Consider the following 57,399-nt stretch of genomic DNA (forward strand, 5'->3'; position numbering starts at 1 on the left):
GGTGCTCGACCTGCGAGCGCGGGAAGCGGTTGCCCTGCTTGACCAATGAATAGGCCGAGGCATCGCCCTGGAAGCTCGGCTCGGCTGCGGCCGTGGCACGGCCACCAGCGAGATGAGGACCAGGACCCCCACCGCGGTCAGCGTCGCCAACAGCGCCCACCCGGGCGTGCTCGAGTTCGTCATGGTGCGCCTACCCTATCCATCCTGTCCGCGCACGATTTTCCGGACACGCTCCCAACGTTCCTTCACTCCGGCTTCGGCTCCGTGGGTGGTCGGCTGGTAGTACTCCGCATCCGCCACAGCGTCGGGTGCGTACTGCTGCGTCGCGATGCCGAACGGCTCGTCGTGGGCGTACTTGTACGCCTCCCCGTGCCCGATCTTCTTCGCACCCTCGTAGTGGGCGTCGCGCAGGTGGGGCGGGACGTTGCCGATCTTCCCGGCCGCGACGTCGGCGCGGGCGGCGAAGATGGCGTTGGTGACCGCGTTGGACTTCGGCGCGACGGCGAGCGCGATCGTCGCGTGCGCCAAGGTGAGCTGGGCCTCGGGCATCCCGATCAGCTGCACCGTCTGGGCCGCGGCGACCGCGGTCTGCAGCGCCGTCGAGTCGGCCAGGCCGATGTCCTCGGAGGCGAGGATCATCAGCCGGCGGGCGATGAACCGGGGGTCCTCCCCCGCCTCGATCATCCGCGCCAGGTAGTGCAGCGCCGCGTCGGCGTCCGACCCCCGCACCGACTTGATGAAGGCGCTGACCACGTCGTAGTGCTGGTCGCCCTGCCGGTCGTAGCGCACCGCCGCCTGGTCGACCGCCCGCTCGGCGGCCTCGAGGGTGATCTTCCCACCGGACGCAGCCCCCGCAGCGGCCTCCAGATACGTCAGCGACCGGCGCGCGTCGCCGCCGGCGAGACGTACGAGATGGTCGAGAGCCTCCTCCGTCAGCGTCACCGAGGCACCGAGGCCACGCTCGTCCTCGACCGCCTTCAGCAGTACGCCACGGATGTCGTCGTCGGTGAGCGACTCGAGCCGCAGCAGCAGCGATCGCGACAGCAGCGGCGAGATCACCGAGAAGAAGGGGTTCTCCGTGGTGGCGGCGACCAGCGTGACCCAGCGGTTCTCCACGCCCGGCAGCAGCGCGTCCTGCTGTGCCTTGCTGAACCGGTGGACCTCGTCGACGAAGAGCACCGTCTCCTTGCCGGTCGCGACCAGCTCGGCGCGGGCCGAGTCGATCGCCGCGCGGACCTCCTTGACCCCGGCCGAGACCGCGGAGACCTCGACGAAGCGACGGTCGGTGGAGCGGCTCACGATCGAGGCGATGGTCGTCTTCCCTGTCCCCGGCGGCCCCCACAGCAGCAGCGAGAGCGACTGTCCGCCCTCCACCACCTGGTGCAGCGGCGACCCGGACGCCTTGAGCGAGCTCTGGCCCACGAGCTCCTCGAGCGTACGCGGCCGCATCCGGACCGCCAGCGGCGCGGCCGCATGGTCGCTGTGGCTCAGCGACCCGCCACGCGAGGCGCCGGCAGCAGCCCCCATCTCAAACAACCCGTCCACACGCCAACCCTAGTAGTCGGCACCGACAGACTCTGCCGACAGGGTGGGGGGTCAGGTGAGGCGTACGCGCGGGTCGAGCACGCTGTAGAAGAGGTCGACCAGGAGGTTGGTGACCACGATGATGAAGGCGGAGATCAGCGTGGTCGCCTCGATGACCGGCAGGTCGCTCTGGCTGACCGCGTTGAGCGCCCGCAACCCGAGGCCGGGGATGCCGAAGATGAGCTCGGTGAAGATGGTGCCGGTCAGCAGCGCTCCGAAGTCGATGCCGAAGATCGTCACGATCGGCACGACGGCCGCACGCAGCGCATGCCTGTTGACGATCCTGCGCTCCGCAAGGCCTTTGGCGCGTGCGGTCCGGACGTAGTCCTGGTTGAACGCCTCGATCATCGACCCGCGGGTGAACCGGGCGTACTTGGAGGAATTCACCAGGCCGAGCGCGAGCCAGGGCAGCATCAGGCCCCATGCCCACTTCAGCGGTGAGTCGGTCAGCGGGTGATAGCCCTCCTGCGGGAAGATCCCGGCGCTGACCGCGAGATAGAGGAACGCGAGCAGGACGAACAGGTAGTACGGGATCGACTCGATCACCAGCGTCGCGCCGATGACGGCCTTGTCCGCCGAGGTCCCCCGGCGTCTGGCCGCGAACATCCCGATCGGCACGCCGATCAGCAGGATCGTGACGCCCGCGCCGACCGCGACCGAGACCGTCGGCCCGATCCGGTCCTTGATGTCGTCCCAGACATTGACCCGGTAGATGAAGCTGACCCCGAAGCACGGGGCCTCACAGTCGTACGACTCGGAGCCGAAGGCGATCTCGCGGCCCTTGAAGATGCCGGTCATGTACTCGGTGTACTGAACGTGGAGCGGCGCATCCAGGTTGAGCGCCTCCCGGATCGCGTCCTGGCGCTCCGCGGTGCATTTGGGCTCCGGGCACATCGCGTCCGCCGGGTCGCTCGGGCCATAGGTGAAGAGCGCGACGACCGCCACCGAGATCACGAACAGCACGAGAATCGCCGAGATCAACCGGCGTACGACAAAACCGATCATGGGACGGAGGTCTCGCTTCCTAGAAGGTGTCCACGGGCGCTGGCCCAAAGTTGCGGTGTCCTATGTGCGGGTCCGGCCGGCGTGGGGTGCGCCCACGCCGGCCGGATCACCTCACTTCAGGTACATGATGGAGAAGCTCGGCATGCCCTTGACCGGGTCGTTGACGACCCCGCCGACCTGCGAGCCCTTGATGAAGGCGTTCGCGTCGTAGCCGGCGTTGATCTCGACCATGTAGGTCTCCTGCATCCACTTGTCGAACTCGCCCCAGGCTGCGGGAACCTCGTCGGCGTCCATCTTCAGGACCTCGGCCTGCTTCGCGTCAGCGTCGGCCTCCTTGAAGTTGGTCGGGTTCGGCATGCCCGCCTTGTTGGCGTTCGAGCCGATCCACTGCGCCGGGAACCACGAGCCGCCCGAGGGCCAGTCGGAGCACCAGCCGCCGTAGCGGAGGTTTACCGGAGCGTCGAGGTTGCTCTCGTCGTCACGATAGGTCTCGTCGGTCGAGGCCACCGGGGTCGCCTTGAAGCCGGCCGCCTCGAAGCCCTTGACCATCTGGTCCGACTTCGCCACGGACTGCTCGTCGTCACGCTGGTAGTGCCACTTCAGCTCGAAGCCCTCGGCCCCGGCCTCCTTCAGCAGCGCCTTGGCCTTCTCCGGGTCGGTGGTCTGGCCGTCCTGACCCTTCGGGTACTGGTACTCGACCCGACCCGCGGTGCCCGGGGGCAGGAGCGAGGTGCCGGGCTGGATGGTGACGCCGACGATCTCGCCGGAGGCCTTCCAGGCAGCCTGGTAGGGGTAGGCCCAGCTGATGGCCTCCCGCACCTTCTTGTCCGTGATCTTGGTCTGGTCCGGACGGTACATGTACGTGCAGGGCGAGGTGCCCTCGACGAGGTTGTCCGGCGCGCTCTCCTTGATCGACTTGTAGGTCGGAGGCGTGACGTCGTCGTACGTCATCATCGTCTGCGCCGCGCCCTTGTCGCCGAGGATCTGGTTCTCGAGCTTCGCGGTGTCCTGGGCGAACTTGAAGTCGAACGCGTCGGCGGCCTGGAACCGGCCGGGGTCGGTGTCGGCGTCCCACTGGTCGTTCTTGACCAGCGTGAGCGCGTTGCCCGGCTTGTAGGACTCGAACTTGTAGGGCCCGGTCGCCATCGGGTGGCTCTCGTAGGCCAGCGGGTCCTTGTCCTTGGCCTTCGGGATCGGCGAGAACACCGGGAACGAGGCGTAGTAGTCGAGCTCGGGGAACGGCTGAGCCAGGTGGATGATCACCTTGTTGCCGTCGGCCTCGACGCCGTCGTAGTCCTCACCGCCGTACCAGCCTGCGCTGGCGTCGTAGTCGGCGAGCTTCTGCAGCTCGGCGTCGGTATCCGCGAACGGGCCCTTGTACTTGTCGCCGTCCTTGAAGAACGTCGTCTGGTACGTCGGGCCGTCGGTCAGGGTGTCGGTCGCGAAGGAGCGCTTGATGCCGTAGACGACGTCCTCGGCGGTGACGTCGGTGCCGTCCTCGTACTTGATCCCGTCCTTCAGCTCGAAGGTCCAGGTCAGACCGTCCTCGGAGACCTGACCGAGGTCGGTGGCGAGGTCGGGGACGAGAACGGAGTCGCCGGTCTCCTCGTCGTAGACGTACTGCGTCAGCGAGCGAGTGACCAGGCCGGACATGATCGCACCGGAGTCGGTGTAGTAGGTCCGGGTCGGGTCGAGGGTGTGGGGGGCGTTGTTGGACAGCACGGTGATCGTGCCGCCCTTCTTGGCGTCGGACGGGATCTCCAGCGGCCCCTCGGCCGTGGCATCCTTGCCGGCACCGGCGCCGCCGCCGGCCTTGAACTCGCCGGCCGGGTCCTCGCCACCGCCGCCCCCGCCACCACAAGCAGCGGTGAGCGTCAGCGCAGCGATCGCACTGGCGGCGATCACTGTTCTCTTCAATTGCATCGTAGGTGTCCACCTTCCATGGTTGATGCCTCTCTCCGACGAAGTGCTCACCGGAAAGACTTGGGGTCGAAGGCGTCGCGGATGGCGTCTCCGAGCAGGTTGAGCGCGAAGACCAGGACCACGATCCCGACGATCGGCGCGTAGAGGTACAAGGGGTATTCGTCGAACCAGCTCTGGGCGCGCAGGATCGTCTGTCCCCAGGACGGGCGTCCGGTGACACCGACGCCGAGGTACGCCAGCGTCGCCTCAGCGGCGATCGTGGCCGGCAGGCTCAGCGAGAACGAGACGACGATCGGAGCGACCAGGTTGGGGAGCAGCTCCTTGAACAGGATCCGATGGGTCGGCATCCCGAGGACGTGCGCGGCCTCGATGAACTCGCGCTCACGCAACGAGATCACCTCGCCGCGGATCAGCCGGGCCAGGCCCATCCACCCGAAGATCGAGAGGATCACGATGAGTGCGATCAGCGAGGCGTTGTCGAGCATCGTCGGGTTCTCCCGCCAGCGCTCCACGAGCATCGGCGAGATCGCGATCGCGACCAGCAGGAACGGCAGCGTGAGGAACAGGTCGATCACGAACGTGATCACCCGGTCGCCCCAGCCGCGGCTGTAGCCCGCGATCAGGCCGAGCACCACACCGACGACGGTCGAGACGACCGTGGCGATCGTGGCGACCAGCAGGGACGTACGCGCGCCGTAGAACCACTCCGCGAGCAGGTCGTTGCCGGAGTTGGGCTCCAGGCCGAGCGGCGCCTCCCAGGTGAACCCGTAGTTGGGCGGGCCGATGACGGGGTAGTTGAACGAGTCGGTGTCGGCGACCGGGTCACCGGCACGCACCTCGACACCGAACAGCTTGCACAGCAACGGCGCGAAGATCGCGATCAGGACGAACAGCAGCACGATCCCGGCACAGATCATCGCGACCTTGTCCGAGAGGAGGCGGTCCATGGCGATCCGCATCGGCGAACGGCCGGCGACATCGCCGGTCCTAGGTTCCGGATCGATCTCGGGATCAGGACCCTGGATCAACACTTCGGACACAGTCATACGCTCGGATCTCCGTTCGATGCCAAGGCTCGGTACGCCCAAGAACAGACCACTTCGCGCGGCCCCGAGCCAGCGCGCTGCTCAAGTTATGCCAAGTTCCAGTGGTTCGGGCGGGACTACAGATAACGGTTCGATACCGACAGTGACGTGTGACACACATGTAACAAAGACGGTCCGCAGCCAAAGGCTGCGGACCGTCTTTCGTAATCTCGCCGAGACGCGGGAGATTCTCAGGCGCGACCCCGCGAGTTGTTCGCCAGGTCGTACCAGGTGTCGGCGTAGCCCGGACCGTCGCCCGGGACCTCGGCCGGGCTGGCGCCCGGGTCCGGTGCACCGAACTCGTCGACGCCCAGGAGCGGCGCGGTGATCGGCTTCTCCGGGTGCTGGTGGATCTCACCCGGGAAGTGGCAGGCGACCTTGTGCTTCTTGCCGATCTGCAGCAGCGGCGGCTCGACCACGGAGCAGATGTCCTTGGCGAGGGAGCAGCGAGTGCGGAAGTGGCAGCCCGAGGGCGGGTTGATCGGCGACGGTACGTCGCCCTCCAGCCGGATCCGCTCACGACGGCCGCCGATCGCGGCCTGCTTCACGTCGGGCACGGCGGAGAGCAGCGCCTGGGTGTAGGGGTGGTGAGCGTGCTCGTAGATCGACTCGCGGTCACCGATCTCCACGATCTTGCCGAGGTACATCACCGCGACCTCGGGGCAGAAGTGGCGAACGATGGCGAGGTCGTGCGCGATGAACAGGTAGGAGATGTCGAACTCCTTCTGCAGGTCCTGCAGAAGGTTGATCACCTGGGCCTGGATCGACACGTCCAGCGCGGAGACCGGCTCGTCGGCCACGAGCAGCTTCGGCTGCAGGGTCATGGCCCGGGCGATGCCGATGCGCTGACGCTGGCCCCCGGAGAACTCGTGCGGGTAGCGGTTGTAGTGCTCGGGGTTGAGCCCGACGAGCTCGAGCAGCTCCTGGACCCGGCCGAGCACCTTGTCCTTGGGCACCATCTTGTGGATCCGCAGCGGCGCGCCGATGATCGAACCGACCGTGTGCCGCGGGTTCAGCGAGGTCGACGGGTCCTGGAAGATCATCTGGATCTCCCGGCGCATCGGGTGCAGCTTCCGACCCGAGTAGTTGGCGATGTCGGTGCCCTCGAAGTTGATCTTCCCCTCGGTGGGCTGGTAGAGCCGCGTCACCATCCGCCCGGTGGTGGACTTGCCACAGCCGGACTCGCCGACGAGGCCGAGGGCGCTGCCCTTGGCCACCTCGAAGGAGACCCCGTCGACGGCCTTGACGTGCCCGACCGTACGCCGGATCACGCCGCTGCCCTTGACCGGGAAGTGCATCTTCAGGTTCTCGACCGAGAGCACGGTCTCCGTGCTCGCCGGCGCGACCGAGGCCGCGGTGGCAGTCGTGGTGTCGCTCATCAGTCCTCCACCAGGTCAGGGGCGATCTCGGGCAGGATCTCTGCCACGTAGACCTCGTCGGCGTTCTTGATGTGGCACCGCTTGGTGTGGTTGCCACCGCTGCTGGCCGGGGTGAGGTCGGGAAGGGTCGTCCGGCACAGGTCGCCGCCCACCTTCGCAACGTGGTCACAGCGCGGCTCGAAGGCGCATCCCGGCGGCGGGTTGAGCAGCGAGGGCGGGTTGCCCCGGATCGGGATCAGCTTGGCCTCGGTCGACGCGGTCAGGTCCGGCACGCTGGAGAGCAGGCCCCAGGTGTAGGGCATCTGCGGGTGGGTGAGGATCTCCTTGCAGGGGCCATACTCGACCGCGCGGCCGGCGTACATCACGAGCACGTCATCGGCCATCTCCGCCACGACGCCGAGGTCATGGGTGATGATGATGACCGCCGCGTCGAAGTCGCGCTGCAGGTCCTGGAGCAGGTCGAGGATCTGCGCCTGGACGGTCACGTCGAGAGCGGTGGTCGGCTCGTCGGCGATGAGCAGGCTCGGGTTGTTGATCAGCCCCATCGCGATCATCGCGCGCTGGCGCATACCGCCGGAGAACTGGTGCGGGTAGTCGTCCACACGACGGTCGGGTTGCGGGATGCCGACGCGGTCGAGCATCTCGATGGCGCGCTTGCGCGCCTCCCTCTTGGTCACGTTGTTGTGGACCTGGTAGGCCTCCATGATCTGGTTGCCCACCGAGTAGTAGGGGTGCATCGCGGAGAGCGGGTCCTGGAAGATCATCGCGACGTCGCGGCCGCGGCGCTTGCGCATGTCCTCGTTGCTCACCTTGAGCAGGTCGACCCCGTCGAGCATGATCTCGCCGCTGAGGATGGCGTTGGTGCCGCGGTGCAGCCCCATGATCGCCGAGCTGGAGACCGACTTGCCCGAGCCGGACTCGCCGACGATGCCGAGCGTCTTGCCGCGCTCGAGCTCGAAGGAGAGGCCGTCGGTCGCCTTGACGATGCCGTCGGAGGTGGAGAAGTGGACCTTCAGGTCCCGCACCGAGAGGAACGCGCCACCGTTGGCGGGCCTCGTCTCGGGCGTCGTGGAAAGGTCAGTCATGGATCAGATCCTCCTCAGGCGACGCGCACGCGCGGGTCGATGAAGGCGTACAGGACGTCGACGACGATGTTGGCGATGATCACCAGAGCGCCGAGGAGCAGCACCAGGCCCACGATGGTGGGAAGGTCGTAGGTCTCGTTCGCGGTCACCGCGAGCTTTCCGAGACCGTAGTAGTTGAAGACGTCCTCGGTGATGATCGCTCCGCCGAGGACGGCGGCGACGTCGAGACCGAACATCGTCACCAGCGGGGTCAGCGCCGCGCGCAGCGCGTGCTTGAACAGCACCTTCTTGCCCTTGAGGCCCTTCGACTTCGCGGTGCGGATGTAGTCCTCGCTCATCGACTCGAGGACGAACGCCCGGGTCATGCGTACGTAGCCCGCCATGTAGACCGCCGCGAGGGTGAACCCGGGGAGCATGAGCTGGACCAGCCATCCCCCGACGCCGCCCTCGGCGATCGGCACGTATCCCGGTGCGGGGAAGATCCCCCATTTGATGGCTACGAAGTTGATCAGCAAGGCACCCACGAAGAAGGTCGGAAACGCATAGAGGGACAGCGTGGCTCCGACGACTCCGCGGTCCACGAGGGACCCCTTGAAGACCGCTGCGAGCACTCCGAACAGAACACCGAAGACGACCCAGATGGTGACCGCGACCAGGGCGATCGAGATCGAGATCGGAGCTGCCTCCGCGATCTCCTCGTTGACCGTCATCTGCAGCTGCTGGGAGAAGCCCAGGCAGGGCGCCGCGCACTCGGTGACCAGCTCGGGGTTGGCCTCGCGCATCGCCTCGTCGGCGGGGTACTCGCGGCCGACGACGACGCCCTTGGCGAAGTTGCCCCACTGGACCAACAGCGGCTGGTCGTAGCCGAGGGCCTGACGGGTCTCCTCGATGCGCTCCGGGGGGCAGTTCTTACCGCAGGAGAACTGAGCCGGGTCGACCGGGTTCTTCATGAACAGTGCGAAGACGATGAAGCTCATCGCCACCAGCATGAGCAAACCGACGATCACGCGCCGGATGATGTAGGCGACCATCGGTGGGTCTCACCTTCATTGGGATCGGCCGGAGCACCGTCGTGGGGTGTCGTCCGGGGGGAATCGTGTCCAGGTACAGGGGGGAGGCGGGGCTCTGGCGAGCCCCGCCTCCAAGGTCGGAACGGCTCAGGGCCGTCCGAACGGTGTTGCGGAGCTGAAGGATCAGTCCTCGACGTCGATGGTCGCCAGGTCCGGGTAGGACGAGGAGGCATCGGTGGTGACGAAGTCCTTCACCTTGGAGCCGTGGACCCAGTTGAAGGTCGCGATCTCCAGCGGGATGTAGGCGACGTCCTCACCCATGACCGCGTCAGCCTCCTGGAGGAACTTGTTCTGCTCCTCGATGGTGGCGGAGTTGGCGGCCTGGTCGAACAGCTTGTCGACCGCGGGGTTGTTGTAGTTGCCGTAGTTCTGGCCGTTGGTGGACTTCTCGATCTGGCGGCTGTCGAACAGCGCCGCGGTGACGGTCATCGCGGAGCCCCAGTCGGCACCCCAACCGCCCCACATCACGTCGGCCTTGTTGGAAGGCTTCTGGATGTTGGAGTAGTAGACGTCGCCCAGCGGGTCGAGCGTGACCTTGAAGCCGGCGGCCTCCCAGCCCTCGACCAGCGCGGCGGCCTGCTTGTCAGCGGTGTCGCTCTGCGGGTAGGTGAAGGTGATCGGGTACGGCGTCTTGACACCGGCGTCGGCCAGGGTCTTCTTCGCCGCGGCCGGGTCACCCTTGAGGTTGCGGTCCTTGTACGCCGGGTTGGCGACGTAGCCCGGAACGGCCGGGTTCACGATCGAGTCGGCCGGGGTGTAGGCCTTCTCGCCACCGCCGGCGGCGATCCAGGACTCGACGTTGGTCGCCTGGGCCAGAGCCTTGCGGACGTTCGGGTCCTTCATCTGGTTCTGGTTCGGCACCAGGTAGTCGACGTAGGGCGACTGGACCTGGACGTAGCGGTCCTTGACGCCGGCCTCGGTGAGACGCGGGTAGAACTCCGGCGGGACGCGCGAGCCGCTGACGATGGTCGCCTGCGAGTCGGGGCTGTCGGAGAACAGCTTCTCGTAGGTGGTCGTCGCCTTCTCACCGAACTTGAAGACGACCTTGTCCGGCTTGGCCTCACGCAGCGACTTGTCGTCGGTCTCCGGGTCGTACTCGTCGTTGCGCACCAGGGTGCCGCCCTTCTGGGCGTTCCAGGTGTCGACCTTGTAGGGGCCGTTGGAGAAGATGACGTCGTCGTTCTTGGCGCCCTTGTCCTCGGACTCCTTGTAGGGGTCCATCATGTGCAGCGACGAGATCGCCAGCGGGAAGTCCGGCCACGGGGTCTTGAACTTGTAGGTGATGGTCTTGCCATCGCAAGTCACCGCCTGGTCGAAGTCGGCCTGCTGCTCCGGGGTCGCGGTGTAGGGGCCGGGGTACTCACCCTTGAGCGCGAGCTTCGCGGTCAGGTAGAAGCCCGGACCACCGGTGAGCTCGTCGGCGGCGAAGTTGCGCGAGGCGCCGTAGGCGAAGTCCTCACACGTGATGTCGGAGCCGTCCTCCCACTTTACGCCGTCCTTGATGGTGAACGACCAGGTCTTGGCGCCCTCGGTCGAGGTGCCCTCGTCGGTCGCCAGGTCGGGGATCGGCTTGCTCGAGACCTTCGGGTCGGTCGACGACGGGTTCGAGAGCAGCTTGCGGTAGACCAGACGCGTGGTGTGCGAGATGGTCTCGCCGACGTAGATACGCTGCGGGTCCAGGTGGTCGATCGGGTCCTCAGCGACGATGGTCAGCGTGTTTGCCGAGCTCGAGCCACCGCCGTCCCCGCCGCCACAGGCAGCCAGGCCCAGCGAAAGACCGAGCACGCCAGCGGCGCTGACCGCTACGTACTTAGCTCGCTTCTTGAGCATTCGTTTCTCCTTGGTGTGGTCGCCGTCAGCCTCTGACAGCTGACGCCGTAACGGTGTCCCGGGCGGGTCACCTGTGTGTGGACGGAGCCCCGAGGCTCACCTGTCACCCTTGGGATCAAGGGCGTCTCGCAACCCGTCCCCGAGAAGGTTGAACGAGATCACGATCGTCGCGATGATGATCGCGGGCATGAAGAAGTAGAACGGGTCCACCTGCGCGTACTTCAACGAGTCGGTGAGCACGTTGCCGAGCGTGGGCGTCGGCGGCTTCACCCCGACCTGGAGGTAGCTCAGCGCCGCCTCGGCCGAGATGTAGGCCGGCATCATCAGGGTGACCAGGACCAGCAGCGGGGCCCACAGGTTCGGCAGGATCTCCTTGAAGTAGATCCGCGGCTTCGAGGCACCCAGGACGATCGCCGCCTCGACGAACTCCCGTTGCTTGATCGAGAGGACCTGTCCTCGGACCACGCGGGCGGTGCTGGTCCAGCCGAAGATCGCGAGCACCACGGTGCAGTAGATCCCCTGGGCGAGTGGGCCGTTGGGTAGACCCGTCACCATCTGGACGAGCTCGAGACCGAGCGCCGAGAGCGCCAGCAGCATCATCGTCGAGGGGAACGAGAGCGTCAGGTCGGTGAAGCGGCTCAGGCCGGCGTCGACCCAGCCACCGCTGAAGCCGGCGACGATCCCGATGATCGCGCCGATGACCACCGACAAGATGGCGGCGGTGAGGGCGATGATCAGCGAGAACGTGATGCCGTACCAGAACCGGGACAACGCGTCGCGGCCGGTGCCGGGCTCCACGCCGAGCGGGTGTGCGAGGCTCGCGCCGCTGAACCGGCCCTCGGGAATGGTGTTGGCGTCGAGCAGCTCCTGGTTGTAGCTGAACGGGTCCAGCACGCCCATCTTGACGAGAAAGGGGGCCAAGACGGCAGCCAGGACCACCAGGATGACCACCGTCAGCGACACCATCGACAGCTTGTCCTTGCGAAGCCGCATCCATGCCAGCTTCATCGGCGACTTGCCGGCGATCTTCTTCGCCTCCTCAGGCGAAGCAGGAGGTGTCGATCCACCCGAGAGTTCTTCACCTTCGAACACGGTGGCCGATTCGCTCATGGTTCCTCTGTCTAGTCGTAATCCTGGGTGCCGCCGTCGCACGGCAGCGTCCGACCCACGAGGTCGACGGAGGGAACTCTATGTGATGACTTTGCCCCGATGCGCCCCGTACCGGTAACGATCCGATTTCAACCAGTGATACGGCAGATCGGGAGGGATTCTTGCCATTCACCGCTGAACGACGAGAGTCTCCGGGACCGGCGGACCGGTCCCGGAGACTCTGTTGGCTTTGCTCGAAGCGCGCTCAGTTCGCCGATTCGCCCTCGGCGGCCGCCGCCGGAGCGGGCCGTGCGTCGACGCCCGCCTCCTTGCGCTGCTCGGGGGTGATCGGCGCCGGGGCGGCGGTGAGCGGGTCGTAACCGGCACCCGTCTTCGGGAAGGCGATCACGTCGCGGATGGAGTCGGTGCCGGCGAGGAGGGCGACCACGCGGTCCCAGCCGAAGGCGATGCCGCCGTGCGGCGGGGCGCCGAACTTGAAGGCGTCGAGCAGGAAGCCGAACTTCTCCTCGGCCGCCTCCTCGCCGATCCCCATCAGGTCGAAGACCCGCTTCTGGATGTCCTCGCGGTGGATACGGATCGAGCCGCCGCCGATCTCGTTGCCGTTGCAGACGATGTCGTAGGCCCAGGCGAGCGCGTTGCCGGGGTCCTTGTCGAAGCCCTCGACGTCCTGCGGGCTGGTGAAGGCGTGGTGGACCGCGGTCCACTCCCCCGCACCGACCGCGACGTCACCGGACTCGACGGCCTCGGAGGCCGGCTCGAGCAGCGGCGCGTCGACGACCCACAGGAAGCTCCACTCGCCGTCCTTGCGGAGGTCGAGACGGTTGCCGATCTCCAGCCGGGCGGCACCCAGCAGGGAGCGGCTCGACTTGGGCGTGCCGGCGGCGAAGAAGATGCAGTCGCCGGGGTTGGCGCCGACGTGAGCGGCCAGTCCGGCAGCCTCGGTCTCGGAGAGGTTCTTGGCGACCGGACCGGTCAGCGAGCCGTCCTCCTGGACCAGGACGTACGCCAGGCCCTTGGCGCCGCGCTGCTTGGCCCAGTCCTGCCAGCCGTCGAGCTGGCGCCGCGGCTGGCTCGCGCCGCCCGGCATCACCACGGCGCCGACGTAGGGCGCCTGGAAGACCCGGAACGTCGTCTCGGAGAAGTAGTCGGTGCACTCCGTGATCTCGATGCCGAAGCGCAGGTCGGGCTTGTCGGAGCCGTACTTGGCCATCGCGTCGGCGTAGGTCATCCGCGGCAGCGGGAGCGGCACGTCGTAGCCGATCAGCTTCCACAGCGCCGCGACGATCTCCTCGCCGAGGGCGATCACGTCGTCCTGCTCGACGAAGCTCATCTCGATGTCGAGCTGGGTGAACTCCGGCTGCCGGTCGGCGCGGAAGTCCTCGTCGCGGTAGGCGCGGGCGAGCTGGTAGTAGCGCTCCATGCCGCCGACCATGAGCAGCTGCTTGAACAGCTGCGGGGACTGCGGCAGGGCGTACCACGAACCCGGCTGCAGGCGGGCCGGGACCAGGAAGTCACGAGCGCCCTCAGGGGTGCTGCGGGTCAGCGTCGGGGTCTCGATCTCGACGAAGTCGTGACCGGCCAGCACGTCGCGGGCGGCCTTGTTGGCCTTCGAGCGCAGGCGGATGGCGTTGCCGGGCGCGGTGCGGCGCAGGTCGAGGTAGCGGTGCTTGAAACGTACGTCCTCGCCGACCTCTACGTGGTCGTCGATCGGGAACGGGAGGGCCGCGGCCGCACTGAGGACCTCGAGGTCTTTGGCGACGATCTCGATCTCGCCGGTGGCGAGGTTGGGGTTGAGGTTCTCCTCAGTCCGAGCAACGACCTCGCCGGTGACCTTGATGCAGTACTCGTTGCGCAGGTGGTGAGCGATCTCCTCGTCGCGGACGACGACCTGGACCACGCCGCTGGCCTCACGCAGATCGAGGAACGCGACCCCGCCGTGATCGCGTCGGCGGCCTACCCAGCCGGCGAGGGTCACAGTCTGGCCGACGTGCTCGGCACGCAGGGTGCCGGCGTCGTGGGTGCGGATCACTTCTTCTCCTCGTTGTTCGCGACGACCTGGGGCTTCAGGTCGCTCTCGTTCTGCGGCGTCCAGGTGGCCGGGTCGGCCGGGACCTGGTCGCCGGTGCGGATGTCCTTGATCTCGTAGCCGCCTTCGGTGGCGAAGAGGACGTACGGGATGCCGCGGCGCTCCGCGAAGCGGATCTGCTTGCCGAACTTGGCGGCGTTGGGCGAGACCTCGCAGGCAACATTGTGAGCGCGCAGCTGCTGGGCCGCCGAATCGGCCTCGACCCTGCTCTCCTCGTCGGAGACGGCGACCAGCACGGTGCTCGGGACCTTGCGGTCACCGTCGAGCACGCCCTTCTGCACCAGGGGCACCAGGACGCGGCTCACGCCGAGCGAGATCCCGACTCCCGGGTAGGTGGTCTTGCCATCGCTGGCGAGCGCGTCGTAGCGGCCACCGGAGCAGATGCTGCCCAGCGTCTCGTAGCCGTCCAGGCGGGTCTCGAAGACGGTGCCGGTGTAGTAGTCCAGGCCCCGGGCGATGCTCAGGTCGGCGACGACCCGTACGGAATCGGTGTTGAGCGGCGCGGTCGCGGTGATCAGTGTGGCAAGCTCGGTCAGGCCCTCTTCGAGCAGCTCGCTCTCGACACCGAGGGCACGGACCTTCTCCACGAAGGAGTCGTCGGTGGCGGTGATCGTGGCGAGCTCGAGGCACTTGGCGGCCTGGTCGTCGGTCAGCCCCGCCTCGGAGACGAGGAGCTTGCCGACCTCGTCGGCCGGCATCTTGTCGAGCTTGTCGATGAGCCGCATGGTCTCCTCGACGTCGGGGGCGCCGAGACCGGCGTAGAAGCCCTGGATCAGCTTGCGGTTGTTGACCTGGAGCGTGAACCCGGGCAGGAAGGTCAGCTTGCCGAGTGCCTCGAGCATGACCCGGGCGACCTCGACGTCGTGGTGGAACGGGAGCGTGTCGCGCCCGACGATGTCGATGTCGGCCTGCGCGAACTCGCGGAAGCGGCCCTCCTGCGGGCGCTCGCCTCGCCAGACCTTCTGGATCTGGTAGCGGCGGAAGGGGAACTCCAGCTTGCCGGCGTTCTCCAGCACGTAGCGGGCGAAGGGGACGGTGAGGTCGAAGTGGAGCCCCATCCCCTTGTCTCGACTGCTGTCGTCCTCCTGCAGACGGCGTAGGACGTAGACCTCCTTGGAGGTGTCCCCCTTGCGCAGCAGCTGGTCCATCGGCTCGACGGCGCGGGTCTCGATGTTGCCGAAGCCGTGCAGCTCGAAGGTGCGGCTCAGGGTCGCGATGACCTCGCGTTCGACGGTGCGCTGGCTCGGCAGGAACTCCGGGAAACCGGAGAGCGGTGTTGGCTTGTTCATAGTGTGGTGATCAGGTCCTGAAGAAACGGGTTGGTGGCGCGCTCGCGCCCGATCGAGGTCTGTTCGCCGTGTCCGGGGAGCACCACGATGTCGTCGGCGAGGGGCAGCACCTTGGTGGTCAGGGACTGCAGCATCGTGGCGTGGTCACCGCCGGGAAGATCCGTACGCCCGATGCTGCCCGCGAAGAGCAGGTCGCCGGAGAACATCACGTCACTGACTTCGGCGTGGTCGGGGTAGGGAGTCCGGAAGGTGACCGACCCCTCGGTATGCCCGGGCGTATGGTCGATCAGAAAGCTCATCCCGGCCAGGTCGATGGCCTGGCCGTCGGTGAGCTCGCGGACGTCGTCGGGCTCCACGAAGTCGTAGGTCCCCTGCGGCATGCCGAGCAGCATCTGCGCCGACTCCGGCGAGATGCCCTGGAGCGGATCGGCCAGGAGGTGACGGTCGTTGGGGTGGATCCAGGCCGTCGAGTCGTACGTCCTGCTCACCGGGGTCACTGACCACATGTGGTCGACGTGGCCGTGGGTGAGGAGCACGGCGACCGGCTTGAGGCGCTGCTCCCGGACGATCTCCTCGATGCCCTTGGCGGCGTCCTTCCCGGGGTCGATCACGACACACTCGGTGCCCGGACCGGTGGCGGCGACGTAGCAGTTGGTGCCCCACGGACCGGCGGGAAAGCCTGCGATCAACACGAGAAACACCCTATCCAGCGGTACAGTGCAGCGCCGCATCGTGGCGTCTGACTACGATGGGCACCCCGAGGTGTGCCGGGACACCACGGGGACCTGCAAGTTGAGCCGACCGGGACTGTGACGAGCACGGTGTCCGGCGGGGGAGATTTCATAAGAGGTTAGCGCCTCATGCGAAGAGTAGGGACATTGTGACCAGCGAGCAGTGGGGTCGGGTCGAGGAAGACGGAACGGTCTATGTGAAGACCGCTGAGGGCGAGCGTTCCGTGGGGCAATACCCGGAAGGCACGCCAGAGGAGGCACTTGCCTTCTTCACCAACCGGTTCGACCAGCTCGCCTTCGAGGTCGAGCAGCTCGAGCGGCGCGTGCATGCGGGCAAGACGTCGCCCGACGAGGCGACCGCGGCGGTCAAGACCGTCGTGGAGAAGGTGACCGACGCCAACGCGGTCGGTGATCTGGCCTCGCTGGTGGCGCGGCTGGACGCTCTGGCGCCAGTCATCGCCACCCAGCGCGAGGCCCGCAAGGCCGAGCGGGCCGCGAAGGCGGCCGAGGCGAAGGTCGCCAAGGAGGCTCTCGTCGACGAGGCCGAGAAGCTGGCCCAGAGCAACGACTGGCGCAACGGTGCCAACCGGCTGCGTGAGCTGCTCGACCAGTGGAAGGCGCTCCCCCGCATCGACCGCGGGTCCGACGACGCGCTGTGGCGGCGCTTCTCGACGGCGCGCACCGCCTACACGCGTCGCCGCAAGGCGCACTTCGCCGAGCTCAACGCCCGGCGCGAGGACGCCAAGGCGATCAAGGAGCGGATCATCGTCGAGGCCGAGCAGCTCTCCACCTCCACCGACTGGGGCCCCACCGCCGGGCGCTACCGCGACCTGATGCGCGACTGGAAGGCCGCCGGGCCGGCCCCCAAGGACGTCGACGACAAGCTCTGGAAGCAGTTCCGGGCCGCCCAGGACGTCTTCTTCGGTGCCCGTGACTCGGCCAACGCGGCGCTCGACGCCGAGTTCGCGCAGAACGCCGTGGTCAAGGAAAGTCTGCTCGCCGAGGCGCAGGAGCTTCTCCCGCTGCTGGAGAAGGGCGACGACCTCGACGCCGTCAAGCGTTCCTTCCGCGACATCGCCGAGCGCTGGGACGAGGCCGGCAAGGTCCCGCGCGACCGCATCAAGGAGCTAGAGGGCGCGATGCGAAAGGTCGAGCAGGCCATCAAGTCCGCCGAGGACGACCAGTGGCGCAAGTCCGACCCGGAGAAGTCCGCTCGAGCCGACGACATGATCGCCAAGCTCGAGGAGGCCATCGCCCAGGTCGAGAGCGACCTCGCCAAGGCCGAGGCCTCGGGTGACGCCCGCAAGATCAAGAGCCTCGAGGAGAACCTCGAGTCGCGTCGTCAGTTCCTCGAGATGGCCAAGCGCGCCAGCGCCGACTTCAGCTGACCCAGCTCCGACTCGGCGCGTCTGTCCCACTCAGGCGCGCCGAGTCGGCGCGTTCTGACGCAGAATCCGGCCGAGTCGGCTCATCCTGACGGAAATTTCCGGCGAGTCGGCTCGTCATAACGAGCCGACTCGGCGTGGGTTTACAGGCCGGCGGGAGGACCTGCGTCGGAGCCGCCGTGGGGCGGGCCGCCGTAGTACTCGCCCTTGCCCAGGGCCTGACCCCTGTTCCGATTCGCCACAGATTCGTCGACGCCTCGAGATGACTTTCTCACCGCTTGCCACACGACGGCACCGACGATCACGACGCCTACGGCAATCAGAAACCATGTGAACGGGTCCACGAGATGCTCACTTTCTCATTGGGTGACGCGGTAGGCGTCGAAGACGCCGGGAACGGTGCGTACCTGCTTCAAGACGGTGTCCAGGTGCTTGGAGTCGGCCATCTCGAAGGAGAAGCGGGACTTCGCGACGCGGTCGCGAGTGGTGGTCAGCTGGGCCGAGAGGATGTTCACGTGGGCGTCGGAGAGCGCCATCGTGATGTCGGACAGGAGCCGGGCCCGGTCGAGCGCCTCGACCTGGATGTTGACCAGGAAGACCGAGTTGGAGGTGGAGCCCCACTCGACCTCGAGCAGGCGCTCGGGGTGGGAGCGGAGCTCGGCGGCGTTGGTGCAGTCGGTGCGGTGGACGGAGACTCCCCCGCCCTTGGTGACGAAGCCGAGGATGTCGTCGCCGGGCACCGGCGTGCAGCACTTGGCGAGCTTGACCCAGACGTCCGGGGAGCCCTTGACGATCACGCCTGCGTCGGAGTTGGCGGTGGAGACCTTGCCGTGGCGCCTGCGGCCGACGTTGATGGCCTCGGCGAGGTCCTCGGCGGCACCGTCGTCGCCGCCGTGGTCCTCGATGACGCGGCGTACGACCGCCTGGGCAGAGAGGTGGCTCTCGCCGACCGCGGCGTAGAGCGCGTCGACGTCGGCGAGGTCGAAGTGGTCGGCCGCGAGCATGAGCGACTCGCGCGACATCAGCCGCTTGAGGGGCAGGCCCTCCTTGCGCATCAGCCGGGCGATCGCGTCCTGGCCCTTCTCGATGGCCTCGTCGCGGCGCTCGCGGGTGTGCCACTGCCGGATCTTCGCCTTCGCCCGGTTGGACTTGACGAAGGAGGTCCAGTCGCGCGACGGACCGGCGTTGGGCGACTTGGAGGTGAAGACCTCGACGACGTCGCCGCTCTCCAGGGTCGACTCCAACGGCACCAGACGGCCGTTGACCCGGGCGCCGATGGTCTTGTTGCCGACCTCGGTGTGGACGGCGTACGCGAAGTCGACCGGGGTCGCGTCGGCGGGCAGGGCGATCACGTCGCCCTTGGGCGTGAAGACGTAGACCTCGGTGCGCTTCATCTCGAAGCGCAGCGACTCCAGGAACTCGCCGGGGTCGTTGACCTCCGACTGCCAGTCCATGAGCTGTTTGACCCAGCTCATGTCGTTGTCCATCGGCCGGTCTGTGTCGACACCCGCGCGGCCGTCCTCCTTGTACTTCCAGTGCGCGGCGACGCCGAACTCGGCGCGGCGGTGCATCGCGAAGGTGCGGATCTGCAGCTCGACCGGCTTGCCCTGCGGGCCGATGACGGTGGTGTGCAGCGACTGGTACATGTTGAACTTCGGCATCGCGATGTAGTCCTTGAAGCGCCCCAGGACGGGGTTCCACCGCGAGTGCAGGATGCCGAGGACGGAGTAGCAGTCGCGCTCGTCCTCGACCAGGATTCGGATGCCGACCAGGTCGTTGATGTCGGAGAAGTCCTTACCGCCGACGATCATCTTCTGGTAGATCGAGTAGTAGTGCTTCGGTCGACCGGTGACGGTCGCCTTGATCCGGGCCTCGTGCAGGTCGCGCTCGACCTGGTCGATGACCTGGGCCAGGAACTTCTCCCGTGACGGGTTCCGGTCGGCGACGAGGCGGACGAGCTCGTCGTACATCTTCGGGTAGAGGGTCGCGAAGGCGAGGTCCTCTAGCTCGAACTTGATGGTGTTCATGCCGAGCCGGTGGGCCAGCGGCGCGTAGATGTCGAGGGTCTCGCGAGCGCTGCGCTCCTGGCTCTTCTGCGGGACGTAGCGGAGCGTACGCATGTTGTGCAGGCGGTCGGCGAGCTTGATCACCAGCACCCGGATGTCGCGGGACATCGCCACGACCATCTTGCGGATCGTCTCGGCCTGCGCGGAGTCGCCGTAGGTGACCTTGTCGAGCTTGGTGACGCCGTCGACGAGGTGGGCGACCTCCTCACCGAAGTCCCGGGTGAGCTCCTTGAGCGTGTAGGGCGTGTCCTCGACCGTGTCGTGCAGCAGCGCCGCAACCAGGGTCGGCTCGGTCATGCCGAGCTCGGCGAGGATCGTGGTCACCGCGAGCGGGTGGGTGATGTAGGGGTCGCCGCTCTTGCGCATCTGCGTGCCGTGCAGGCGCTCGGCGGTGACGTACGCCCGCTCCAGCAGGGCCAGGTCGGCCTTCGGGTGGTTGGACCTCACCGCCCGGAACAGCGGCTCCAGCACAGGATTGCCCGGCGTGCCGCGGCCGCCGATCCGGGCCAGGCGCGCACGGACGCTGCGGCCCGACGGGGCCGGGCCACTGCTCTCCCGCGCCTCGATGTTGTGCGCACGAGGCTGCGCGACGATGCGATCCTCTGCCATAGCCAGAGTCTACCGGCCCGACCCGGAGCGTTGGCTAGGACGACACTTGCGGGTTGGACACTTGCGGGCCACCTGCTAGCTGGTGAGCAGTGCGTGCACCGGCGTGTCCGGCAGCTTGCTGCGCGGGTCGAGGAAGCCGAGCTCGAGCAGGACCGAGACGCCTACGACGACACCGCCGCAGCGCTCGACGAGCTCGATCGTGGCCGCCGCGGTGCCACCGGTCGCGAGGACGTCGTCGATGACCAGCACCCGCTCCCCCGGCGCGACCGCGTCGGTGTGGATCTCCAGGGTGGCCTCGCCGTACTCCAGCGAGTAGGAGACCGCGTGGGTCTCGCGGGGCAGCTTGCCGGCCTTGCGGACGGGCACGAAGCCGACGCCGAGGTGCAGGGCCGCGGGGGCGCCGAGGATGAAGCCTCGCGACTCCATACCGAGCACCTTGGTGACGGTCACGTTGCCGCCGGCGTCACGCGCCGGAGCGGCGAGCGCCTCGACCACCTGGCTGAAGCCCGCGTGGTCGGCCAGCAGCGGAGTGATGTCCTTGAACCCGACGCCCGGCTCCGGGAAGTCGGGAACGTCGGCGACCAGCCGCTCGAGGGTTTCCTCGAGCGACCGGCCACCAGCGGCCGTCTCGGAGACAGTCACTTCCGCTTCGACCTCGACTCGCGCTTCGGCTGCGGACGCCCGGCTGCGCCGCTGTCGGAGACCTCACGGTGCTGGTCAGGTACGTTGCGGCCCCGGCCGGTCGCGTTGCGGTTGGGGCTGGTGCCCCGGCTCACGCCGGCTTCGTGAAGGTCCTCGGAGGGGGCGTCCCGGAGCTCGTCCGGCTCGTCGCCCTCCGCGACCGGCATGCCGTCGTCGAAGACCGGCACTGCGGCGTACTTGTCGGCTTCCTTCATCCGCGCGGCGGCACGCTTGTCGGCGTCGACGATGTCCTTCTCCTTCGACTTCAGGTGCACCAGCAGCGGGGTGGCGATGAAGATCGAGGAGTAGGTGCCGACGGCCATCCCGACGAAGAGGACCAGGGAGATGTCCTTCAGCGAGGAGGTGCCGAGCTGGACCGCGCTGACGTAGAGGATCGCGACGACCGGCAGCAGACCGATGATCGAGGTGTTGATCGAGCGGACCAGGGTCTGGTTGATCGCCAGGTTGGCCGCGGCGGCGTAGGTCTGCTTCTTCTGCGACAGGTTGCGGGTGTTCTCCTTGACCTTGTCGAAGACCACCACCGTGTCGTAGAGCGAGTAGCCGAGGATCGTCAGGAAGCCGGTGACCGTTGCCGGAGTCACCTCGAAGCCGATGATCGCGTAGACGCCGACCGTGATCACCACGTCGTGGAGCAGCGCGACGACGGCCGCGACCGACATCTTCCACTCCCTGAAGTAGATCCAGATGAACAGGACCACGCCGACGAGGAAGATGCCCAGCGCGAGGGCCGCCTTGGAGGCGACCCGCTGGCCCCAGCTGGGGCCGATGCCGGTGCGGCTGACGTCGTCCTCGGCCACGTCGGCGGTCTTGGTGATCGCCTCCATGATCGAGTCGTCGGCCTCGGAGTTGTCGGAGATCGCCTTGGTCTCGATGACGATCGACTTGGGGCCGGCCGTGCGCACCGTGGCGCCGTCGGCGGCTTCGACGGCCGTGTCACCGACCGCCGCGCGCAGGTCGTCGGCCAGCTCCTGGTCGGCCTGCGCGACGGTCACGGTGTAGCGCGTGCCGCCGGTGAAGTCGATGCCGAGGTTGATGCCCTGGAGCGAGACGCCGAGGACGACGGCGACGAGCACGACCGCGGAGACGGCGTACCAGAGCATCCGGCGACCGACGAAGTCGAAGGACTTCTCGCCGGTGTAGAGCTCCTTGCCGAGCCGCGAGATGGAGAACTTGCTCATCAGGCCTTGCCTCCGACCAGAGTGGTGCCCTTGGGCGTGGTGCCCTTGGGGGCGTCGACGGTGCCGATAGCGCGCTGGTCCATGCCGGAGAGCACGTGGCCCTTGTTGAAGAAGCCCCAGCCGGCCATCAGCTTGGTCATCGGGTGGGTGAACCAGAAGAACACCAGGACGTCGATGATGGTGGTCAGGCCGAGCATGAAGGCGAAGCCCTTGACCTCGTTGGTCGCGAAGACATAGAGCACGAACGCGGCCAGGAACGAGACACCGTCGGAGGCCAGACACGTGTTTCGGGCGCGCGGCCAGGCCGTGTCGACGGCCACCCGCATCGAGCGGCCCTCACGCATGTCGTCACGCATCCTCTCGTAGAGGATGATGAAGGAGTCGGCGGTGATGCCGATACCGACGATCAGACCGGCCACGCCCGGAAGGTCCAGGGTGACGCCGGCGGTCTCGCTGAGCAGCAGGATCATCCCGTACGTCATCGCCCCTGCCACAACCAGCGAGCCGATCACCACGATGCTCATCGCGCGGTAGTAGAGGATCGAGAAGATCACCACGAGGATCAGGCCGACGAGGCCGGCCCAGAGTCCGGCGGTGAGCTGGTTGCCGGCCAGGGTCGGGCCGATGACCCGGGTCTGGATGCCGTCCTCGGGGAAGTCGAGCGGCAGCGAGCCGTACTTCAGGTTGTTGGCCAGCGCGGCGGCGGACTCCTGAGTGAAGTCGCCGCTGATCTGGGCGCCTCCGCTGATCCGCGAGTCGGCGGTCGGGGCCGAGATCACCTTGGCGTCCAGGACGATCGCGAACTGCTCGCCGGTGCCGGCGATGGCGCCGGTGGTGTCGGCGAAGACCTTGTTGCCCTCGGACTTGAAGTCCAGGGTCACCACGTAGTTGGCCTGCTGCTGCGGGATGCCGTAGGAGGCCTCGCTGATCTCGGTGCCCTCGATGACGGCAGGCGTCAGCAGGTAGGGGACGCCGTCCTCGTCACAGGTCAGCAGCGGCTTTCCGGGGATGTCCTCGGCCGGCTCGGCGCCGGGAGCGGGGCAGGTGAAGGAGTTGTAGGCGGTCGCCCACTCCTGCGGCACCTTGCGCATGAACTCGACCGCGTCGTCGACCTTGACGACCTCGTTCTCGTTCTGCTTCTCGGGCTCGGCGCCAGCCGAGGCCGACGGGCTGGCGCTCGGGTCGGCGCTCTCGGAGGCCTTCTCGGACGACTTCTCGGAAGCGCTCGCGGTCTCGGAGGCGGTGGCGGTCTCGCCACCGAACGCCGCGCGCGGCGAGGTGCCCGGCACGGTGCCGGCCGAGGGGTCCTCGACCATCGAGCCGCTGGGGTCCGCCGCGCCGCAGGGCTTCTGCGGGCTGCAGGCGACCAGACGGAAGCGGAGCTTCGCGGTCTGGCGGACGCGCTCGGCGGTCTCCTGCTGCACCTTGCCGGTGCCGGGGATGGAGACCTTGATGACGTCGTTGCCCTCGGTGGTCACTCGGCCGCCGGTGATGCCGGAGCCGTTGACGCGCTGGTCGATGATCGACTTGGCCTCGTCGAGGCTCTCCCTCGGGACCGATCCGCCCTCGGAGTTCTCCGCGGTCATCGAGATCTCGGTGCCGCCGCGCAGGTCGAGGCCCAACTCGGGCTTCCAGGTGCCGGCGAACGCGATGCCGCCGAACATGATCGCAATGGCCAAGAAGAGCAGTGCGAGTGTCCGGCCGGGGCGCGCTGTCTTGCGTGCCATGTGTTGGTCAGTCCTTCTTGTCGAGGTCCACGATGACGTTCTCGGCGCCCTCAGGGGTCTCGTCGGCCTTGGCCTCGACCTCGGGCTCCTCGGCGGTGTTCTCGTCGATCTCCTCGGCAGGCGCCTCGGTGACCTTCTGGGCCACGGCCTGACGCACGACCTGGATGACGACGCCGTCGGCGATCTCGACCTTGATGTTCGTCGTGGTCTCCTCGACCTCCGTCACCGTGCCGAAGAATCCGGCGGTCAGCATCACCCGGTCACCCGGCTGGAGGTTGAGCTGGAGCTCACGAGCCTGCTTCGCACGCTTCTGCTGCGGCCTGATCAACAGGAAGTAGAACAGGACGATGATGACGATAAAAGGAAGGAATTCCACGGGGGTTCGGCTCCGACAGTCTGAGTGGTCACCGGCAGGCGCACGGCGACGTGCAAGTCTAACCAGGCACCTGGTTGAGACTGTGAATCAGGCCTCATCCCAGAGCGTTTCCTTGGACCAGGCCGCAGCCTCGGCGTTGGCCGGTACCGGCAGCCCGAGGTGCTCCCATGCGGCCGGGGTCGCGACCCTGCCACGCGGCGTACGCGCCAGGAAGCCGGACCGCACCAGGAACGGCTCGGCCACTTCCTCGACCGTCTCGCGCTCCTCCCCCACCGCGACGGCGAGGGTGGAGATGCCGACCGGGCCGCCACCGAACCTCCGGCACAGGGCGTCGAGGACGGCCAGGTCGAGGCGGTCCAGGCCGAGCGGGTCGACCTCGTAGAGATCGAGCGCCTTCTCGGCGATCTGCTGGGTGACCGTGCCGTCGGCCTTGACCTGGGCATAGTCGCGTACGCGGCGCAGCAGCCGGTTGGCGATCCGCGGAGTGCCGCGGGAGCGGCCGGCGATCTCGGAGGCGCCGTCGTCCTTGAGGGTGACGTCGAGCAGGCCCGCGGATCGGCGCACGATCAGCTCGAGGTCGGCCGGGTCGTAGAGCTCGAGGTGGCCGGTGAAGCCGAACCTGTCCCGGAGCGGGCCGGGAAGAAGGCCGGCCCGCGTGGTCGCGCCGACCAGCGTGAACGGCGGTAGGTCGATCGGGATCGCGGTCGCGCCCGGGCCCTTGCCGATGATCACGTCGACCCGGAAGTCCTCCATCGCCAGGTAGAGCATCTCCTCGGCGGGGCGGCTCATCCGGTGGATCTCGTCGACGAAGAGAACCTCGCCCTCGTTGAGCCCGCTCAGGATCGCGGCCAGGTCGCCGGCGTGGGTGATCGCCGGACCGCTCGTGATCCGAAGCGGCGCCGACATCTCGGCCGCGATGATCATCGCGAGGGTGGTCTTGCCGAGGCCTGGCGGCCCGGAGAGGAGTACGTGGTCGGGGGCTCGCTCACGCTGCCGCGCCGCCTCCAGGACGAGGCCGAGCTGCTCGCGGACGCGCTGCTGGCCGATCAGCTCGTCGAGGGTCTTCGGGCGCAGCGCGGCCTCGACGGCACGGTCGTCGCCGTCGGCCTCGGCGATGGTGAGCGACGAGAAGTAGTCTTCCTCGGCCCGGTCGAGATCGTCCTCGTGCATAGGTCCTTATGCCTTCGAAAGGGTGCGCAGGGCCGCCCGGAGCAGCAACGAGATGTTGGCCTGGTCGCCGGCCTCGGGCTCGATCGCGGTCACCGCCTTGTCGGCGTCCCGGGCGTTGTAGCCCAGGCCGACGAGGGCCTCGGTGACCTGGTCGCGCCACGGCGCCGCTGCGGTGGCGCGCGCCGGGACGGAGGCGGTGCCGGTCGGTGCGCCGATCCTGTCCTTGAGCTCCAGGATGATCCGCTGGGCGCCCTTCTGGCCGATGCCCGGAACCTTGGTGAGGGTCTTGGCGTCCTCGCCCGCGATGGCCAGACGGATGCCGTCGGGCGAGAGGACGGCGAGCATCGCCTGGGCGAGCTTCGGGCCGACACCGGAGGCGGTCTGGAGGAGCTCGAAGAGAGTGCGCTCGTCGGTGTCGGTGAACCCGAAGAGGGTCAGCGAGTCCTCGCGCACGACCAGGCTGGTCGGCAGGTGAGCCTCCTCGCCGGTCCGGAGCGTGGCCAGCGTGTTGGGCGTGCAGAGCAGCTCGATCCCGATGCCGCCGACCTCGACGACGGCGGTGGAGAGACTGACTGCGGCGACCTTGCCGCGCACAGACGCGATCATCGGCGTACCTTCCCTGCCGCGGCCACCGCGGCTTCGATGCGATTCTGGGCGCCTCCGCGCCACTGGTGGGTGATGGCCAGCGCGAGCGCGTCGGCGGCATCGGCAGGCTTCGGCGGGGTCGGGAGCCGCAGGATGCGGGTCACCATGGCGGTCACCTGCTGCTTGTCGGCCCGGCCGTTGCCGGAGACAGCGGCCTTGACCTCAGAGGGCGTGTGCAGGGCTACCGGCAGTCCGCGCCGGGCGGCGCAGACCATGGCGAGGCCGCTGGCCTGGGCCGTACCCATGATCGTGGAGACGTTCGAGCGCGCGAAGATCCGCTCGATCGCGACCGCGTCGGGCCGGTGCTCCTCGATCCAGGCGTCGATGCCCTTCTCGATGCTCACCAGCCGCTCCCAGACCGGAAGATCGGAGGACGTACGGATCACTCCGACGTCCACCATCGACAGCGGCCGACCGAGCGACCCGTCGACCACGCCCATCCCGCACCGGGTCAGGCCCGGGTCGATCCCAAGCACCCGCATCAGCACCTCCATCGAACGTCTGTTCGTAGCGTACCGGCATCGCTGGTCGAGCCGCCGGAGCCCCTGGGCGGAGGCGTGTCGAGCGTTGTATCGAGCTTGTCGAGATGACCAACACGGTCCTCTGTCCGCTCGACAGAACCGTGTTGGTCTCGACACGGATTCGCTCGTTCCTCACGAATCCGGCTCGACCAGCGAGCCGCTCAGGCGTCGACGGTCTCCATGACCTCGTCGGGGATGTCGGCGTTGGAGAAGACGTTCTGTACGTCGTCGAGGTCGTCGACGGCGTCGATGAGCTTGAAGACCTTCCCGGCGGCCGAGGCGTCGGCGACCGGGATGTCCATGCTCGCGACGAACTGGACCTCGGCGGAGTCGTAGTCGATGCCGGCGTCCTGCAGCGCGGTGCGGACCGCGACGACGTCGGACGGGTCGGAGACGATCTCGAAGGACTCACCGAGGTCGTTGACGTCCTCGGCACCCGCGTCGAGGGTGGCCTCGAGGAGGTCGTCCTCGGTGATCGTGTTGCCCTCCTGCGCCTTGGCCACGACGACGACGCCCTTGCGGTCGAAGAGTCGCGAGACCGAGCCCGGGTCGGCCATGGTGCCGCCGTTGCGGGTGACCGCGGTGCGCACCTCCATGGCCGCCCGGTTGCGGTTGTCGGTCAGACACTCGATGAGGAGCGCGACGCCCTGGGGGCCGTAGACCTCGTACATGATCGTGTCGTAGCTGACCCCGCCGCCGTCGAGCCCACCACCGCGCTTGACCGCGCGGTCGATGTTGTCGTTGGGGACCGACTGCTTCTTGGCCTTCTGGATCGCGTCGAAGAGGGTCGGGTTGCCCGTCGGATCGGGGCCGCCGGTCTTGGCCGCGATCTCGATCGTCTTGATGAGCTTGGCGAAGAGCTTGCCGCGCTTGGCGTCGATCGCCGCCTTCTTGTGCTTCGTCGTTGCCCACTTGGAGTGGCCGCTCATCTGGAAACCGTCCTTTGCCCCGCGTCGTCGCTGATGCTTGTCGTGCCACCACCGGAAGACGTCACAGGGCAGCAGGCCTCCATTCTAACTACGTGCCGTACGTCACCGTCAGCAGCAGGTGTCGACGAAGAGCTGATGCAGCCGGTCGTCGGCGTTGACCTCGGGATGGAACGAGGTCGCCATGAGCTGGTCCTGGCGTACGGCGACGGGGTGCTCCCCCACGCTCGCCAGCACCTCCACGCCCGGGCCGATCTGCTCGACCCAGGGCGCCCGGATGAAGACGCCGTGGACCGTGTCGTCCAGCCCGGTGACAACGAGGTCGGTCTCGAACGACTCCGTCTGCCGCCCGAACGCGTTGCGCCGGACGGTGATGTCGAGCCCGCCGATGGTCTCCTGGCCCTGGGCCGCGTCGAGCAGCCGGTCGGCCAGGAGCACCATGCCGGCGCAGGTGCCGAGCGCCGGCATCCCGCCCCGGACCCGCTCCCGAAGCGGGTCGAGCAGCTCGAACGTACGCGCCAGGCGCCACATCGTCGTCGACTCACCGCCGGGGATGACGAGCGCGTCGCACGCGTCGAGCTCCTCCCGGCGGCGTACGGATGTGTGTTTCATCCCCAGGCGGTCGAGAGCGGCGAGGTGCTCGCGGACGTCGCCCTGGAGGGCGAGTACGCCGACGGTGGTCACCAGCCGCGCTCCGCGAACTGGATCGACCTGGCGGGCTCGTCCACGTTGATGCCGACCATCGCCTCGCCGAGGCCGCGGGAGACCTTGGCGACGACGTCGGGGTCGTCGTGGAAGGTGGTCGCCTTGACGATCGCCTCGGCGCGCTGGGCCGGGTTGCCGGACTTGAAGATGCCGGAGCCGACGAAGACACCCTCGGCGCCGAGCTGCATCATCATCGCGGCGTCGGCGGGGGTCGCGATGCCGCCGGCGGTGAACAGGACGACCGGGAGCTTGCCGTTCTCGGCGACCTCCTTGACCAGCTCGTAGGGAGCCTGGAGCTCCTTGGCGGCCACGTAGAGCTCGTCCTCGGCGAGGGCGCCGAGACGGCGGATCTCGCGGCGGATCGTACGCATGTGGGTGACCGCGTTGGACACGTCGCCGGTGCCGGCCTCGCCCTTGGAGCGGATCATCGCCGCGCCCTCGGTGATGCGGCGCAGGGCCTCGCCGAGGTTGGTCGCGCCGCACACGAACGGCACGGTGAAGGCCCACTTGTCGATGTGGTTCTCGTAGTCGGCCGGGGTAAGCACCTCGGACTCGTCGATGTAGTCCACCCCGAGGCTCTGCAGCACCTGGGCCTCGGCGAAGTGGCCGATCCGGGCCTTGGCCATGACCGGGATGGAGACGGCCTCGATGATGCCGTCGATCATGTCGGGGTCGGACATGCGGCTCACGCCGCCCTGGGCGCGGATATCGGCGGGGACGCGCTCGAGCGCCATCACCGCCACCGCCCCGGCGTCCTCGGCGATCTTCGCCTGCTCGGCTGTGACCACGTCCATGATCACGCCGCCCTTGAGCATCTCCGCCATCCCGCGCTTGACCCGCGAGGTTCCCGTCTCATTCATGCTTGTTGCCATGGGCCGATCGTAGGTCGGGACGAGGCGTACGCCACCCTCGGAAAGCCCTGGTCAAGCCACTGTTCCCAAAGTGGACTGCTCCAAGTGGACTGCTACCCGGTCAAGGCCTCGGCGGCCTCTGCCACCGCCGTGGGTGCGCCGGCAAGCGACCAGGTGACGCCGCCGGCTTCCACCTGGGTCGTGGCTCCGCCGGCGCCCAGGACGAGGGCGGCGCCGGGGAGCCGGTCCCAGTCGGGGACGGAGTGCTGGCAGAAGAGGTGGAGCTTTCCCTGGGCGATGGCGGTGAGGTCCATCGAGCCGGAGCCGAGGATCCGGATCGAGGCGGCGCCGCTGGCGACGCGGACGTACGCCTCGCCGACCGGCTGCTTCAGCTTCGAGGGGTGGAGGTAGGTGGTGAGGCAGGCGAGGGCGAGCGGCGTGTCGGGCATCGCGTCGAGCCGGACGCCGTTGCGGGTCGTGGGCAGCTCTGGGCCGCCGACGTAGACCGCGTCCTCCGCCGGTGAGTAGATCGCACCCAGGACTATGCCGTCGCCGTCGGTCAGCGCCAGCGCCGAGCACCACCAGTCGAGGCCGCGTACGAAGTTGTAGGTGCCGTCGACCGGGTCGATGGTCCACACCCGGCCGGTGGTCGACTCGCGGGCCGACCCCTCCTCGCCGAGGATGCCGTCACCCGGGTGCTCGGCCGTCAGGCGTTCGACGATCGCCTTCTCGGCGGCCTTGTCGGCGGCGGTGACCAGGTCGGAGACCGAGGTCTTCGTCTCGATCGAGTCACCGATGCCCTCGTTGCGCATCTTCGCGGCGAGCGAGCCGGCACCGCGGACGAGCTCCACGGCCAGGCGTACGTCTGCCTCGGTGGGCGCGGTCACGAGGCCGCCTCCTCGGCGAGGGCCTGCTTGCGGACGGTCCAGACGCGCTGGCCGACGGTGACGGTCGAGGCCACAGCGAGGATCCACAGCGCGATGTAGATGAGCAGGTCGAGGGAGAAGATGCCGGCGAAGCCGGTCATCACCAGGACCAGGACCAGACGGTCGGCGCGCTCGGCGATGCCGACGTTGGCGGTGAAGCCCAGCGACTCGGCGCGGGCACGGGCGTAGGAGGTGACCGCACCTATGACGAGGCACCACAGGGACAGCGCGAGATAGAGGTCGGAGTCACCCGGGCCGGCGAAGTAGAGCGCCAGGCCACCGAAGACCGCGCCGTCGCCGAACCGATCGAGGGTGGAGTCCCAGAAGGCACCGAACTTCGACGTACGTCCGACGGCACGCGCCATCGCCCCGTCGATCAGGTCGCTGAAGACGAAGCAGGTGATGAAGATCGTGCCGGCCAGCAGCTCGCCGCGCGGGTAGAACGCCAGCGCTCCGACCACTACTCCGATGGTGCCGACGAGCGTCACGACATCGGGGCTGATCTTCAGCGCCACGAACAGCCGGACGATGGGCGCGAGGACGACTCCCTGAACGAAGCCTTTGATGTGATCCAACATGGCGCGGCCACGGTATCGGATCCCGTCGAGACGTCACTCCCGCGCGCCGAAACGTCACTCACATTCTGCCGAGGCGTCACTCCCGTCGGCCCAAACGTCACTCCCGTCGGCCGAGAGGTCAGCGGATGACGTCTCGGCCGACGTACGTGACGTCTCGGCCGACGTACCTGACGTCTCGGCCGACGTACCTGACGTCTCGGCCGACGTACCTGACGCCTCGGACGACGTACCTGACGCCTCGGCCGACGGCGGTGACGCCTCGGCTAGGTTCCTTCGGTCAGATCGCGGACCTCGGCGTAGCGAGAGCGCACGGCGGGGTCGGGGTCGGCCTCGTAGGTCTGGGTGCCGGCGAGCTCCCAGGTCGGGGGCTCCGCGCCGCCGGTGAGGAGCCAGGCGGCCTGGCGGGCGGCGCCGTCGGCGACGTACTCCCCCGGCTCGGGGACGAGTACGGGGTGGCCGAGGACGACGGGGGCGAGACGGCGTACGGCCTCGGAGCGGGCGCCGCCGCCGACGAGGAGGACGCGGTTGACCGCGACGCCCTGGGACTTCAGGGCGTCGATGCCGTCGGCGAGGCCGCAGAGCAGTCCCTCGACGGCGGCGCGGGCCAGGTAGGCGGGCTCGGCCGTGGCGAGGGTCAGACCGTGGATCACGCCACGAGCCGACGGCCGGTCGGGGGTGCGCTCGCCCTCGAGGTAGGGGACGAGGACCAGGCCGCCGGAGCCCGAGGGCGCCTCGAGCGCCAGCCGGGAGAGCTCCTCGTGGCTCACCCCGAGCAGCCGGGTGGTGGCGTCGAGGACGCGCGCGGCGTTGAGGGTGGCGACCAGCGGCAGGTAACGGCCGGTGGCGTCGGCGAAGCCCGCCACGGTGCCCGACGCGTCCGAGGTGGGTGTCTCCGAGACCGCGCAGGCGACGCCGGAGGTGCCGATGGAGACGACGACGTCGCCGGGCCGGGCGCCCACGCCCAGGGCCGCCCCGGCATTGTCGCCGCAACCGGGGCCGAGCAGCGCCCCGGCCGGTGTACGTCCCGCCGACGCCGAGGGCGCGAGCACCTCCGGCAGCACGACGTCGTCCCGCCCGAGCGCCCGTTTGAGCAGGTCGCGACGGTATTCGCCGGTCACGGCCGAGTAGTAGCCGGTGCCGCTGGCGTCGCTCCGGTCCGTACGCAGCGCCTCCAGCCCCGGGGCGCCGGCAAGCTTCCAGGACAGCCAGTCGTGGGGCAGGCACACCGCCGCGACCCGGGCCGCGGCGTCCGGCTCGTGCTCGGCGAGCCAGCGCAGCTTGGTGGCCGTGAAGCTGGCCACCTGCACCGAGCCGACGGCATCGGCCCAGGCCGCGGCACCCAGCTCGGTGTTGAGCGCGGCGGCCGCGCCGGCCGAGCGGGTGTCGTTCCACAGCAGTGCCGGGCGTACGACCTCTCCGGCCTCGTCCAGGCAGACCATCCCGTGCTGCTGTCCGCCGACGGAGACGGCGGCGACGTCATCGAGCCCGCCGGCCGCCTCGGCGGCCGACTCGAGCGCGGTCCACCACGCCGCCGGGTCCACCTCCGTCCCCTCGGGATGCGGCGCGGAGCCGGAGCGCACCAGCGCCCCGGTCTCCGCGTCACGGACGACGACCTTGCAGGACTGGGTCGAGGAGTCGACCCCGGCGACGAGCGGCATGCCCTGCAACCTAACGAAGCCCGAGGAGGTGGTCCATGGCCAGCTGGTCGAGGTGCTCGAACGCGTAGCCGTGGTCCAGCTTCTCGATGTCGTAGGTCGCCTTGCGGATGTCCTCGAGCGTCTCGCCCTCGGCCAGCGTCGGCACGGAGAGCTCCTCGACCTGCGAGGCCTCGAGCGCTGCCTTGACCTCCGGGTCCGCCCGGAAGGCCTTGGCCCGCTCACGCAGCACCAGGTAGTTGCGCATGCAGCCCGCGGCCGACGCCCACACGCCGTCCTCGTCCTCGGTGCGCGGCGGCTTGAAGTCGAAGTGGCGCGGGCCCTCGTAGCCCTTGGTCTCCAGCAGGTCGACCAGGTTGAACGCACCCCGCAGGTTGCCCGCGCCGAAGCGGAGGTCCTGGTCGAAGCGCGGGCCATGCTGGCCATTGAGGTCGATGTGGAAGAGCTTGCCGTGCCACAGCGCCTGGGCGACGCCGGAGGCGAAGTTGAGCCCGGCCATCTCCTCGTGACCGACCTCCGGGTTGAGGCCGACCATCTCCGGGCGGTCGAGAGAGTTGATGAAGGCGAGCGCGTGGCCGATGGTCGGCAGCAGGATGTCGCCGCGGGGCTCGTTGGGCTTCGGCTCGATGGCGAACCGGATGTCGTAACCCTGCTCGGTCACGTAGTCGCCGAGCAGGTTGACCGCCTCGCGGTAACGGTCGAGCGCGGACGCGATGTCCTTGGCAGCGTGCGACTCCCCACCCTCACGGCCACCCCACATGACGTACGTCGTGGCGCCGAGCTCGGCGGCGAGGTCGATGTTGCGCGCGACCTTGGCGATCGAGTAGCGGCGCACCTCGCGGTCGTTCGAGGTGAAGCCACCGTCACGGAAGACCGGGTGACCGAAGAGGTTGGTGGTGGCCATCGGCACCTTGAGGCCGGTCTCGTCCAGCGCGGCCTTGAGCTTGTCGATCTCCGCCTGGCGCTCCGCGTCGCTCGCGTCGATCGCGAAGACGTCGTTGTCGTGGAAGGTGATGCCGTAGGCGCCGAGCTCGGCCAGCTTGTGCACCGAGTGGGCGACGTCGAGGTGAGGCCGGCTCGCCGAGCCGAACACGTCCTGCCCGTTCCAGCCCACGGTCCACAGCCCGAAGGTGAACTTGTCCTCGGAGGTGGGGGTGTAATCGGTCATAGCCTTGCTTCCTCACATTAGTTCATGTCTCGGACTATATGATCAACATGAAACGCGACGGCCGTCACATTGTCAACCCTTTGAACACTTGCTAGCGGGTCGCTTGACCTAAAGTTCAGAACTTGGTCTAATCCCGTGCATGACCGTCAGAACCGAGCCTGCCCAGCATGCCGGGATGCGGGCGAGCAACCTCGCGCTCGTGCTCGGCGAGGTCGCCCGCACCAGCCCGGTCTCCCGGGCGCAGGTCGCTGCGCGCACCGGCCTGACGAAGTCGTCGGTATCCGGGCTGGTGTCCGATCTGATCTCCGCCGGCCTGATCCAGGAGAGCGCCCCGGCCGCGACCGAGCGTGGCCGGCCCGCCACGGCGCTCAACCTCGCTCCAGGAGGCGTCGCCGGTCTCGGCCTGGAGGTCAACGTCGACTACCTGGCCGCCGTGGTGACCGACCTGACCGGCATGCCGCGCTACCACCATGTCGTACGCCGCGACAACCGCGGCCGCGAGGTCGACGAGGTGGTCGCCGATCTCATCGATCTGGCCCGCACCGCCGCCCGCAGCGCCACCTCCCAGGGTCTGCCGCTGTCAGGTGCCTGCGTGGCGGTGCCCGGCCTGACCGTCGAGGGCGCCGTCGTACGCACCCCCAACCTGGGCTGGGCCCGGGTCGATCTCGCCGGCGCCGTCGGCGAGGGAACCGGGCTCGAGGTCGACGTGGAGAACGAGGCCAATCTGGCGGCTCTCGGCGAGATGTGGTTCGGCGGTCACGAGCACGACGGCGCTCCCCTGCGCGACTTCGTGCACGTCTCCGGCGAGATCGGCATCGGTGGCGGCATCGTGATCGGTGGCGAGGTCTTCCGCGGCGCGCACGCGGGCGCCGGCGAGCTCGGCCATGTCGTGGTGGCTCCCGACGGCCCGCGGTGCGGCTGCGGCGGCCACGGCTGCCTGGAGCGGATGGCCGGGCAGCAGGAGATCCTCGCCCGCGCGCAGGTGGAGACGATGGCTGGCCTCACCCGGGCCTGCGAGGCGGGCGATCAGGCGGCGCTCGACGCTGTCGCCGGCGCCGGCCGACACCTCGGCGTCGCACTCGCCTCGGTCATCACCCTCCTCGACCCCACCGCGATCGTGCTCGGTGGCGCGTTCGCCACGCTCGCGCCCTGGCTGACCAAGGCGACCGCGGCCTCGATCAGCCACCACACCGGTGCCGTCGAACCGCCCCGGCTGCTGGTCTCCGGGCTCGGCAGCGACGCCGCCGTGCGCGGAGCGGCCGGGACCGTCGTACGCCGCGTCATCGCCGATCCCGCCGCCCATCTCGCCCGCCAGGCGGCCCGCGCCACCGGCTAGATGCGCGAGACCGCCGCCGTCGTCATCCGCTGGTCGGAGGGGCCGACCCGGTGCACGTCACCGGTGATCGTGACCAGAGCCTTGTCGGTGCCCGACTCGCCGGCGGCCGAAGCGGCCTCGACGTCGGAGAGCTCCGCGATGCCCTCGGCCACGGCGGTGGCGACCTTCTCCCCTGCCGAGGCGGCGACCCAGACCTCGACCTCACCGGGCTCGACGACGCGGTTGTAGCTGCGGTCGGCGAAGGCCAACCGAGTCGTCGGCACGTCGAAGCGTACGGTCGCCGACTCGCCCGGCTGCAGCGCCACCCGCTGGTAGCCGAGCAGCTGCGTGACCGGGCGGACCACCGAAGCGAGCAGATCGCGTCCGTAGAGCTGGACCACGTCCACGCCGGCGACGTCACCGACGTTGGTGACGGTCGCCTCGACACCAAAGGTGCCACCCGCCTCGACCGAGCGGTCGGCCGAGAGCCCGCTGTAGCCGAAGGTGGTGTAGGAGAGCCCGAAGCCGAACGGGCGGGCCGGCGTCGGGTCGGTGCTGGTGACCTCGGACGGACCGCCCAACAGCGGCTGGAGGTAGCTGTAGGGCTGAGTCCCGGAGACCCGCGGCAGCGAGACCGGGAGCCGGCCCGACGGGTTGACCGCGCCGGAGATGACGCGCGCCAGTGCCGCACCGCCCTCCTCACCGGGGAAGAACGCCTGCAGCGCCGCGGCGGGGCGGGCCTCGTCGTCGAGCGCCCACCCGATGGCGTACGGGCGGCCGGTGACGACCACGAGCACGACGGGCGTGCCCGTCGCGACGACCGCGGACACCAGCTCGCGCTGGACGCCGGGGAGCTCGAGCGACTCGGAGTCGTTGCCCTCCCCCACCGTCCCGCGGCCGAAGAGGCCGGCCTGGTCGCCGACGACGACCACGGCCACGTCGGCGTCCTCGGCGGCGGAGACCGCGGCGGGGAACCCAGAGCGGTCCGTGCCCTCGACGTCACATCCGGCGACGACCTCGCAGGAGGAGGCGCCGAGCTCGGCCCGGACCGCCTCGGCGATCGTCGGCAGCTCGATGCCCAGAGGCTTCTCGGGGTAGCTCACCATCACGTGGTTGACGAAGGAGTAGCAACCCATCAGCGCCTCGGAGCGGTCGGCGTTCGGGCCGATGATCGCCACCTTGCCGAGGTCGCCCCTGAGCGGGAGGACCCCGTCGTTGCTGAGCAGCACGACCGACTCCTCGGCAAGCCGACGGGCCAGCGAGCGGTGGGCCGGGGAGTCCAGGTCGATCGACTCCGGAGCCCCTTCCTCCAGACCGGCCGCGAAGGACTCGTCGAGAAGACCGAGCTCCTCCTTCTGCTTCAGCGCGCGCAGCACGGCCCGGTCGACGATCGCCTCGGAGACCTCGCCGGAACGGATCAGCGCCGCGAGCGGCTCGAGGTAGGCATCCCCGCTCGGCAGCTCGATGTCGACACCTGCCTCGAGGGCGTACGCAGCTGCCCTCCCGCGATCGGCGGCGATCGCATGCATCACCGCCAGGAACGCGACACCGAAGTAGTCGGCGACCACGACCCCGTCGAAGCCCCAGGTCTCGCGCAGCAGCGTGGTGAGGTGCTCGATCGAGGCATGCTGCGGCACACCATCGATGTCGTTGTAGGACGCCATCACCGACCGCGCGCCACCGTCGAGGACTGCCATCTCGAACGGCGGCAGGAAGATGTCGGCGATCTCGCGCGGACCCGCCGAGAGCGGCGCGTGGTTGCGCCCGGCCCGCGAGCCCGAGTAGCCCACGAAGTGCTTCAACGTGGCATGCACACCGGCCGACTGCAGCCCGCGGACGTACGCAGTGCCGACGGTCCCGACGAGGTAGGGGTCCTCGCCGATGGCCTCCTCGCACCGGCCCCAGCGCGCGTCCCGGATCACGTCCAGCACGGGCGCCAGGCCCTGGTGGATGCCGAGGTCGCGCATGTCGGACCCGATCATCGCCGCCATCTCCTCGACCGCCTCGGGGTCGAAGGTGGCTCCCCAGGCCAGCGGGGTGGGAAACGTCGCCGCCTCCCAGGTCGCGAGTCCGGTCAGGCACTCCTCGTGGACCAGCGCGGGGATCCCCAGTCGGGTCTCGTCGACCAGGCGCTTCTGCTCGGCCCACAGCCAGGCGGCCCGCTCGGCGGGCTCGACCGGCCGGGTGCCGTAGACCCGGGTGTAGTGGCCCAGGCCGTGGGCGGTGATCTCCGAGAGTCGGCGGTCACCTCCCGAGATGTTGCTGCTCATCTCGTTGGCCATCGGCGCGACGACGTCGCCGCCGCGATCGAGCCAGTAGCCCACGATCTGGGCGAGCTTCTCCTCCAAGGTCATCTGGGCATGCAGGTCGCGCACGCGGTCGGAGACGTGCGGCCAGGCGGGAAGGGGGGCGTTTTCAGTCACAGTTGTCCCTACTAGCCCTTCACCGCGCCCTGCAGGCCGCTGACGAGCCGGCGCTGGAAGGCGAGGAAGAGCACGAGAGCCGGGATCATCGCGAGCGTGGTGAACGCGAGGACACCGGCAGTGTCGGCGGAGTGTTCGGTGGAGAAGTCGGCGACGCCGAGCGGAAGCGTGCGCATCTTGTCCTGCAGCAGCAGGAGCGGCAGCAGGTAGGCGTTCCAGGAGGTCACGAAGGCCAGCACCCCGACGGTGATCATCCCGGGTGCGGACAGCGGCATCAGGACCCGCCAGAAGATGCCGATCCGGCTGGCGCCGTCGATCAGGGCGGCCTCCTCCAGCTCCTTGGGCAGCGCCATCAGGAACGGCCGGAGGATGACCACCGTCATCGGCAGCGCGAACGCCGCCTGCGGCAGGGCCACGCCCCACCACGTGTTCGCCATCTGCAGGTTGCGGGTGATGATGATGAACAGCGGGATGATCGCCACCGCGGCCGGGAAGAGCAGGCCGAGCACGAAGACCATGAACAGCGCCTCGCGCCCGCGGAACTGGTAGCGGGCCAGCGGGTACGCCGCCATCAGCCCGAAGACGACGGTCACCACGGTGGTGATGATCGCGATCATCGTCGAGTTGAGTGCGTACTGCCAGAACGAGGGGTTGTTCAGCACGCCCGCGTAGTTCGTCCAGACCCAGGGGTCGGGCAGCCCGGCCGGCTTGTCGGCGAGCTGGGCGTTGCTGCGGAAGCCGCCCAGCGCGCCGTAGAGGACGGGCCCGAGCGTGATCGCGACCACGACGAGCGCGATCAGGTAGACCCACAGGTTGCCGCCGCCGAAGCTGCGGCGACGCTGCTTGCGGGGTGATCGGCCCGAGCCGTTTCCGGTCTCGGCGAGAGGTTCGAGGGTCACGCTGGCCATCACGCCGCCTTTCGCTTGCGGAAGAGAGCACCGACCAGAGCGCGCTCCGCCCGGGTGTATCGCTGGGTGTCGTCCTGGGTGTCACGACGCAGGATGAGGACCTGGTAGGCCAGCGCCATCGCGAAGGCGATGACGAACAAGATCACCGAGGCAGCGCCCGCGATGCCGTAGTTGTGGCGCTTGGTGCCCTCGTCGATCAGGTACGTCGCCATGGTGGTCGTCGCGTTCGCGGGACCGCCCTGGGTGAGCACCCAGATCATGTCGAAGCACTGGATCGACCCGATCATCGACAAGAAGGCCCAGGTGCGCATGGTCGGACCCAGCAGCGGGATGGTGATCTGCCGCTGCGTCTGCCACCAGGAGGCGCCGTCGAGCTGGGCGGCCTCGTAGAGCTCCTCGGAGATACCCTGCATGGCTGCCAGGAAGAGCAGCACGGCCAGGCCGAGATACTTCCAGGTGAGCACCAGGAGCACGACCCACAGGGCGTACTCCGGGGTGCCCAGCCAGCCCTGATCGGGCGGGGTCAGCCCGACCTTCGCGGTCATCGCGTCGAAGAAGCCGTACTGCGGCTGCAGCAGCTGCAGCCAGACCACCGCGGCGATGACCTCGGCGAGGACGTACGGCACGAAGATGATGGTCCGGAGCAGGCCCTGGCCCCTCATCCTCCGATTGAGCAGCAGCGCGATCGCCACCCCGAGCGGCAGCTGGAGCAGGATCGAGCCCACCACGATCACCGCGTTGTGGGCGACCGCGCTGCGGAAGACCTCGTCGCCGAGGACCTCGGCGTAGTTCTCCAGGCCGACGAAGTCGGTCAGGTCGCCGAAGCCCTTCCAGTCATAGACCGAGAAGCGCACCGCGGTGATGATCGGCCAGGCGACGAAGAGCGCGATGAGCACCAGTGCCGGAGTGACGAAGACAAGGATCTCGAATCGCTTGCGCCAGGTGTCACCACTGAGTCCGGCACCCCTCGTACCGCCGGGCCCCCGGCGTACAGGAGCTGTACGCCGGGTGCCCGATGTGGCGTGTCCTGGCACCGCCCGAGCGGGGTCGGTCACGTCGTGTGTCACAGGTTCGACTCACTTTTCCTTGTCCGCGGCGGCCTGGGTGGCCTCGACGATGTCGGCTGCCGAGCCCTTCCCCGCGAAGACGTTGATGATGGCGTCGTTCATCGCGCCGCCGACGGACTGGCCGAAAGCGGTGTCGAAGTAGAGCTGGACGTACGGAGCGCTGTCACGGACCTTGATCAGGTCGGCCAGAGCGGGGTCGGTCAGCGAGCCGACCGCGTCGGGGTTGGTCGGCAGGCCCATCCCGTTCTCGGCGAAGCCCTTCTGCACATCGGTGGAGAGCAGGTACTTGGCGAAGTCGACCGATGCGTCGGGAGCGCCCTCGGAGACAGCCCAGGCGTCACCGCCGCCCATCTGCGCGGCCGGGTCGCCCTGGCCACCGTCGATGGTCGGGAAGGAGAACCAGCCGGTCTTCTCGCCCAGGCCCTTCTTGTCCTCGGTGATGCCCTGCATCACGCCGGGCTCCCAGTGGCCGGCGAGCTCCATGGCGACCTTCTCGGTCGCGAGGAGGCCGGAGGCCGAGGTCGGTCCCTCCTGGGCGCCGGTGGAGAGGAAGCCCTTGTTGAACGGCTCCTTCGCGACGATGTCGACGACGTCCTCACCGGCCTTCTCGAAGCAAGAGTCGGAGAAGTCGAGACTCTTGACCGCCGAGTTCAGCACGTCCTGCGAGCACTCCCGGACCGCGGTCCAGTAGTAGTAGTGCGCGGCCGGCCAGGCGTCCTTGGCACCGACCGAGACCGGCTGGATGTTCGCGGCCTTGAGCTTGTCGACGGCGGCGTAGAACTCATCCATCGTCTTCGGCGCGGTGCTGATGCCGGCCTTGGCGAAGAGGTCCTTGTTGTACCAGAAACCGACGACTCCGATGGAGAACGGCAGGGCGTACGTCTGGTCCTCGACCTGCCAGCCGGCGACCGAGCCGCCGATCATCTCGATCTCGTCGGCCGCGTCCTCGCTCAGGTCCTTGGTCAGCCCCGCCTCGACGTGGTCGGCGAGCTCGCCGCCGCCACGCTCCATGTAGACGTCGGGGATCTGCTCGGGGTCACCGCTCTGGAACGCAGCGTCCAGCTTGGTGAGCATGTCCTCGTGCGCGAACGCCTGCACCTTGACGTCGACGCCGGGGTTCGCCTTCTCGAAGTCCTTGGCGACCTGCTCGTAGTAGCCCTTCCCGGGATCGTTGTTGGAGTTGTGCCACCAGATGATGGTGTTGTCGTCGCCGCCACCGGAGTCGCCCGAGCCACCACAACCGGTGGCGGCAATCATCAATCCGGCGCACAGCGCGGCGAGCGCTTGTGTCTTCCTCGACATCTTGGGACCTCTTCGTCACAGTTCTGGATGTTTGGGGCATGTGACTGCCGCCACATTGTTGGGGTCGAGCATGGCGCGTGCCAGGGCTTGTGTCAATCGTTGTCGATAACGTTTTCGTAGCCTGTTATCGACAATCCCCGAAGTGGGCTACTGTCAGGCCATGAGCACGCTCGATCAGCCACGCCCCCGCCGGGTGACCATCACCGACGTGGCCCGCGAGGCCGGCGTCTCCGTGGCCACCGTCTCCAAGGTGATCAACGAGCGCTATGGCGTCAGCGAGGCGACGGCCGAGAAGGTCCTCGCGGTCATCGACGAGCTCGGCTACCAGTCTTCGCTGATCGCCTCGAGCCTGCGCCGCAAGTCCACCGGCGTGATCGGCGTGCTCGTGGCCGAGTTCGAGCCCTACTCCGCCGAGCTCCTCAAGGGCATCTCGGCGGCGCTGGACGGCACCGGCTACGAGCTGCTGGCCCACGCCGGACGCACCGGCGCACACAACCACACCGGCTGGGAGCGCCGCTCGCTCTCCCGCCTCGGTCACACCCTGATCGACGGCGCGATCGTGGTCACACCGTCGATGATCATCACCGACGAGACCACCATCCCGGTCGTCGCAATCGACCCCCACACCGGGCCGGACGGCCCGATGACCGTCGACGCCGACAACATCACCGGCGCCCGGCTCGCCGTCGACCACCTGGTCGGGCTCGGCCACCGGCGCATCGGATTCCTCGGCGGGCGCCCCGACCTCCGCTCCGCCGGCCTGCGAGAGCAGGGCTACCGCGAGGCTCTCTACGACGCCGGTCTCAGCGTCTCCCCCGACCTGATCCGGGTGGGCGGCTACCACCCCGAGCTCGCCGAGGCACCGGCCCGCGAGCTGCTCTCGCTCCCGGCCGGCGAGCGCCCCACCGCCATCTTCGCCGCCAACGACATCTCCGCGATCAAGGTCATCGAGGTCGCCGGCTCGCTCGGCCTGCGCGTACCCGAGGACCTCTCGGTGATCGGCTTCGACAACGTACCCGAGGCCCGCGACGCCACTCCCCCGCTCACCACCGTCGCCCAGCCGCTCCACGAGATGGGCCGAGCCGCTCTCGGGCTCCTGCTCGAGCTGCTGGAGGGCAAGCAGACCGAGCGCCATCTGCGGCTGCCCGCCGAGCTGGTCGAGCGCAGCAGCACCGCTCCGCCGGCCTGAGCCTCCGTCAAGGCATGCAGCGAAAGGCGCACATCCCGTGCGGAGCTCCGCTGGGGATGTGCGCCTTCGCCTGCATACCTTGGTGAAGGAACGCGCCCGCTACACGTGCCCGGTAGCCGATGCCCTGCGCCGCGAGATCGCGTCGACGCTGGCCGCGACCAGGAGGACCAGGCCGGTGACCATCCAGACGGTGCCCTGGGGCTGGTCGAGCAGGCCCATCCCGTTGTCGATGACGGCCACGACAGTGCCGCCGATGACGGCGTCGATGACCCGACCCTTGCCGCCGAAGAGCGAGGTGCCACCGATGACCGCGGCACCCACGGCGTACAGCAGGGTCGTCTCGCCGCCCGTGTTCGGGTTCACCGAGTTGGTGCGGCTGGCGATCATGATGCCGGCCACCGCCGCCATGGTGGAACAGAGGACGAAGCACGACAGACGCACGCGGAACACGTTGATCCCGGCCCTGCGTGCCGCCTCGGCGTTGCCGCCGACCGCGTAGACGTGCCGGCCCCAGGCGGAGCGGGTCAGTGTGAAGGTGAGCAGGATCAGCAGGCCGACGATCACCACCAGCGAGACCGGCACCCCCTTGAGCGAGGTCAGCGCCGGGTTGCGGCTGCGTTCGACGGAGAGGTAGCCGACCACGGCGAGCACCACGACCGTGAGCAACCCGGTCTTCAGCGCCCACAGCAGGATGGGCTGCACGGTGAGGTTCTTGGCGCGGCGGCGCGCATCGGTGATGTACGTCAAGGCCGCATAGCCCACGATGCAGACGATGCCGAGCACCCAGCCGAGCCAGACCGGCAGGTTGGCGTTGTTGAGGCCGTTGATGAAGTCGTTGCGGATGGGGATCGTCCCGCCCTCACCGATCATCGTCAGGAGTACGCCCTGCAGCCCGAGGAAGGCGGCCAGCGTGACCACGAACGACGGGATCCCGAGCCGGGCCACCAGCAGACCGATGAGCAGACCGATCAGCGCTCCGGTGAGCAGCGCCGCCAGCAGCGCCGGGATCAGCGGCCACTCCTGCCGGGTCAGGCACACACCGAGCACCCCGGCGCACGTGCCGCCCGCGAATCCCGCGGACAGGTCGATCTCGCCCAGCAGCAGCACGAAGACCAGGCCCATCGCGAGCACGGTCACCCCCGCCGACTGGCCGATCAGGTTGGCAAAGTTGAACGAGTTGGTGAACTGCTCGGGACGCAGCGCGGAGAAGACCACGACCAGCGCGATCAGACCCAGCACCGCCGGCAGCGAGCCGACCTCACCACCCCTGAGCTTGGCCATGTAGGCCCGGAAGATCCCGCCCAGAGAGTTATCGGGCTCCGGGTCCGGTGCCGCGGCGATCGTCGGGTCATCGGTGTCGGTACTCATGCTGCACCTCCCTCAGGAACGACGCCGGTGGTGATGGCCTGCACGACCCGCTCACGCGTCGTGGAGGCGGCCTCGATCTGCCCGACCATGCCGCCCAGATACAGGACCGCGATGTCGTCGGCGACCTCGAAGACGTCGTTGAGGTTGTGGCTGATCAGCAGGACGCCGAGGCCACGGTCGGCCAGGCGCCGCACCAGCCGGAGCACCTGCTCGGTCTGCGCCACGCCGAGAGCGGCCGTCGGCTCGTCGAGGATGACGAGCTTGGAGTTCCACAGCACGGCCCGGGCGATCGCCACCGTCTGACGCTGGCCACCAGAGAGGGAGGCCACCGGCGTACGCACCGATTTCAGCGTACGCACCGAGAGACCGTCGAGCGTCTCGCGAGCACGCTGCTCCATGGTGTCCTCGTCGACCAGCCGCAGCCGTCTCATCTCCCGGCCGAGGAACATGTTGTGGACGACGTCGAGGTTGTCGCACAGGGCGAGGTCCTGGTAGACGACCTCGATCCCGAGCGCGGCGGCCTCCTTGGGGTTGGTCACCTTCACCGGCTCACCCTCGAAGAGGTAGTCACCGGCGTCGAAGAGATGGATCCCGGCCATCCCCTTGACCAGGGTGCTCTTGCCGGCACCGTTGTCGCCGACGAGCGCGGTGACCCGGCCCGCCTGGACCGAGAGGTCCACTCCGCGCAGGACCTGCACGGCGCCGAAGGACTTCTCGACGCCGCGCAGCTCAAGCAGTGGACTCACTGAGGCACGCCGTTCTCGGTGCACAGGTCGGCGATCGCACCGGCGCACACCTCGGCGGCGTCGGCCTGACCGTCCTCGATGACGGTCCCGACGGTCTCCTTGGTGACCCAGACGGGCTCGGCGAGCACGGACGGCACGTCCGTGCCGGCCTCGGTGTCCTCGACGCTGCCAGTGGCCAGCGCCTCGGCACCCTCCTCGTCACCCTCGATCAGCGCGATCGCCAGGTCCGCGGCGGCCTTGGCCTCGAGCGCGGTGTTCTTGTAGACGGTGCCGCACTGGAAGCCCTGCAGGATGTTCTGCAGACCCTCGACCGAGGCGTCCTGGCCGGTCACCGGGATCTTGCCCTGGGCGTTGTTCGCCTTCAACCGGGCGATGATGCCGCCGGCCATGGTGTCGTTGGCCGAGACCACGCCGTCGATCTTTCCGCCGTTGGCGGTGTACATCTGGTCGAAGACCTTCCCGGCCTTGGTGGCGTCCCACTCCCCCGACTGGTCGCCGACGAGCTTGTAGGTGCCGTCGGCGATCTTCGGCTCGAGCGCCTTCTCGTAGCCCGACTTGAACAGGGCCGCGTTGTTGTCGGTGGCCGCGCCGTTGACGTAGACGATGTTGCCGCCCTTCTTGCCCGCGGCGGTGATGCACTCGTCGAGGCCCGTGCCCATCAGCTCGCCGACCTTCACGTTGTCGAAGGAGACGTAGTAGGAGGCGCCGCCGTTGAGCGTCAGCCGGTCGTAGTCGATGCTCGTGACGCCCGCGTCGGCGGCCTTCTTCAGGCAGGCCGCGCCCGACTCGGAGTCGAGGTTGGTGATGATGATGACCTTGACGTTCTCGTTGATCATGCTGTCGCACAGCTGACCGAACTTGGCGGTGTCGCCCTGGGCGTTTTGGATCGTGGCCTCGAGGCCGGCGTCGTCGAACGCCTTCTCGAGGTTGGGGCGGTCCTGGGACTCCCATCGGGGAGACGTGGTCGCGTCGGGGAGGATCACTCCGACGTCGGTGCCGCCCGAGTCTCCCGAGTCGCCACCGTCATCCGAGCCTCCACATGCCACGAGCGATGCGGTCGACAGGGTCGCCACCGCTGCGACCGCCATCAGGCGGCCGATCTTGTGCGTGTTCATCGTCGAACTCCTCAGTCCTGGGTGTGATCTAAGTCACGTCGGGGTGCAACCTATCTCCTTCAGCGGCGATGTGAAGCGGTTCTGAGGAGATCTCGACGGCAGATTGATAACGGCCGTATGCCTTCAGGTCACCACTGCTCGTTACGGTGCGACGGCTCTCACCCGTCAACGTCCACTAGAACAGCGATCACGTGACCGCCACCTTGGATTTCCGCACGCCTGCGACCAGTCGGGCCGACAGCGATCCCAACAGCCCCAAATCTGGGCACACCTCTGGACACATCAGCGAGATCCACGGGCTGCGCGGCATCGCCCTGGCGCTCGTGGTCGCCTTCCATCTCTTCGGCAACGGCCGGGTCTCGGGCGGGATCGACGTCTTCCTGGTGATCTCCGGCTTCCTCGCCACCCGATCACTCGTGGGCAGGGCCGAGCGCGGCCGGGTGAAGCTCGGCGAGCACTACGGACGTACGTTCGCGCGGCTCGCCGCGCCGGCGCTGATCGTGCTGGCCGCGACGGCCGCGCTGATGGTGGTCTTCATCCCGCAGACGCTGTGGACGCAGACGACCCGCGAGCTCGTCGCGGCCGCGACGTACACGCTCAACTGGGAGCTCATCGCCAGCCAGCTCTCCTACGGCGCCGCGGGGCCGTCCTCGACTCCGGTGCAGCACTTCTGGTCGCTCGCGGTGCAGGGGCAGTTCTTCCTGCTGTGGCCGCTGGTCGTCGTCGGGCTGGCTCTGGTGCTCCGGGTCGTGGCCCGGGGCCGGCTGGGGCGGCTCAGCCTCGCGCGGGTGCTGTTCGTGCTGACCGCGATCGCGTTCGCGCTCTCCTTCGCCTATGCGGTCAAGGTCTCCGGATCCGACCAGGCGGCTGCGTACTTCAACTCCATCACCCGCTTCTGGGAGATCGCCGCCGGCGCCCTGGCCGCGCTCGCCCTGCGGCCCCGAAGGAATGGGCAGAGCAGCCTGCCCGAGAAGATCAAGCCGTACGCCGCGTGGACCGGTCTGGCCCTGGTTGTGACCTGCGGTTTCGTGATGGACGGCGCGGACCACTTCCCGGGGCCGCTGGCCCTGTGGCCGGTCGCCGGGGCGCTGCTGGTGATGGCCGGCTCCACCCCGTCGCCCCGCGGGCCGCGCCGCCTGCTGGAGACCCGCCCGCTGCGGTTCGTCGCCGACATCTCCTACGAGCTCTACCTGTGGCACTGGCCGCTGTTGATCGCATGGCTCTACTACACCGGCGGAGAGCGGCTCACCGTCGGCTCGGCCGCGGGCGTGCTCGTCGTCTCGACGCTGCTCGCCTGGGCGACCAACCGGCTGGTGACCCGCCAGGTCCAGACGTACGTCATCAGGCCCGGCGGTCCGCGAGCCCTGGTCGCCACCCTGGCTGCTCTCGTGGTCGCGGTCGGCGCCGGCTGGAGCGGCCTGACCGCGATCGACCACTCCGAGGACAGGGCGATCGCGGCGGCGGCCCGGCTCGCCACCGCCGACCCCTTCACGACCGAGTGCCTCGGCGCGGCTGCGCTGGCGGTGCGCTCCGCGGGAAGCTCGTGCCACAACCCCGACCTGCGGGGCGAGCTGATCCCGGCGGTGGCCGCGATCGGCGCCGACGACGAGAACCGGAGCCAGTGCTGGTCCTTCGAGGAGCGTCCGGTGCGCTTCAGCGCCTGCCCCAACGGGTCGGTCGAGGGCTATGAGAAGCGACTGCTGATGGTCGGCGACTCGCACGCCGTCGCTCCGGTCGGCGCCCTCGACCTGATCGGCGACCAGCGCAACTGGCGTATCGATGTCGCCGCCCGCGCCGCCTGCCACTGGAACACCCGGCCGCTCGGCCGGAACATCGCCGACAACCGCCCCGCCTGCGCGGAGTGGAACCGGCAGCTCGAGGCCTACCTGCGCGCTCCCGAGCAGCAGGACCTCGACGCGATCATCGTCACCCACTCGGCCCGCAAGACGACCCAGCCGCTGGACCGCGAGACGCCGTACGAGTCCACGGTCAACGGCCTGGTCGAGGCCTGGAGCCACCGGCCATCGAACGACGTCCCGGTGATCGCGCTCGTCGACAACCCGATGTTCGAGCCCGACAACGCCGCCTATCTGCGCACCACCCTGGGCTGCATCCAGCGGCACTCCCCCGAGACCGCCGGCGAGGAGTGCGGGCGGCCGCGCACCGACGTACTCGTCAAGGATCCGCACCGCGACGCGGTCGCCCGCGACCCCAACGCGCACCTGGTCGACCTGACCCACCTGTTCTGCGGGGACGAGGTCTGCCCGGCGGTGATCGGCAACGTCATCGTCTACCGCGACGGCAACCACATCACCTCGCGCTACGCCCGCACCCTGGCGCCCTACCTCAGCCGGGAGCTCGCCCGGGTCGTCGACTAGCGAGCGACGGCGAGCGCGTCGATCTCGACGAGCATCTCCTCGCGCGGGAGGCCGGTCATCACGGTGGTGCGGCACGGGAGGATGCCGCCCTCGGCGACGCGTGAGCCGATGAACTCGCCGTAGGCGTCGTTCATCGCGGCGAAGTCGTCCCGGGTGGTCAGGTAGACCCGGAGCATCAGCACGTCCTCGAAGCCCGCACCGGCGGCAGCCAGGATCGCCTCCACGTTCTGCAGGGTGCGTACGGTCTGGGCCTTCACGTCGCCGGGGAACAGGTACTCGTTCGTGGCGGGGTCGACGGGGCCCTGACCGGAGACCTGGATCAGGCCGCCGCGGACCACGCCCTGGGAGAAGGTGTGCGCCGGGGCCGGGGCCTGGTCGGTGGAGATGCGGATGTCGGACATGGGATGGGTTTCCTCTCGGGGTGTTCTCATGAGCTCCGGCCGGCCCAGTCGGCGGAGATCGCTTCGGTGGCCGCGAGGAGCTGCGGCACCAGGGCACGCACCCCATCGCGGGGCAGGATGACGTCGGGCACGGAGACGGAGACCGCGGCGACGACGCGCCCGGCCTCGTCGCGTACGGGCGCCCCGACGCAGTTGATGAAGTCCTCGTGCTCGGCGGCGTCCTCGGCCCAGCCCTGCTCGCGCGTCCGGGCGAGCACCTCGTGATAGCCGGCCGCGTCAGGGATGGTGCGGCTGGTGAACGGCCGGAAGTCGATGCCGGCGACCACCGCCTCCTGCTCGCCCGGAGGCAGCCCCGCGACGAGCACCTTGCCCACAGCTGTCGCGTGCAGCGCGGCGGGCAGACCCACCCGCGAGTACATCCGCACCGAGTGGGTGCTCTCCACCTTGGCGAGGTAGATGGCCGTGCCGTTCTCGTACGCAGCCAGGTGGACGGCCTGGCCACCCGTCTCGGCCGCGAGGCGGGTCAGGTGGGGCTGGGCCACGTCGCGGATCGCGTGCTGGGAGAGGGCTGCCGTGCCGAGGGCGAACAGGCGGGAGCCGAGGTGGTAGCGCTGGCGGTCGTCGCGGCGTACGAAGCGGTCCGCCTCCAAGGTGTGCAGCAGCCGCATCGCGGTGGTCTTGTGGACCTCGAGACTGGCGGCCACCTGGTCGAGGGATCGCTCGCCCTCGCCGAGCTCGATGAGGATCTGCAGCGCGCGGGAAAGACTCTGACTCATCGCGGCCCGACCTCCTCACGGATCGCCGGGGTGTCGATGCCGGACGCGCTCACCCGGGTCGCGGCCCAGCCGTCCTCGGAGCACTCGAGCAGCCGGGCACGTACGTCGGCGGCCGGCGGTCGCGCGTGGTCGCCGGTCGCGGCCAGGACGCCCGCCGCGACCAGATGGCCCTGGCGCAGCCGGCCGACCGGGCCGGTCCCGTCGACGAGCGCGGCGAGGTAGCCCGCCGCGAAGCCGTCGCCCGCGCCGACCGGCTCCACGACGTCGACCCGGAGCGCGGGGACCTGCGTGGCGCTTCCGTCGGCGTCGTACTCCCCGGCCGCGTGGGAGTCGGCCTTGATCACCAGCCGCGGACGCTCACCCAGGAGCTCGCGGAGCTCCTGCGGAGCGTCCGCGCCGAGCGCCGCGCGTGCCTCGTCGGCTCCGAGCAGAACGATGTCGGCCGCGCGGAGCAGGTCGATCAGCGGCTCGATGGTGCGCCCGGCCCACAGGGCCGGTCTCCAGTTGAGGTCGACGCTGAGCCGGAAGCCCAGCTCGTCACGCAGCGCCAGCAGGCGGGTGAGCAGCGTCGATCCCTCCTCGAGGATGCCGACGGTGATGCCGGAGGTGTGCACGACCTCGGCCGAGGCCAGCGCCTCCGCGACCCCCGGCAGATCCAGCAGGCCGGCGTCCATCGCGGCGGCCGCGGAGCCGGCGCGGTAGTAGTGCATACGGCTGCCCCCGGGGGCGGGCTCCTTCAGGTAGAGCCCCGTCGGCCGCTCGGGATCACGCTCGGCCTCGACGTCCACGGCGCGGGCGATCAGGTCCTCGGTCACGACGTCGCCGAACGGGTCCTGGCCGAGCCGGGACACCCAGGCGGTCCGCACGCCGAGGGCGGCCAGGGCACCGGCCACGTTGGCCTCGGCGCCGCCGACCGAACGGCGCAGGGTCGTCGCCCCGGCGAGCGACTGGTCGCCCTCCGGACGCAGGACGACCATCGCCTCCCCGAGACAGACCACTCGCACGTCTCCGCTACTGCCCACGAATGGAGCTCCTCCCCTGTTGGTTCTTCGCCGGGCCGTTGACGCCCGGTGTGGCCGATGCTACAACTAACGAATCGAATTACGCAATCACCGTTGCATATTGTGCAACGCAGGAAGGACGGGTCATGGATCACCCGGCAGCCCACATCGACACAGCGGCCGTCGCGGCGCTGCGCGAGGAGCGGGTCGACTGGCGCCACAAGGCGATCCCGCCCGCGCTGTGGGGACGTACGGTCGCCGAGGTGCTCGAGGCGGCGCCCCGCCTCTCACAGCTGCCCACGCCCGTGCTCTCCCTCTCCCGCGTCGCGATGACCCACAACCGTGACGTGCTGGCCGCCTGGTGCGCGGAGCGGGGCATCGCCCTGGCTCCGCACGGCAAGACCACGATGGCTCCGCAGCTGTGGGCCGAGCAGCTCGCCGCCGGCGCCTGGGCGATCACGGTGGCGAACCTCCCCCAGCTCGCCGTCGCCCGCGCCTTCGGCGTCTCCCGGGTGATCGTGGCCAACGCGATCGTCTCCCCGCTCACCCTCCGCTGGATCTCGGACCAGATCACCGAGGACGCGGGGCTGGAGGTGCTGGTGTGGGCAGACTCGCCACGGACGGTCGCCCTGATGCACGAGGCGCTCGCCGCCCATGCCGCCGGGGCCGGGCCTCGCCGCCCGCTCGGCGTCCTCGTCGAGCGCGGCGCCGCGGGCGGTCGCACCGGCGCCCGTGACGAGGCGACCGCGGTCGCCGTGGCCGAGGCCGTCGCTGCCTCTCCGCATCTGGAGCTCGCCGGGGTCACCGGGTACGAGGGCGCCCTGGCGCACACCACCGACGAGGCCGCGCTCGGCGTCGTCCATGCGTACGTCGACAGCCTGGTCTCCCTCCACCGGCGGATCTCCGGCCTGCTGCCCGCCGGCCGGACGCCGGTGGTGAGCGCCGGCGGCAGCGCCTACTTCGAGCAGGTCGCCGACGCGCTCGCGCCGCTGGTGGCCGACGACGAGGCCCGCGTGGTGCTCCGCAGCGGCGCCTACATCACCCACGACGACGGCTTCTACCGCGGCATCTCACCGCTGGGGAGCACGCCCCGCACCAGCGGGCCCGGCCTGCGCAGCGCCCTTCACGGCTGGGTGCGGATCTCCTCGCAGCCGGAGCCGGGGCTCGCGCTCTTCGATGCCGGCAAGCGCGACCTGCCCTTCGACGAGGGCATGCCCGAGGCGCAGCTGCTTCGGGCACGGACGACCGGCTCCCCTGCGACCCCGATCACCGGTGTCGCCGTGACCGCGCTCAACGACCAGCACGGCTTCCTCCGCTGGGACCCCGCGACCGAGGCACCCGTCGTGATCGGCGACGAGCTCCGCCTCGGGCTCTCGCACCCGTGCACCGCCTTCGACAAGTGGGGCCTCATCCCGGTCCTCGACGACGCCGACGCCGACGACCCGGTCGTCGTCGACCTCGTGCGCACCTGGTTCTGAGAGGAGCCACCATGACCGACCTGCTCATCCGCGACGCGACCGTCATCGACGGCAGCGGAGCCCCGGCGTTCCACGCCCACGTCAGCATCGACGCCGGGCGGATCACCGGCATCCACACCGATGCTCCGGCACCGGCCGCGCGACGCACCGTCGACGCCGCCGGGCGGGCGCTGACCCCTGGGTTCATCGACATGCACGCCCACTCGGACCTGCAGATCCTGGTCAACCCCGACCACACCGCCAAGGTGAGCCAGGGCGTCACGCTCGAGGTCGTCGGACAGGACGGCCTCTCGTTCGCACCCGCCGACGCGGCCGCGCGCGCCCACCTGCGCCGCCAGATCGCGGGCTGGAACGGCGAGCCGGACGACTTCGACTTCGACTGGGACACCGTCGCCGGCTACCTGGACCGGCTCGACCACGGGATCGCGTGCAACGCGGCATACCTCGTCCCGCAAGGGACCCTGCGGCTGATGGTCGTCGGTCCCGACAACCGGCCCGCCACCTCCGCCGAGATTGCCGAGATGGCGCGGCTGCTCCGGGTCGGTCTCGAGGAGGGCGCGGTGGGGATGAGCAGCGGCCTGACCTACCCGCCGAGCATGTTCGCCGACGACGACGAGCTGGCCACTCTGTGCCGGGTCGTCGCGGATGTGGGCGGCTACTACAGCCCGCACCACCGCTCCTACGGGGCCGGTGCACTGGAGGCGTACGCCGAGATGATCGCCGTCGCCCGGACCTCCGGGTGCGCCCTCCACCTCACCCACGCGACCATGAACTTCGAGCCCAACCGCGGTCGGGCCGGCGAGCTCATCGAGATCATCGACGCGGGCCTGGACGACGGCGTCGACATCACGCTCGACACCTACCCCTATCTCCCGGGAGCCACCACGCTCAGCGCCGTGCTGCCCAGCTGGTCGACCTCCGGCGGCCCCGATGCCCTGCTCGCCCGGATCGCGCAACCCGCCGACCGCGCCCGGATCGCGCACGAGCTCGACCATGTCGGCACCGACGGCTGCCACGGCTGCGTGACCGACTGGCGCACGATCCAGATCAGCGGCGTACGCAACCCGGAGCTGTCCCGTTACGTCGGCCGCACCGTCGCCGAGATCGCCGAGGAGTCCGGCCAGGTGGCCACGGACGTCTTCTTCGACCTGCTCGTCCGCGACCGGTTGGCCACGACGATCCTCCAGCACGTCGGCCACGAGGAGAACGTGCAGACGATCATGCGGCACCGCGCTCACTGCGGCGGCAGCGACGCGATCCTCGTCGGCGAGCGCCCGCATCCGCGCGCGTGGGGCACCTTCCCCCGCTACCTCGCCCGCTACGTACGCGACCTCGGGGTGCTCGACCTGGTCGACTGCGTCCACCACCTCACCGGCCGCCCGGCGGCGAGGCTCCGGCTGCGCGAGCGCGGCCTCGTCCGGGAGGGGTACGCCGCCGACCTGGTGCTCCTCGACCCCGACACCGTCCAGGACACCGCCACGTTCGAGCAACCGCGGCAGCAGGCCCACGGCATCGACTGGGTGCTGGTCAACGGCACCGCCGTCATCGAGGACGGCCACCGCACCGACGCACTGCCCGGACGGGCGCTGCGCCGCACCGACGAAGGGACCCGAGCCCGATGAGCAACTTCGTCATCGAGACGCTCCAGGACGACCGGGCGCTGGTCGTCGTACGCGCCTCCCGGCTCGACGATCCCGTCGCGCTCTGCCATGCGCTGGCCGCCGGGGGTATTCGGACCGTCGAGCTGACCTACACGACGCCGGGCCTCACCGACCTCGTCGCGCAGGTCAGCGCCCGGGCCGACGACGACATCGTCATCGGCGCCGGAACGGTGCTGACCGCCGACCAGGCCCGCGCCGCGCTCGCGGCCGGCGCCCGGTTCCTGGTGACGCCCGGCCTGCCGCCGGAGGCGGCGGAGATCGTCGCCGAGGGTCACGCCGCGGGTGCGGCCGTCGTCCTCGGCGCCCTCACCCCGACCGAGGTCCTCACCGCGACCTCGCTCGGCGCCGACGCGGTCAAGATCTTCCCGGCGCGGGCCGTCGGTCCGCGCTACTTCTCCGACCTCCGGGGCCCGTTCCCCGAGGTCGCCCTGATCCCTTCCGGCGGAGTCGACGAAGACAACGCCGCGGAGTTCCTGCGGGCCGGCGCCATCGCCGTGACCGCCGGGACGTCGGTGGTCCAGCCCGCCGACGTCGACGAGGCCCGGTGGGAGCAGATCACCACCAACGCCGCCCGGTTCCGCGCAGCTCTGCGCTGAGTCCATCCCCCACTCCATCCCCCTGACCCAACGGGAGAACCAACCATGCATTGGCTCCAGACAAGCACCACGGGCCTGCTGCTGCTCTGCGCCGTGGCGATCGCCGTGCTCCTCTTCCTGATCATCAAGGTGAAGCTCGAACCCTTCATCGCCCTCTTCATCAGCGGCATCGGCCTCGCCGTCGCGGCCGGCCTGTCCGTCGAGCAGATGGTGGGCACCGCGCTCTCCGCGAAGGAGTCGCTCATCGAGACCGGCTTCGGCGGCGTACTGGGCCACATCGCGCTCATCATCGGTCTCGGCACTGTGCTCGGGTCGCTGCTCGAGCGGTCCGGCGGCGCCGACGTCCTCGCCGCGAGGCTGATCGGCATCTTCGGCGAACGCGGCACCCCGGTCGCGATGGGCCTGGTCGGCCTGATCTTCGGCATCCCGGTCTTCTTCGACATCGGCATCTTCGTGCTCGCGCCGCTGGTCTACGTCGCAGCTCACCGCGGCGGCAAGTCGCTCGTCCTCTACGCCCTCCCGGTCCTCGCGGGCCTGTCGATGACGCATGCCTTCCTGCCTCCCCACCCCGGCCCGACGGCCCTGGGCGGCCTGCTCGGCGTCGACCTCGGCTGGCTGATCATCATGGGCCTGCTGTGCGGCCTGCCCGCGTTCGCCGCCGCCGGGATCCTCTTCCCGACGTGGATCGCCCGGCGGGTCCAGGTCTCGGTGCCCGAGGAGTTCCTGGTCGCGGAGACCGAGGCGGAGCAGGACAAGACACCTGCCACCCCGGTCGCGCTCTCCCTCGTCCTCGGGGTCATCGCGGTGCCGCTGGTCCTGATCCTCGGCGCGACCTTCGGCACGATGCTGCTCGACCCGGGCCGGCTGCTCAGCCTGCTCACCTTCTTCGGCAACCCGGCGATCGCGCTCACCATCGCCGTGCTCCTCGCCTTCTGGCTGCTCGGCATCCGGCGCGGGATGAGCCTCGAGGAGATCTCCGAGTTCACCGGCGCCTCGCTGCGGCCGGTCGGCATGATTCTGCTCGTCGTCGGCGCCGGCGCCTTCTTCGGCGCGGTGATCACCGCGACCGGTGTGGGCACCGCGCTCGCCGAGGTGCTCTCCGACGCCGGCCTGCCGATCCTGCTGCTGGCGTACGTCATCTCCTGCGCGCTCCGGATCGCCCAGGGCTCCGCGACCGTGGCGATCGTGACGACCGGCGGCATCATCGCGCCGACCCTCGGCACCGGCTACTCGCAGCCCGAGCTCGCCGTGATCGCCGTCGCGATCGCCGCCGGCTCGATCATCCTCAGCCACGTCAACGACGGCGGCTTCTGGATCGTGTCTCGCTACTTCAACATGACCGTGAAGCAGACCCTGGCGACCTGGACCGTCCTGGAGACGGTGCTCTCGATCGTCGGCTTCGCGGCCGCCGCCGTGGCCTGGGCGATCGTCTGATCCCCAGTCCGACGCGCTAGACCGACGCCCACGCCTGCGCGAGCAGGTCGCGGGTGTCGGTCAGCAGCTGCGGCAGGGTCTTGGTGCGGCCGATGATCGGCATGAAGTTCTGGTCGCCGACCCAGCGGGGCACGATGTGCTGGTGCAGGTGGGCGGCGATGCCGGCGCCGCCCGCGGTGCCCTGGTTCATCCCGATATTGAAGCCCTCGGCACGCGAGACGCCGGCGAGGGTGCGTACGGCCTGCTTGGTCAGCACCGCCATCTCGGCGGCCTCCTCGTCGGTGGTCTCGACGTAGCCGGCGATGTGGCGGTAGGGGCACACCATCATGTGCCCCGGGGCGTACGGGTAGAGGTTGAGCACCACGAAGCAGGTCTCGCCGCGGTGGACGACCAGGCCCTCGGCGTCCTCGAGCGTCGGCACCCGGCAGAACGGGCACTCCGTCTCCGAGGGGTCGGTGGGCTTGTTCTCGCCGCGGATGTAGGCCATCCGGTAGGGCGTCCACAGCCGCTCCAGACCGTCGCCCTCGCCGATGCCGTCCTGGGTGAGTACGCCGTCCATCTCTGTCACGCGGCAAACACTACTTAACCCCTCACAGGCCCATTCGGGACAGGCACAGTCAGGACAGGCTCAGTCGGTCGCTTCCCCGCCCCGCAGCGCGTACGCCCCGGCGACGGCTGCGGCTAGCAGCACGACCAGGCAGGCTGCCGTGATCCCGGACAGTGCCTGCCAGGGGAACGTCAGCGGTGCGCCGGGCACGTCGCGTACAACCGCTTGCCGCAACAGCCAGCCCGTGAACCCGGTGACCGCGCCGCCGACCAGCAGAGCGCCGGCGCCGGTGAAGACCGTCTCCCAGAGCGCGGTCCGGCGCACCTGTGCCGGGGTGGCGCCGACGAGCCGGGCGGTGGCGGTCTGGCGGCGGCGCTGGCTCGCCCCGATCAGGACCGCGTTGACAGCCGCGATCGCGGCGTAGACCCCGGCCGGGCCGAGCATCACCCACAGCACGACCGCGTTCATCTCGCGCGCCTCGGCCGAGACCGCTCCGACCCACTCCTCGCCGGTGCTCACCTCGGCCCCGGTCTCCCGGATCGACCGGGCGGCCCCGGCGACGTCCGCGCCGGCGTCGGTGCGCACGAAGACCGTTCCGGTGTCGCGGGCGACCCTGTCGATGCGGGGCAGGTCGTCGGGCACGATGATGTCGCTCCACAGGTTCGGGGCGTCGGGGACGACCGCGACCAGGCGCACCTTGACGCTCCGGCCGTCGATGCGCATCCGGCGGGTCTGGCCGACCCGGCCGCCGAGGTCGGTGACGTACGAGGCGGTGACCGCCATCGCCCGGCCGCGCAGGTCGGCGAGACTCCCCTGCGTCGCCTGCAGGCTCCGCGTCGCGGCAGCATTGGAGACATCGACGACCTCGACGTCCTCGGGACCGCCCCCGAACCCGACCTGCGCCGTGCGGCGTACGTCGCTCACGCCCACCCCGGGCACGTCCTGGATCCGCTCTGGGCGCTCGGCCCGCTCGACGACCAGCTCCGACCTGAGGGCGGCCCGGTCGGCGCCCTCGCTCCAGTCGGCGGTCGCACCGACCGCGAGCACCATCGAGCCGGCCACCGCCATGATGGCCACCACCGGCGCCGCCACCGCGGCGGTCATCCGGCTGCTGGTGCGGGCGAGGTCGCGGGCCAGGTGCGCCGCAGGGTCCCGTCGCGCCACCGTGGCACCGGCGTACGCCGCGAGCTCGGTGTAGAGCAGGCCGCCCACCGCGTTGGCCCCGATCACAGCGACGACCGGCAGGAACATGCCCACGAGCAGGGCGAACAGCAGCGGCATCTCGGGAGCGAGCACCGCGGTCGCGACCAGCGCGCCGGCGGCGGTGAGCGCGACCAGCGCCTGGACCACCGTGGGCCGACGCCGCTCGAGGACCGCGTCGCGGAGCGCCTCGACCGGCTGCGTACGTCCCGCCCGGGCGCCCGCGCGCCAGGCCCCGACCAGCGCGACGCCGACACCGCAGGAGGCGGCGATCGCCCATCCGGTGCCCTGGCTCGGCATCGCGAGCAGGACCGGGGTGACCCCGGCCTGGTGCAGGATGCGCAGCACCGGCACCGTCACGGCGGTACCGAGCAGGCAACCCGCGACCGTGCCGACGGCCGCGACCGCGAGCGCCTCTCCGAGCAGCAGGGTCCGCACCTGGCGCGGAGTGGCGCCGAGCAGGCGGAGCAGGCCGAGCTCGCGGCGCCGGGTGGCCACGACGAACCCGAAGGTCGAGGAGACCACGAAGAGCGCAAGGAAGAGCGAGATCCCGGCCATGATCCCGAACAGCGACCCGAGGTCGTCGATCTGCGTCCGGGTCTGCGGATCCAGCCCGTCGGTGGCGGTGCCGAGCGCTCCCAGCATGTTGGTGGCGAGGGTGATCAGGGCGATGCCGCCGGCGAGGGCGACGGCGGCCCCGGCGTACGGAGGCCAGGACTGGCGCAGGCTCTTCAGGCTGTGCGCGACCATCGCGACGACGCTCATCGCAGGGGCTCCAGCTCGGCCATCCGGGCGCCGATCCGGGCCGGATCGCTGCGCTCCATCTGGCCCACGATCCGGCCGTCGGCGAGGAACAGCACATTGTCGGCGTACGAGGCGGCGAGCGGGTCGTGGGTGACCATCACGACCGTCTGCGCCGGCCCGTGGGTCACCGGCGCGTCGACGAGGTTGCGCAGCAGCTCGAGCACGTCGCGTCCGGCGTTACGGTCCAGCGCACCGGTGGGCTCGTCGGCGAAGAGCACCGCCGGCCGGGCGTGCAGCGCACGCGCGATCGCGACGCGCTGCTGCTGGCCGCCGGAGAGCTCCGGCGGCCGCCGCCGGGCGAGCCCGTGCAGACCGACCTGCTCGA

At 69.4% G+C, this 57,399-nt stretch carries 48 protein-coding genes (1 of these 48 only partly in view); 8 read left to right on the top strand and 40 right to left on the bottom strand.

All coding sequences use genetic code 11. The annotated features are described in order from the left end of the window. Positions 1–195: 195 nt before the first annotated feature. The 12 genes from ABZU72_RS17690 to ABZU72_RS17745 all read right to left on the bottom strand — a co-directional run bounded on the left by ABZU72_RS17690 (position 196) and on the right by ABZU72_RS17745 (position 16,138). Positions 196–1,527 (bottom strand): replication-associated recombination protein A, encoded by a 1,332-nt coding sequence (locus ABZU72_RS17690; RefSeq protein ID WP_355020217.1) that lies wholly within the window; start codon positions 1,525–1,527, stop codon positions 196–198. A gap of 69 nt (positions 1,528–1,596) precedes the next feature. Next, positions 1,597–2,589 carry an ABC transporter permease gene (locus ABZU72_RS17695; protein ID WP_355020138.1) on the bottom strand — a complete coding sequence of 331 codons (993 nt, stop codon included), beginning with the start codon at positions 2,587–2,589 and terminating at the stop codon, positions 1,597–1,599. Positions 2,590–2,700: 111 nt separating this feature from the next. Next, the gene (locus ABZU72_RS17700; protein WP_355020139.1) at positions 2,701–4,512 is read right to left on the bottom strand and encodes an ABC transporter substrate-binding protein; all 1,812 of its coding nucleotides are present in this window, start codon (positions 4,510–4,512) and stop codon (positions 2,701–2,703) included. 47 nt (positions 4,513–4,559) lie between these two features. Next, a complete protein-coding gene (locus ABZU72_RS17705) occupies positions 4,560–5,558 on the bottom strand; it encodes an ABC transporter permease (protein WP_355020140.1) in 999 nt (332 codons plus the stop codon). Between the two features lie 230 nt (positions 5,559–5,788). Further along, on the bottom strand, positions 5,789–6,976 hold the full coding sequence (locus tag ABZU72_RS17710; protein ID WP_355020141.1) for a dipeptide ABC transporter ATP-binding protein: 1,188 nt from the start codon (positions 6,974–6,976) through the stop codon (positions 5,789–5,791). Then, positions 6,976–8,061: an ABC transporter ATP-binding protein gene (locus ABZU72_RS17715; protein WP_355020142.1), complete on the bottom strand. Its 1,086-nt coding sequence runs from the start codon at positions 8,059–8,061 to the stop codon at positions 6,976–6,978. Before ABZU72_RS17715 ends, ABZU72_RS17710 begins: the two co-directional genes overlap by 1 nt. A gap of 14 nt (positions 8,062–8,075) precedes the next feature. Continuing rightward, positions 8,076–9,092: an ABC transporter permease gene (locus ABZU72_RS17720; protein WP_355020143.1), complete on the bottom strand. Its 1,017-nt coding sequence runs from the start codon at positions 9,090–9,092 to the stop codon at positions 8,076–8,078. A 162-nt stretch (positions 9,093–9,254) separates the two neighbouring features. After that, complete coding sequence (locus ABZU72_RS17725) at positions 9,255–10,961, bottom strand: ABC transporter substrate-binding protein (RefSeq protein WP_355020144.1); 1,707 nt, start codon at positions 10,959–10,961, stop codon at positions 9,255–9,257. A gap of 96 nt (positions 10,962–11,057) precedes the next feature. Then, positions 11,058–12,071, bottom strand: a complete 1,014-nt coding sequence (locus ABZU72_RS17730) for an ABC transporter permease (RefSeq protein WP_355020145.1) — start codon at positions 12,069–12,071, stop codon at positions 11,058–11,060. A gap of 244 nt (positions 12,072–12,315) precedes the next feature. Further along, positions 12,316–14,100: an aspartate--tRNA ligase gene (gene aspS, locus ABZU72_RS17735; RefSeq protein WP_355020146.1), complete on the bottom strand. Its 1,785-nt coding sequence runs from the start codon at positions 14,098–14,100 to the stop codon at positions 12,316–12,318. Then, complete coding sequence (gene hisS / locus ABZU72_RS17740) at positions 14,097–15,446, bottom strand: histidine--tRNA ligase (protein ID WP_355020147.1); 1,350 nt, start codon at positions 15,444–15,446, stop codon at positions 14,097–14,099. The genes aspS and hisS overlap by 4 nt, the downstream gene beginning before the upstream one ends. Then, on the bottom strand, positions 15,443–16,138 hold the full coding sequence (locus ABZU72_RS17745; protein WP_355020148.1) for an MBL fold metallo-hydrolase: 696 nt from the start codon (positions 16,136–16,138) through the stop codon (positions 15,443–15,445). Before ABZU72_RS17745 ends, hisS begins: the two co-directional genes overlap by 4 nt. Before the next feature lie 188 nt (positions 16,139–16,326). Between ABZU72_RS17745 and ABZU72_RS17750 the strand changes: the two genes are divergently transcribed. Continuing rightward, positions 16,327–17,565, top strand: a complete 1,239-nt coding sequence (locus ABZU72_RS17750; protein WP_355020149.1) for a DUF349 domain-containing protein — start codon at positions 16,327–16,329, stop codon at positions 17,563–17,565. A 356-nt stretch (positions 17,566–17,921) separates the two neighbouring features. Here ABZU72_RS17750 and ABZU72_RS17755 read toward each other — a convergent pair whose 3' ends face one another. The 15 genes from ABZU72_RS17755 to xylA form a co-directional block, all read right to left on the bottom strand. Further along, the gene (locus tag ABZU72_RS17755) at positions 17,922–20,237 is read right to left on the bottom strand and encodes a bifunctional (p)ppGpp synthetase/guanosine-3',5'-bis(diphosphate) 3'-pyrophosphohydrolase (protein ID WP_355020150.1); all 2,316 of its coding nucleotides are present in this window, start codon (positions 20,235–20,237) and stop codon (positions 17,922–17,924) included. A gap of 75 nt (positions 20,238–20,312) precedes the next feature. Next, the gene (locus ABZU72_RS17760) at positions 20,313–20,879 is read right to left on the bottom strand and encodes an adenine phosphoribosyltransferase (protein WP_355020151.1); all 567 of its coding nucleotides are present in this window, start codon (positions 20,877–20,879) and stop codon (positions 20,313–20,315) included. After that, complete coding sequence (secF, locus tag ABZU72_RS17765) at positions 20,876–22,117, bottom strand: protein translocase subunit SecF (protein ID WP_355020152.1); 1,242 nt, start codon at positions 22,115–22,117, stop codon at positions 20,876–20,878. The genes ABZU72_RS17760 and secF overlap by 4 nt, the downstream gene beginning before the upstream one ends. Continuing rightward, positions 22,117–23,844, bottom strand: a complete 1,728-nt coding sequence (gene secD, locus ABZU72_RS17770; RefSeq protein ID WP_355020153.1) for a protein translocase subunit SecD — start codon at positions 23,842–23,844, stop codon at positions 22,117–22,119. Before secD ends, secF begins: the two co-directional genes overlap by 1 nt. 7 nt (positions 23,845–23,851) lie before the next feature. Then, positions 23,852–24,220 (bottom strand): preprotein translocase subunit YajC, encoded by a 369-nt coding sequence (gene yajC / locus ABZU72_RS17775; RefSeq protein WP_355020154.1) that lies wholly within the window; start codon positions 24,218–24,220, stop codon positions 23,852–23,854. Between the two features lie 87 nt (positions 24,221–24,307). Next, positions 24,308–25,390, bottom strand: coding sequence for a Holliday junction branch migration DNA helicase RuvB (gene ruvB, locus ABZU72_RS17780; RefSeq protein ID WP_355020155.1), 1,083 nt, complete (start codon positions 25,388–25,390; stop codon positions 24,308–24,310). A 6-nt stretch (positions 25,391–25,396) separates the two neighbouring features. Beyond that, entirely contained in the window at positions 25,397–25,996 is a 600-nt protein-coding gene (gene ruvA / locus ABZU72_RS17785) for a Holliday junction branch migration protein RuvA (RefSeq protein ID WP_355020156.1), read from the bottom strand. Beyond that, complete coding sequence (gene ruvC, locus ABZU72_RS17790; protein ID WP_355020157.1) at positions 25,993–26,517, bottom strand: crossover junction endodeoxyribonuclease RuvC; 525 nt, start codon at positions 26,515–26,517, stop codon at positions 25,993–25,995. Before ruvC ends, ruvA begins: the two co-directional genes overlap by 4 nt. A gap of 200 nt (positions 26,518–26,717) precedes the next feature. Next, positions 26,718–27,485: a YebC/PmpR family DNA-binding transcriptional regulator gene (locus ABZU72_RS17795; RefSeq protein WP_355020158.1), complete on the bottom strand. Its 768-nt coding sequence runs from the start codon at positions 27,483–27,485 to the stop codon at positions 26,718–26,720. 108 nt (positions 27,486–27,593) lie between these two features. Continuing rightward, positions 27,594–28,166, bottom strand: coding sequence for a pyridoxal 5'-phosphate synthase glutaminase subunit PdxT (gene pdxT, locus ABZU72_RS17800; RefSeq protein WP_355020159.1), 573 nt, complete (start codon positions 28,164–28,166; stop codon positions 27,594–27,596). Then, positions 28,163–29,059 carry a pyridoxal 5'-phosphate synthase lyase subunit PdxS gene (gene pdxS / locus ABZU72_RS17805; protein ID WP_355020160.1) on the bottom strand — a complete coding sequence of 299 codons (897 nt, stop codon included), beginning with the start codon at positions 29,057–29,059 and terminating at the stop codon, positions 28,163–28,165. The genes pdxT and pdxS overlap by 4 nt, the downstream gene beginning before the upstream one ends. 92 nt (positions 29,060–29,151) lie before the next feature. Further along, positions 29,152–29,925 carry an inositol monophosphatase gene (locus ABZU72_RS17810; protein WP_355020161.1) on the bottom strand — a complete coding sequence of 258 codons (774 nt, stop codon included), beginning with the start codon at positions 29,923–29,925 and terminating at the stop codon, positions 29,152–29,154. Then, entirely contained in the window at positions 29,922–30,542 is a 621-nt protein-coding gene (pgsA, locus tag ABZU72_RS17815) for a phosphatidylinositol phosphate synthase (RefSeq protein ID WP_355020162.1), read from the bottom strand. Before pgsA ends, ABZU72_RS17810 begins: the two co-directional genes overlap by 4 nt. Positions 30,543–30,805: 263 nt before the next feature. Then, on the bottom strand, positions 30,806–32,200 hold the full coding sequence (gene xylB / locus ABZU72_RS17820) for a xylulokinase (RefSeq protein WP_355020163.1): 1,395 nt from the start codon (positions 32,198–32,200) through the stop codon (positions 30,806–30,808). 10 nt (positions 32,201–32,210) lie between these two features. Continuing rightward, a complete protein-coding gene (gene xylA, locus ABZU72_RS17825) occupies positions 32,211–33,365 on the bottom strand; it encodes a xylose isomerase (RefSeq protein ID WP_355020164.1) in 1,155 nt (384 codons plus the stop codon). Positions 33,366–33,504: 139 nt separating this feature from the next. Here xylA and ABZU72_RS17830 point away from each other — a divergent pair, with 139 nt between their 5' ends. Further along, positions 33,505–34,701: an ROK family transcriptional regulator gene (locus ABZU72_RS17830; protein WP_355020165.1), complete on the top strand. Its 1,197-nt coding sequence runs from the start codon at positions 33,505–33,507 to the stop codon at positions 34,699–34,701. Here the strand turns inward: ABZU72_RS17830 and ABZU72_RS17835 are convergent. The 4 genes from ABZU72_RS17835 to ABZU72_RS17850 are packed head-to-tail and all read right to left on the bottom strand — an operon-like array spanning position 34,698 to position 40,380. After that, the gene (locus ABZU72_RS17835) at positions 34,698–37,103 is read right to left on the bottom strand and encodes a glycoside hydrolase family 3 N-terminal domain-containing protein (protein WP_355020166.1); all 2,406 of its coding nucleotides are present in this window, start codon (positions 37,101–37,103) and stop codon (positions 34,698–34,700) included. The genes ABZU72_RS17830 and ABZU72_RS17835 overlap by 4 nt on opposite strands. Before the next feature lie 11 nt (positions 37,104–37,114). Further along, entirely contained in the window at positions 37,115–38,011 is an 897-nt protein-coding gene (locus ABZU72_RS17840) for a carbohydrate ABC transporter permease (protein WP_355020167.1), read from the bottom strand. Then, the gene (locus ABZU72_RS17845) at positions 38,011–39,078 is read right to left on the bottom strand and encodes a sugar ABC transporter permease (RefSeq protein ID WP_355020168.1); all 1,068 of its coding nucleotides are present in this window, start codon (positions 39,076–39,078) and stop codon (positions 38,011–38,013) included. Before ABZU72_RS17845 ends, ABZU72_RS17840 begins: the two co-directional genes overlap by 1 nt. Positions 39,079–39,087: 9 nt before the next feature. Continuing rightward, positions 39,088–40,380 (bottom strand): extracellular solute-binding protein, encoded by a 1,293-nt coding sequence (locus ABZU72_RS17850; protein WP_355020169.1) that lies wholly within the window; start codon positions 40,378–40,380, stop codon positions 39,088–39,090. Between the two features lie 160 nt (positions 40,381–40,540). Between ABZU72_RS17850 and ABZU72_RS17855 the strand changes: the two genes are divergently transcribed. Further along, a complete protein-coding gene (locus ABZU72_RS17855; RefSeq protein ID WP_355020170.1) occupies positions 40,541–41,569 on the top strand; it encodes a LacI family DNA-binding transcriptional regulator in 1,029 nt (342 codons plus the stop codon). 99 nt (positions 41,570–41,668) lie between these two features. Here the strand turns inward: ABZU72_RS17855 and ABZU72_RS17860 are convergent, their stop codons facing one another. Genes ABZU72_RS17860 through ABZU72_RS17870 form a run of 3 tightly spaced genes read right to left on the bottom strand, consistent with a single transcriptional unit; the run spans position 41,669 to position 44,798 of the window. Then, positions 41,669–42,937 (bottom strand): ABC transporter permease, encoded by a 1,269-nt coding sequence (locus ABZU72_RS17860; RefSeq protein WP_355020171.1) that lies wholly within the window; start codon positions 42,935–42,937, stop codon positions 41,669–41,671. Continuing rightward, entirely contained in the window at positions 42,934–43,683 is a 750-nt protein-coding gene (locus ABZU72_RS17865) for an ATP-binding cassette domain-containing protein (protein WP_355020172.1), read from the bottom strand. The genes ABZU72_RS17860 and ABZU72_RS17865 overlap by 4 nt, the downstream gene beginning before the upstream one ends. Continuing rightward, positions 43,680–44,798, bottom strand: a complete 1,119-nt coding sequence (locus tag ABZU72_RS17870; RefSeq protein ID WP_355020173.1) for a substrate-binding domain-containing protein — start codon at positions 44,796–44,798, stop codon at positions 43,680–43,682. Before ABZU72_RS17870 ends, ABZU72_RS17865 begins: the two co-directional genes overlap by 4 nt. A gap of 191 nt (positions 44,799–44,989) precedes the next feature. On the opposite strand from ABZU72_RS17870, the gene ABZU72_RS17875 reads away from it, so the two are divergent. Further along, a complete protein-coding gene (locus ABZU72_RS17875; protein WP_355020174.1) occupies positions 44,990–47,176 on the top strand; it encodes an acyltransferase family protein in 2,187 nt (728 codons plus the stop codon). Here the strand turns inward: ABZU72_RS17875 and ABZU72_RS17880 are convergent. Genes ABZU72_RS17880 through ABZU72_RS17890 form a run of 3 tightly spaced genes read right to left on the bottom strand, consistent with a single transcriptional unit; the run spans position 47,173 to position 49,375 of the window. Continuing rightward, positions 47,173–47,577, bottom strand: coding sequence for a RidA family protein (locus ABZU72_RS17880; RefSeq protein WP_160022834.1), 405 nt, complete (start codon positions 47,575–47,577; stop codon positions 47,173–47,175). The genes ABZU72_RS17875 and ABZU72_RS17880 overlap by 4 nt on opposite strands. Before the next feature lie 26 nt (positions 47,578–47,603). Then, positions 47,604–48,353, bottom strand: coding sequence for an IclR family transcriptional regulator (locus tag ABZU72_RS17885; protein WP_355020175.1), 750 nt, complete (start codon positions 48,351–48,353; stop codon positions 47,604–47,606). Further along, entirely contained in the window at positions 48,350–49,375 is a 1,026-nt protein-coding gene (locus ABZU72_RS17890; protein ID WP_355020176.1) for a sugar kinase, read from the bottom strand. Before ABZU72_RS17890 ends, ABZU72_RS17885 begins: the two co-directional genes overlap by 4 nt. Positions 49,376–49,500: 125 nt before the next feature. Between ABZU72_RS17890 and ABZU72_RS17895 the strand changes: the two genes are divergently transcribed. The 4 genes from ABZU72_RS17895 to ABZU72_RS17910 are packed head-to-tail and all read left to right on the top strand — an operon-like array spanning position 49,501 to position 54,523. Beyond that, the gene (locus ABZU72_RS17895) at positions 49,501–50,832 is read left to right on the top strand and encodes an amino acid deaminase (protein WP_355020177.1); all 1,332 of its coding nucleotides are present in this window, start codon (positions 49,501–49,503) and stop codon (positions 50,830–50,832) included. 11 nt (positions 50,833–50,843) lie between these two features. Further along, complete coding sequence (locus tag ABZU72_RS17900; protein ID WP_355020178.1) at positions 50,844–52,454, top strand: D-aminoacylase; 1,611 nt, start codon at positions 50,844–50,846, stop codon at positions 52,452–52,454. Then, positions 52,451–53,089 carry a bifunctional 4-hydroxy-2-oxoglutarate aldolase/2-dehydro-3-deoxy-phosphogluconate aldolase gene (locus ABZU72_RS17905; protein ID WP_355020179.1) on the top strand — a complete coding sequence of 213 codons (639 nt, stop codon included), beginning with the start codon at positions 52,451–52,453 and terminating at the stop codon, positions 53,087–53,089. Before ABZU72_RS17900 ends, ABZU72_RS17905 begins: the two co-directional genes overlap by 4 nt. A gap of 45 nt (positions 53,090–53,134) precedes the next feature. Next, on the top strand, positions 53,135–54,523 hold the full coding sequence (locus tag ABZU72_RS17910) for a gluconate:H+ symporter (protein WP_355020180.1): 1,389 nt from the start codon (positions 53,135–53,137) through the stop codon (positions 54,521–54,523). A 16-nt stretch (positions 54,524–54,539) separates the two neighbouring features. On the opposite strand, the gene ABZU72_RS17915 is transcribed toward ABZU72_RS17910, so the two are convergent. The 3 genes from ABZU72_RS17915 to ABZU72_RS17925 all read right to left on the bottom strand — a co-directional run. Next, complete coding sequence (locus ABZU72_RS17915; protein WP_355020218.1) at positions 54,540–55,082, bottom strand: HIT domain-containing protein; 543 nt, start codon at positions 55,080–55,082, stop codon at positions 54,540–54,542. 69 nt (positions 55,083–55,151) lie between these two features. Then, complete coding sequence (locus tag ABZU72_RS17920) at positions 55,152–57,035, bottom strand: FtsX-like permease family protein (protein WP_355020181.1); 1,884 nt, start codon at positions 57,033–57,035, stop codon at positions 55,152–55,154. Continuing rightward, a protein-coding gene (locus tag ABZU72_RS17925; protein WP_355020182.1) for an ABC transporter ATP-binding protein crosses the window boundary here: on the bottom strand, positions 57,032–57,399 show its 3' end. 424 nt of this gene lie beyond the right edge of the window; 368 of the gene's 792 nt are visible here — the last part of the coding sequence; the start codon falls outside the window, past its right edge; its stop codon occupies positions 57,032–57,034. The genes ABZU72_RS17920 and ABZU72_RS17925 overlap by 4 nt, the downstream gene beginning before the upstream one ends.

Origin of the sequence: Nocardioides sp. NPDC004968, from assembly GCF_040608935.1 — a bacterium.
Taxonomy (GTDB): Bacteria; Actinomycetota; Actinomycetes; order Propionibacteriales; family Nocardioidaceae; genus Nocardioides.

What these genes read in the sequence shown, in the direction of transcription:
- ABZU72_RS17690 (WP_355020217.1), bottom strand. Translation starts at nt 1,527, where the DNA reads ATGGGGGCTGCTGCCGGCGCCTCGCGTGGCGGGTCGCTGAGCCACAGC.
- ABZU72_RS17880 (WP_160022834.1), bottom strand. Translation starts at nt 47,577, where the DNA reads ATGTCCGACATCCGCATCTCCACCGACCAGGCCCCGGCCCCGGCGCAC.
- ABZU72_RS17730 (WP_355020145.1), bottom strand. Translation starts at nt 12,071, where the DNA reads ATGAGCGAATCGGCCACCGTGTTCGAAGGTGAAGAACTCTCGGGTGGA.
- ABZU72_RS17755 (WP_355020150.1), bottom strand. Translation starts at nt 20,237, where the DNA reads ATGGCAGAGGATCGCATCGTCGCGCAGCCTCGTGCGCACAACATCGAG.
- ABZU72_RS17840 (WP_355020167.1), bottom strand. Translation starts at nt 38,011, where the DNA reads ATGGCCAGCGTGACCCTCGAACCTCTCGCCGAGACCGGAAACGGCTCG.
- ABZU72_RS17795 (WP_355020158.1), bottom strand. Translation starts at nt 27,485, where the DNA reads ATGAGCGGCCACTCCAAGTGGGCAACGACGAAGCACAAGAAGGCGGCG.
- pgsA (WP_355020162.1), bottom strand. Translation starts at nt 30,542, where the DNA reads ATGTTGGATCACATCAAAGGCTTCGTTCAGGGAGTCGTCCTCGCGCCC.
- ABZU72_RS17715 (WP_355020142.1), bottom strand. Translation starts at nt 8,061, where the DNA reads ATGACTGACCTTTCCACGACGCCCGAGACGAGGCCCGCCAACGGTGGC.
- ABZU72_RS17720 (WP_355020143.1), bottom strand. Translation starts at nt 9,092, where the DNA reads ATGGTCGCCTACATCATCCGGCGCGTGATCGTCGGTTTGCTCATGCTG.
- secF (WP_355020152.1), bottom strand. Translation starts at nt 22,117, where the DNA reads ATGAGCAAGTTCTCCATCTCGCGGCTCGGCAAGGAGCTCTACACCGGC.
- xylA (WP_355020164.1), bottom strand. Translation starts at nt 33,365, where the DNA reads ATGACCGATTACACCCCCACCTCCGAGGACAAGTTCACCTTCGGGCTG.
- hisS (WP_355020147.1), bottom strand. Translation starts at nt 15,446, where the DNA reads ATGAACAAGCCAACACCGCTCTCCGGTTTCCCGGAGTTCCTGCCGAGC.
- ABZU72_RS17830 (WP_355020165.1), top strand. Translation starts at nt 33,505, where the DNA reads ATGACCGTCAGAACCGAGCCTGCCCAGCATGCCGGGATGCGGGCGAGC.
- ABZU72_RS17850 (WP_355020169.1), bottom strand. Translation starts at nt 40,380, where the DNA reads ATGTCGAGGAAGACACAAGCGCTCGCCGCGCTGTGCGCCGGATTGATG.
- ABZU72_RS17725 (WP_355020144.1), bottom strand. Translation starts at nt 10,961, where the DNA reads ATGCTCAAGAAGCGAGCTAAGTACGTAGCGGTCAGCGCCGCTGGCGTG.
- ABZU72_RS17910 (WP_355020180.1), top strand. Translation starts at nt 53,135, where the DNA reads ATGCATTGGCTCCAGACAAGCACCACGGGCCTGCTGCTGCTCTGCGCC.
- ABZU72_RS17695 (WP_355020138.1), bottom strand. Translation starts at nt 2,589, where the DNA reads ATGATCGGTTTTGTCGTACGCCGGTTGATCTCGGCGATTCTCGTGCTG.
- ABZU72_RS17870 (WP_355020173.1), bottom strand. Translation starts at nt 44,798, where the DNA reads ATGAACACGCACAAGATCGGCCGCCTGATGGCGGTCGCAGCGGTGGCG.
- ABZU72_RS17885 (WP_355020175.1), bottom strand. Translation starts at nt 48,353, where the DNA reads ATGAGTCAGAGTCTTTCCCGCGCGCTGCAGATCCTCATCGAGCTCGGC.
- ABZU72_RS17920 (WP_355020181.1), bottom strand. Translation starts at nt 57,035, where the DNA reads ATGAGCGTCGTCGCGATGGTCGCGCACAGCCTGAAGAGCCTGCGCCAG.
- ruvA (WP_355020156.1), bottom strand. Translation starts at nt 25,996, where the DNA reads ATGATCGCGTCTGTGCGCGGCAAGGTCGCCGCAGTCAGTCTCTCCACC.
- ABZU72_RS17700 (WP_355020139.1), bottom strand. Translation starts at nt 4,512, where the DNA reads ATGCAATTGAAGAGAACAGTGATCGCCGCCAGTGCGATCGCTGCGCTG.
- ABZU72_RS17705 (WP_355020140.1), bottom strand. Translation starts at nt 5,558, where the DNA reads ATGACTGTGTCCGAAGTGTTGATCCAGGGTCCTGATCCCGAGATCGAT.
- ABZU72_RS17900 (WP_355020178.1), top strand. Translation starts at nt 50,844, where the DNA reads ATGACCGACCTGCTCATCCGCGACGCGACCGTCATCGACGGCAGCGGA.
- secD (WP_355020153.1), bottom strand. Translation starts at nt 23,844, where the DNA reads ATGGCACGCAAGACAGCGCGCCCCGGCCGGACACTCGCACTGCTCTTC.
- ABZU72_RS17915 (WP_355020218.1), bottom strand. Translation starts at nt 55,082, where the DNA reads ATGGACGGCGTACTCACCCAGGACGGCATCGGCGAGGGCGACGGTCTG.
- ABZU72_RS17710 (WP_355020141.1), bottom strand. Translation starts at nt 6,976, where the DNA reads ATGAGCGACACCACGACTGCCACCGCGGCCTCGGTCGCGCCGGCGAGC.
- ABZU72_RS17855 (WP_355020170.1), top strand. Translation starts at nt 40,541, where the DNA reads ATGAGCACGCTCGATCAGCCACGCCCCCGCCGGGTGACCATCACCGAC.
- ruvC (WP_355020157.1), bottom strand. Translation starts at nt 26,517, where the DNA reads ATGCGGGTGCTTGGGATCGACCCGGGCCTGACCCGGTGCGGGATGGGC.
- pdxS (WP_355020160.1), bottom strand. Translation starts at nt 29,059, where the DNA reads ATGGCAACAAGCATGAATGAGACGGGAACCTCGCGGGTCAAGCGCGGG.
- ABZU72_RS17905 (WP_355020179.1), top strand. Translation starts at nt 52,451, where the DNA reads ATGAGCAACTTCGTCATCGAGACGCTCCAGGACGACCGGGCGCTGGTC.
- ruvB (WP_355020155.1), bottom strand. Translation starts at nt 25,390, where the DNA reads ATGCACGAGGACGATCTCGACCGGGCCGAGGAAGACTACTTCTCGTCG.
- ABZU72_RS17895 (WP_355020177.1), top strand. Translation starts at nt 49,501, where the DNA reads ATGGATCACCCGGCAGCCCACATCGACACAGCGGCCGTCGCGGCGCTG.
- ABZU72_RS17860 (WP_355020171.1), bottom strand. Translation starts at nt 42,937, where the DNA reads ATGAGTACCGACACCGATGACCCGACGATCGCCGCGGCACCGGACCCG.
- xylB (WP_355020163.1), bottom strand. Translation starts at nt 32,200, where the DNA reads ATGCCGCTCGTCGCCGGGGTCGACTCCTCGACCCAGTCCTGCAAGGTC.